Here is a 55,927-nt window from a genome sequence, read left to right on the forward strand (position 1 = left end):
CGGCCTGTGCACCGATGCTGCTGGGGCGGGTGCTGCTGGAGGCGATGTGCGACGGCCTGCCGGACGCTCAGGCACGGCTCGAGGAGTTCGACGCACGGGCCGCGGACCGGGGTCTGTTCGTGGACTAGTGCCGCATCAGGCAAGGTCTGCCCGTCAAGGAGCGGCGTCCGGTGCGGTGGATCGCAAGGCGCTGGATCGACCTCGTAGAGAGGCCTAGTGCTGTGACCGGATAGGTTTGCCGGGAAGCTCGCGGCGTCCGGTGCGGTGCATCGCAAGGCGGAGTATCGCCCTCGTACTGGATGTACTCGGGTGATGCGACAACGCAGCGAGGTACCGTGCAGGGCGTCGCGAGCCGGTGAACCTATCCGGTCACAGCACTAGGTCCCTTCCGGGCCGCACGGCCGATGGCTCGGCGCCGCGCCCCGTGGGACGCGGCGCCGCTGAGGAAGGCGACGGGGCGTCAGACTTCGAGTTCCGCCTCGATCTTCCGGAGCTGGTGGCGGGCCATCGCCAGATTGGCGCGCTTGACGTCGAGTGCCAGGTACAGGAACAGGCCGTTGCCTCCACGTGCCTTGAGGAGGCGGATCAGGTGGTACTGCGAGCCGAGCGAGATCAGGATGTCCTCGATCTCGTCCTGCAGGCCCAGCATCTCCATCGCGCGCAGCTTGGCACGCACCACATCGGTGTTGCCCGCGGCGGCGACCGTGAGGTCGAGATGCTTGCCGCCGCCCAGTGTGCCGAGCGCCATGCCGCTGGTGTAGTCGACCAGGGCGACGCCGACGACGCCCTCGATCGAGGCCATCGCTTCTTTGAGGCAGGTTTCGGTGTTGGCCATGGTGGTGCCTTTCCTGTTCGATGGACTCATCTGGGTTGTGTGGGGTTCGGGTCGAGGCGGTCGAGCGCGCCGTCGACGAGCTCGCCTATGCGGGCGCCGGTGCGGCGGGCCTCAAGATGCAGCCGCCCGACGTTCACACGCGGCTCCGCGGTGACCGTGAGCACGGCAGCGATCCCCGCCGCATACGTCGCGACATAGCCGCGCTCGCCTCGTACGAGCAGTTCCCGGAAGCCGCCCTGACCGGTCGCCTCGGTGAGCCGCACCGCGACGCCGAGGGCCGCCGCGGTGAGCGCGGCGACCGTCTCCGCCTCCGCGTCGGGGGTGTCGCGCGCCAGTACGAGGCCGTCCACGCTTGCCGCGAGAGCACCGGTGAGCTGCGGTAACCGGGTCCTCAGACGGGTCAGTTCGTCGAGGACTCCGGGGCTCGCGGTCATCAGCTGTCTCCTCTCGGCGCGCTGCCTCAGCGTGCGCATCACAGCGTTGCCTCCAGGGCGTCGCGGAGTCGGCGGAGCAGGGCGATGTCAGGGTCCGCGGACATCTCCATGACCCGGGCGAGATCGGGTGGCGGTACGGGCGGGGCGCCAGTGCCAGGGGTCTCGACGAGCCCGGCCGCGGCCAGCCGACGGACGTCGATCAGGGTGTGGAACGCGGGGCGGCCGAGGGTCCGGGCGATGTCGCCCGGGGTCCGTACGCCGTCCGCCAGGTCGAGCACGGCCCGTTGACGGGGTGCGGCCCGGGTGGCGGGCGCCCGTGGCGTGCGTACGACGGGGGCGGTGTCGGTCTCCGGGTGTGCCCAGAGCCGGTCGAGCAGGGCGCGGCGCCGTAAGGTCTCCCGTTCGACTGCTTCGGCCGGCACGGGCCTGACGGGCCCTATCCAGTGGGCGACGCCGTAGCGGAAGCGGGAGGGGCCGCTGCTGGGGGAAAGGGCGAAGAAGGCCGCGTCGTACAGGGCGCCGAGATGGCAGATCTCGAGTTCACCGCCCGAGAGACGGCCGCTGTCGACGAGATATCTGCCGACCCTGCCGAGTGCCCCCGCCTCGCGGAGCGCCTCCGTCCATCCGTCCGCGCGCAGTCGCCCGGCTGCGGTGAGCAGTACCTCGATCCCGGGGGCGGCAGGGCTCTCGGCGTGCACCACCTGGCCGTCGACGAGGTAGAGCGTTCCGCAGTCCCGTAAGAGGGCGCCGGTGGCACGTTCGGCGGCCAGTCTCAGCAGCATCGGGGAGACGGTCACTCCAGTACCAGCCGCTCTGTCAGGTCCCGCATCCGCAGCCGCGCAAGGGCGAGATTGCCCTCCGTGCGGTCCAGCCACAGATGGAGAAGCACGCTGCTGTCAAAGCTCGTCTCCACGAAGCGCAGGACGTGATAACACGTACGGGTGGTGATGACGAGGTCCTCGACGGGAGGTGTCTTGGCGGGGCCGTCATCGGCCGTCGCCGGGGCGAACGTGGGGTGCTCGGCCGCCATCCTGGCGAGCTCGGCGGTCTCGGTGGCGGCGGTCTCGTGGTCGTCGCCGGCCGCGTCCCCGACCGTGCCGAGAGCGAGCCCGCTGGTCCAGTCGACGAGGGCGGCGCCGCGCACACCGGGCAGCCGCATCGCGTGGAGCAGACACTCGTCGATTCCGGGCACGCGAAACTCCCCCTCCAGTATGTGTGCGAACGGCTCGGACGTACGTCCGTAGTCACGAGGTTACGGTCCGGAGTGGTGCCTGGTGGAAGTTCTGGCATTTTCCGCCGGAACATGCCCGCGGTTCGATAGGGTCCGCCGAACTCTTCCCCGGACCCACCCCCGTCCCTCCGTCTCCGGGGCGCCACCCCACGGGCTCTGCTCAGCCCCTGGTCGCAGCCTCCTCGTGACGGACCTTCATCCACACCTTGTTGACGACCCACAGGACGATTCCGATGCCGATCAGCGTTCCGGCCCGGACGTAGACCTCCGCCGCCCGGTCCGACAGCGGACTGGCCAGGATGACGGCCGTGATCGCCCCGAGCACCGGCAGGGCCGTCGGCGTGCGGAAGTGGTCGTGATCGACATGGTCCTTGCGCAGCACCAGCACCGCCACGTTCACCACGGCGAAGACGCACAGGAGCAGGAACGCCGTGGTGTCACCGAGCCCTTCGATCTCTCCCGTCGACACCAGACCGATGGCGAGCAGGGTGACGAAGACGATCCCGGTGACCGGCGTACGGCGCTTGGGCAGAACCTTGCCCATGCCGCGCGGCAGGACCTTCTCGTTGGCCAGGCCGTAGCAGAGCCGTGAGGCCATCATGATGTTGATCAGCGCGGAGTTCGTGACCGCGAAGAGCGCGATCAGCGCGAAGAGTTTCGGCGGGAAGGCGACGCCGCCGGCCTTGACGACCTCCAGCAACGGCCCGGTTGACCTCTCCAGCGTCGTGTACTCGACGAGAAGCGAGGAGACCAGGGCGACCAGCACATAGATCGTGCCGGTCACGGCGACGCCCGTGAAGATCGCCCGAGGGAAGGTGCGCACCGGATCCTGCGTCTCCTCCGCCATGTTGACCGAGTCCTCGAAGCCGACGAAGGCGAAGAAGCCCAGCGCCGTGGCGCCCAGCACGCTGGTCATCAGTGCGAACCCCGTGCCCGTCGACTCGAACTCGCCCAGCCTGGAGGGCTCTCCGCCACCGGTCAGCACCGCCCACGCCCCGATCGCGAGGATCACCACCAGCCCGGTCAGCTCGACGATGGTCAGCACCACATTGGTCTTCACCGACTCGGAGACTCCCCGCAGCGCGAGGGCGGAGAGAGCGAGGATGAAGAGGATCGCGACGGCCGTCGGTGGAATCGCGTCCGTGAACTCCTGGAAGTAGTCACCGCTGAACGCGCGGGCCGCCGCGCTCGCGGACGACAGTCCCGAGCACATCACCATGAAGGCGATGATGAAGGTGAGGAAGGGGAGTTTGAACGCCTTCTGGGTGTAGAGCGCGGCGCCGGCGGCCTTCGGGTACTTGCCGACCAGCTCGACGTACGACGCCGCCGTCATGACGGCGACGACGAAGCCGATCAGGAACGGCAGCCACAGGGCACCGCCCACTTTGCCCGCGACCTTGCCGGTCGTGGCGTAGATGCCCGTGCCCAGGATGTCGCCGATCACGAAGAGGATCAGCAGCTTCGGGCCGATGGCCCGTTTGAGCGACGGTTGGTGCTCCGGTGCTTCCGTGGAAGCCGATGTGGCCATGAGACACCTCTTCGTCCCGCTTTTCCGTCCCGTTCCCGGCCCCGTCTGCCGGTGGGAGGGTTCCTGCCCTGCTCGCCCCCGGTGATGCGTACGGACGTGGGTCGATGGGCCGTACGGGGGGTTCTGTCGCCCGTACGGGGCCCATGGGGCCCATGGGGTGTTTGGGAGGCCCCAGCCTCGAACAGGCCGGGGTGCTCGGGCCGCCCGGGTGCCACGTGGCCCCCGAGCGGGTCAGTCGCGGTCGCCCCCGGCCTCCACGGCGGTGGCGACATCGGCGAGGTCCTTCGCTATCGCCTTGCTCACGGCCCGTGCGCCCAGGCCTCCGAAGACCTTGGCGAGCAGGCCCATCACCCCGCCGGGCGGCTCGGCGGAGAACGTCATCCGCACCGTGGTGGTCTCCGGTCCGGCGGGCGTGAGCACGAACTCCGAGACATAGTGGGCGCCCTGGGAGTCGGCCTCCACCACATACCGCTCGGGCGGCTCGCTGGCCGTCACATACAGCTCCTCCGTGGCCTCCTTGCCCAGCATCCGCCGGGTCTCACGCCACCGGGTGCCGACGCCGAAGGCCCCGTCGGTGAGGGCCTCGACCCGCTCCACGCCGCTGAGCACGCGCTCCATGCCCCGGACATCGGTCATGGCGTCCCACACCCGCTCCGCCGGCGCGGCGATCCGGCGCTCGACGACAACGCTTCTGCTGGTCATGGGTCCATGGAACCACCGGGGTACGACAGTCGCCCGCTCGCACGGCGATACCGCTACAGCAGTGCGTCCGGATGCGCCCCGCCGGACTCCGCGACGATCTCGTCCGGGGTCTGGGCGTCCCGTACGGTCGTGAAGCGGACTCCGTGCCGCCCTCCGACGCGGAAGCCGTGGACGGCGGGGCGGGCGAGGCTGTTGTACGCGTAGTGGCTGGAGAAGTAGTACGCGCCGGTGTCCAGGACCGCCACGACGTCGCCCTGTGCCAGCAGCGGCAGGCTCCGGGCCTCGGCGAGCAGGTCCCCGGCGAAGCAGGCGGGCCCCGCGACGTCCTGGACGACGTACGGCCCCGGCTTGGGATGCCCCTTGTCGTCGTAGGCGACGATACGGACGGGCCACGAGGCCGGGTCGTACACGGTTCGTGTCGCCACCTGGGCACCTGCGTGGGTGACCGCGATGGGCCGGGCGCCCGCCGACTTGGCGTACTCGACGCGGGCGAGGACGGTGCCGTGCCGGGCGAGCAGCGACCGGCCGAACTCGGTGACCAGGCCGTAGCGCCCGTCGAAGAGCCCCGGGACCTCCCGGTGCAGCAGCCGGGCGTAGTCGGCGAAGGTGGGGGTCTCCTCGTCGGAGGTGAAATTGACGGGCAGTCCGCCTCCGATGTCGACGGTGTCGATCTGCTGTCGTCCGACGGCCGAGTTGATCTCCTCGGCCAGGTCGTACACGGCTCGTACGCCCTGGACCATGAGGTCCAGCGGCAGCCCCTGCGATCCGGAGTGGGTGTGCAGCCGGGTCAGCCAGGGCCGGTCGAGAAAGGCACGGACGACCCGCTCCCGGGCGCCCTCGTCGCGCAGTGCGACCCCGAACTTCGACGTCGTGGTGGCGGTGGAGAGCGCCCCGATGGCTCCGGCTCCGATCTGCGCGTTCACCCGCAGCCCCAGGGGTGAGGCGGAAGGGCCCGAGCCGAGCAGGGCACCGATCCGGTCGAGCTCCTGCGGATTGTCGGCATTGACGGCGATCCCGAGGGCGAGGGCCGCCCTCAGCTCGGCTTGCGTCTTGGCGGGGGAGTCCAGCACGGTCCGGCCGGGCGGTACCCCCGCGGCACGGGCCAGGGCCAGCTCGCCGGGGCTGGCGACCTCCGCGCCGATGCCCTCGGAGTGCAGCAGACGGAGCACGGGCACGAGGGGGGCGGCCTTCACGGCGAAGGCGTGCAGGACCGGGGCGTCCGTGATCTCCCGGAAGGCGGCGCCGAGGGCGGCGGCGGAGGCGCGGATGCCGGCGATGTCGAGCAGGGCGACGACCGGCTCGTCCTCCGAGAGGAGGCCCTGTGCCACGGCCGCTCGTACGGCCTGATCGCGACGGTCTGAAGCCATGCCGTCCAGCCAATCACCCAGGACGGCGGGATGCAGTGGTTGACTGAAATTATTCAGCACGCCAGGATATGAATAGAAGAGTCAACGTCGCGAGGAGGCATCGGCATGTCTGGACCCCGCCCGGTACGGGCACCGCGTGGCACGGAACTGAACACCCTCGGGTGGCAGCAGGAAGCCGCGCTGCGCATGCTCCAGAACAACCTCGACCCGGAGGTCGCCGAGCATCCCGACAAGCTCGTCGTCTACGGCGGCACGGGCAAGGCGGCCCGTGACTGGCGCTCCTTCGATGCGATGGTGCGCACGCTGAGGACCCTCAAGCAGGACGAGACGATGCTCGTGCAGTCGGGCCGTCCGGTGGGCGTGATGCAGACGCACGAGTGGGCGCCGCGTGTGCTCATCGCCAACTCGAACCTGGTCGGCGACTGGGCGAACTGGGAGGAGTTCCGTCGCCTCGAGGCGCTCGGACTCACCATGTACGGCCAGATGACGGCCGGCTCGTGGATCTACATCGGCACACAGGGGATCCTGCAGGGCACCTACGAGACCTTCGCGGCGGTGGCGGCGAAGAAGTTCAGCGGCACCCTGGCCGGGACGATCACGCTGACCGCCGGTCTGGGCGGCATGGGCGGCGCCCAGCCGCTCGCCGTGACGATGAACGACGGTGTCGCGATCTGCATCGACTGTGACCCGCGCGCGATCGAGCGCCGTATCGAGCACCGCTACCTGGACGTGCGGGCCGACTCCCTGGACCACGCGCTCCAGCTCGCCGTCGAGGCCCGCGACGCCCGGCGCCCGCTCTCCATCGGTGTGCTGGGCAATGCGGCGGAGCTGCTGCCGCAGCTGCTCGCGATGAACGCCCCGATCGACATCGTCACCGACCAGACCTCGGCCCACGACCCGCTGTCGTACCTGCCGCTCGGCGTCGACTTCGACGACATGGCGTCGTACGCGGCCGAGAAGCCCGCCGACTTCACCCAGCGGGCACGGGAGTCGATGGCGAAGCACGTGGAAGCCATGGTGGGCTTCATGGACGCGGGCGCCGAGGTGTTCGACTACGGCAACTCCATCCGCGGCGAGGCCCAGCTGGCCGGCTACGACCGCGCCTTTGCGTTCCCCGGCTTCGTCCCCGCCTACATCCGGCCGCTGTTCTGCGAGGGCAAGGGCCCCTTCCGCTGGGCGGCGCTGTCGGGCGACGCATCCGACATCGCGAAGACCGACCGGGCGATGCTGGACCTCTTCCCCGAGAACGAGTCCCTGGCCCGCTGGATCAAGATGGCCGGCGAGCGCGTCCACTTCCAGGGCCTTCCGGCACGCATCTGCTGGCTGGGCTACGGCGAGCGCGACCGCGCGGGCGAGCGCTTCAACGACATGGTCGCGAGCGGTGAGCTGCAGGCGCCGCTCGCCATCGGCCGCGACCACCTCGACTGCGGTTCCGTGGCCTCCCCGTACCGCGAGACCGAGGCGATGCTCGACGGTTCGGACGCGATCGCCGACTGGCCCCTGCTGAACGCGATGGTGAACGTCGCGTCCGGTGCGTCCTGGGTGTCGATCCACCACGGCGGCGGCGTCGGCATGGGCCGCTCCATCCATGCGGGACAGGTGACGGTCGCCGACGGCACGAAGCTGGCGGGCGAGAAGATCCGGCGGGTGCTGACGAACGACCCCGGCATGGGCGTCATCCGGCATGTCGACGCGGGATACGACATCGCGGAGTCCGTGGCAGACGAGAAGGACGTCCGCATCCCGATGCGGGAGGACTCGTGACTGCCCAGGGCGACCCGGCCGCCGGCGGCCGGCCCGCAGCCGGTTCCTTCCGCCGGATGTGGGCGGACCTCGCGCCTGTCGGACGGAACCCGGACAGCGGCGGCTACCGCCGCTTCGCCTGGACCGGTGCCGACGCCGACTGCCGGACCTGGTTCCAGGAGCAGGCCGAGGCGCGCGGACTCTCCTACGAGACCGACCGCAACGGCAACCAGTGGGCCTGGCTCGGCGACCGGACCGCGGGAGACGCCGTGGTGACCGGCTCCCACCTGGACTCCGTGCCCGACGGCGGCGCCTTCGACGGCCCTCTCGGTGTCGTCTCCGCCTTCGCCGCGCTCGACGAACTGCGCGGCAGAGGGGTGGAGTTCACCCGGCCCCTCGCCATCACCAACTTCGGTGACGAGGAGGGCGCCCGGTTCGGTCTGGCGTGCGTCGGCTCCCGGCTCGCCGCCGGTCGGCTGACGAAGGCGCAGGCGTACGAACTCCGCGACGCCGACGGGATCACACTGCCGCAGGCCATGGAGGCGGCCGGGTACGACCCGGACGCCATCGGCCCCGACCCCGAGCGGCTCGCCCGCGTCGGTGCGTTCGTCGAGCTGCATGTCGAGCAGGGCCGCGCCCTCGATCTGTCCGGGGACGCCGTCGGCATCGCGAGTGCCATCTGGCCGCACGGCCGCTGGCGGTTCGACTTCCGCGGCGAGGCCAACCACGCCGGCACCACCCGGCTGGTCGACCGCCGCGACCCGATGCTGACGTATGCCGAGACCGTTCTCGCCGCCCGCCGCGAAGCGGAACTCGCGGGCGCGGTCGCCACGTTCGGCAAGATCTCGGTCGAGCCGAACGGCGTCAACGCGATTCCGTCCCTCGTCCGCGGCTGGCTCGACTCCCGCGCCGCCGACCAGGCCACCCTCGACACCGTCGTCGCCGCCGTCGAGCAGGCGGCCAAGGACCGTGCCCAGCGCGACGGCGTGGATCTCACGGTGGTCCGCGAGTCGTTCACACCGGTCGTCGAGTTCGGCCACGCCCTGCGGGACGAGCTCGGCACCCTGCTCGGCGGGCAGGCCCCGCTGCTCGGCACGGGCGCAGGACACGACGCGGGAATCCTGTCCGGCTCCGTCCCGACCGCCATGCTGTTCGTACGGAACCCGACGGGCGTCTCGCACTCCCCGGCCGAGTACGCGGCCGAGGACGACTGTGTCGCCGGGGTCCTCGCACTCGCCGACGTACTGGAGGGCCTCGCGTGCAGATGACGTACTGGCTGGAGCACGCCTGGCTCGACACGAACGTCGAGCCGGGCGTGGTGCTGGAGGCGGCGGACGGACGGATCACCGCCGTACGGACCGGGGCCGAGGCCCCGCCGCCGGGGGCCGTGGTGCTGCGCGGCCTCACCCTCCCCGGCCTCGCGAACGCCCACTCGCACGCATTCCACCGCGCCCTGCGCGGGACCGTCCAGGTGGGCTCCGGGACGTTCTGGACCTGGCGCGAGGTGATGTACCGGGTCGCCTCGCGGCTGACCCCGGACTCCTACCACGCGCTCGCCCGCGCGGTGTACGCGGAGATGGCGCTCGCCGGGATCACCGCCGTGGGCGAGTTCCACTATGTGCACCACGCTCCCGGGGGCGCCCGCTACGCCGACCCGAACGCGATGGGCGAGGCGCTGATCGCCGCGGCGGCGGACGCCGGGATCCGTATCACGCTGCTCGACACGGCCTATCTGTCGTCCGGCTTCGGCGAGGCCCCGGACCAGCACCAGCTGCGCTTCTCCGACGGCACTGCGGACGCCTGGGCCGAGCGCGCATCGCAGCTGAAGGACAGCGAGCTGGTGCGCATCGGCGCGGCGATCCACTCCGTACGCGCTGTCCCGGCGGCGCAACTGTCCACCGTGGCCGGATGGGCCGGGGACCGCGCTGCGCCCCTGCACGTGCATCTCTCGGAGCAGACGGCCGAGAACGACGCATGCCTGGCCGCCCACGGCTGCACCCCCACCAGGCTGCTGGCCGACCACGGCGTCCTCGGCCGGCGGACCACGGGAGTCCACAACACCCATCTGACGGACGAGGACATCCGCCTCATCGGCTCGGCGGGCACGGGCACGTGCATGTGCCCCACGACCGAGCGCGACCTCGCCGACGGCATCGGCCCGGCCGTCGCCCTCCAGCGCGCGGGCTCACCGCTCTCGCTCGGCAGCGACAGCCACGCGGTCATCGACCTGCTGGAAGAAGCCCGCGCGATGGAGCTCAACGAGCGGCTGCGCTCGCGCACCCGCGGCCACTGGACGGCAGCGGCGCTGCTGCGCGCCGCCACGGCCGACGGGCATGCGGCACTCGGCTGGGACGACGCGGGGCGCCTGGAGGCGGGTGCCCTCGCCGACTTCACGACCGTTGCCCTGGACTCGGTGCGGACGGCCGGTCCGCTTCCACGACTGGGCGCCGAGACCGCGGTCTTCGCGGCGACGTCGGCGGATGTGCGGCACACCGTCGTGGCGGGCCGCCCTGTGGTCCGTGACGGTGTCCACACCCTGGTGCCGGATGTGCCGGCGGCGCTGGCGGAGGCGATCGGGGCACTGCGGGGCTGACCGTCGGGAGGCCCCCTCGCACGGTCACGATCGCCCGGACAGGGCTGTCCGGCCACCATGTCCGAGTGCGGCACGTACTCCGTCGGCATCGAGTTCCTCCAGAACAGGGCGTACTGGACGGACAGCAAGTCCATCGAGTCGGGCCGGCGCAGCCACGGCATCGTGGTCCCCTCCTCCTGAGACGGCTCCCGGCTCACCGCTGCCGCCTCTCGCCCGGGCGAGAGGCGGCAGCGGTGAGCCGCTCGGCCCGGCGGTCATGGGTGACGGTCGCGGGCTCCGCTCCCCGCGGGTGACCGTGTCAGCCCCGCGCCGCCCTCTCAGCCGATGGTGACGACACGCGCCCAGGGCGGCGGGGTGTCCGGGACGTAGTCGGGGTCGTTCTCGTCCCTGGCGCGCGAGGGGCGGGGAAAGAGGCCCACGACGGTGCGGCAGGGCGGCTGCGCGGAGGGCCATGGCGTCTGGCCGTCCGTCAGGGCGACGATCACGTCCGGGCGCCGGTGGGAGCGAAGCGCGCGGGCGAAGCCGGAGCGCAGGTCCGTTCCGCCGCCGCCGACCAGCTCGATGTTCTCGGCGCGGCAGAGCGGAACGGCGACCCCGGCCGCCGCGTCGCAGGAGATCACCGAGACCAGGTCGCGCCGCCCGCCCACCGCCTGCGAGATCGCCGCCACCTCCAGCAGTGCGCTGCCCAGCTCGGCGTCGCTCACCGACCCGGAGGTGTCGATCACCACGCAGACCCGCGGCGGTGTGCGCCGCAGGCTCGGCAGCAGCACCCCGGGTACGGAGGCGGAGCGCCGGGACGGGCGACGGTAGCTGTGGTTCTCGCACACCCCCGCCGCACCCGCCGCCGAGCGAACCGCCGCCCCCAGCAACTGCCGCCACGGCTGCGGCGGATGGAACGCCTCGTCCGCCCATCGTTGCCATCCCTCCGGAGCCTTGCCCGGCCGGGCCTTGATCCCCTCCGCGACCCGGAAGCGGACCGCGTCCCGCTCCTGCCCGGACAGCCCGTGCGCCCCGTCGGGCCCCAGCTCCCAGGGCCGGGCCTGCCCGTCGGCACCGCTGCCGCAGTCCAGCCAGGCCAGGTCGGCCGCGAGCCCGGACATCGACGCCGTCCGCAGATACTCCTCCATCAGCAGGCCGCTGGGCAGCCGCAGCAGCGACGGCAGCACCGCCCCGGTGGGCCGGGGCAGGCCTTCGCCGTAGATGTCGTCGTTGATCTCGAAGTCGGCGGCGATGTTCCGCCGCAGCCTCCCCCAGCCTTCGGCCGGGGGGACCCCCTTCTCGCTTCGCTCGCCCGGACCGTGCTCCCCGTGCTCCCGCGCGTACCGCTCGCCGCGGCCGTGGTGGTCCCGGAGCAGATGGGACACCTCGTGCACCCAGACGCCCGCCAGCTCCTCCACCGGCATGCCCGCCACGAAGGCGGGGGAGACGTAGCACCGCCAGTGCACGTCCACGGCCATCGTCGGCACCGACCGGTCCTCGACCACATGCAGCGCGAAGAGCGCGGCGGCCAGGTAGGGACGGACCTTCACCGCGTGCAGCCGGGCGGCCAGCAGCTTCTCCATGTCCAGCCGGAGCACGGACCCGTCGGCGGCCTGACCGCTGGGGACGACCTGCTTCTCCGGCAGGGTGGCCCGGACCGGACGCGGTGGCGCCGGCCGGGACATCGGGCGCGGCAGCGGGCGTTTCGCCGTGGCCCCCGTCATCGGCGCGCACCCGCCGTGGGATCGGCAGTTGCCCCTGCGGTGGCCCGCCCCACCGACCGGTCCGCACGCCGGGACAGACCGATCACCCCGGCCAGCCGCTCCACCGCGTCCGGGACCTCCCAGCCGTCGCGCCGCAGCGAGGCCAGCACCGTGGCCGGAGCGACCAGCAGGTCCGGGGCACCGGTCTCCAGCGCCCGGACCAGCACCGCCCAGCCCGCCTCCCAGCGTTCCCGTTCCGGCCGCGCCCCGACGGCGGCCACCACCGCCTCCAGCGCCGCCTGACGCAGATCGCCCCGTACCGGCAGCTCGGCGGAAGCCGGATCTGCCAGCAGCGACTCCGGATCCGGTAGGTCCAACCGGTCCAGATGGGCGAGGAGTTCAAGACCGGGCCCGTCCCCGACCGCGCCCCGCACCAGCAACGCCAGCACGTCCCTGGACACGGAGGCCGCCGTACCGAAGGCCAGCAGGGTCAGCGCGGCCTCCCAGCTGCGCGGCGAGGGCCAGGCACCGCCGCGTCGCGCCTCGGTGCTCGGCAGCCGGTGGATCAGCGTGGGCCGGGCCTCCAGGAAGCCGCAGACCGCGCGCCGGGCCAGAGCCACCGCCTCCGGCAGGCGCTCCGGTACCAGCCGGGGCAGCTCCGCCCGGGGCCAGACCCCGCCCAGCCCGCGCACCACCACATCCCGGTCGTGCACCCAGTGCAGATGCACGAACCGGTTGGCCAGCGGCGGGCTCAGCTCCCACCCGTCCGCCGCCGACGCACGCGGATTGGCCGCGGCCACGATCCGTACCCCCGGCGGGAGTTGCAGCGTCCCGACCCTTCGCTCCAGGACGACCCGGAGCAGTGCGGCCTGGACGGCAGGAGTGGCGGTGGAGAGCTCGTCCAGGAAAAGCAGGCCCCGCCCGGCCCGTACGAGCTCCACGGCCCACTGCGGCGGTGCCATCGGCACCCCCTGCACCGCCGGGTCGTCGCCCACGATGGGCAGCCCGGAGAAGTCGGACGGCTCGTGGACGCTGGCGATCACGGTCGTCAGTGGCAGGCCGAGGGAGTCGGCGAGCTGCGTCAGGCCGGCGGTCTTGCCGATGCCCGGCTCGCCCCAGAGAAGCACGGGCAGGTCGGCCGCGACGGCCAGGGTGAGTGCTTCGAGCTGCTCGTCGGGGCGCGGCTCGGTGGTGGTCGACCGCAACAGGGTCAGGAGGTCGTCGGCGACGGCGAGGCCGGTGCGGGTTCCGGGTGCCTCGGCGGGAGCGGGCAGGAGAGTGCTGGAGGACATGGGCATCACCTGGAGTGGGGTAGGGGAGGGCGTCGCGGCCGGTGCGGACGCGCCGTGGAAGAAAGGAATCAGGCGGAGCAGCCGGTGGCCGGTCAGCCGGTCAGAGCGCTACGGGGCTTTTCCCGGGTGCTCCGCTTGCGGTGCGCGGCGGGCGACACACGGCGGTCCCGGCGGGGACGGCGATCGCCGGCCGCAGCGGAAGCGGGGTGCACGGCGACCAGTCCCGAGCGGAACAGCCCGTGGTCGATACGCCGGGTCACGGCCGACTCGAGTGCGTCCCGGAGCGGCCCGTCGCGGAGCACCGCCCCCGGGCCGAGCAGCCCCTCGACCACGGCCAGCGCCCCGGCGACGTCGCCGTGGCCCAGCCGTTCCCGCACGGCGGGCAGCGCCTCAGGGGTGCGGTGCACCGCGTCGATCGCCCGCAGGCAGGGCAGCGGCGGACCGCCGAGCGCCACCAGCAGCTCCTCCCGGCGCAGTTGGTCCGGGTCGTGATCGACTGCCGTCAGCACCCCGTCCCGCAGCGCGATCCGGTGGACCTCGCCATGGCATTCCACCCGGTGCGGATCACCGGACTCGGGGGCCGGGCCGGCAGCGGCCACCGGCGCCACCGCTCCGGAGGGTGTCAGCGCTGTGGCGACGAGCGGATGCAGCCGCTGGACCGGGACCAGTCCGGCGCCCAGCAGCTCCAGATCCGGCAGGGCCCGCGCCGCCGCCTCCGGCAGCACCGGAAGTGCGGCGACCTCATGGGGTGGCAGCGTCTCCGGCAGCGGCCCGAACGTCGGCGCGTGGCTGTCATCGGGCGCGACGAGTTCGAGCACGGCGCGGTTCCGCGCGTCGAGCCGCACGGTGAACGGCCCACGGGGCCCCTGCCCCTCGGCACGCAACAGCAACTCGGCCTCGGCGGCCCAACGTGCCACCGCCCAAGGGGAATCGTCCCCGCCGGCACACCGCAACCCCAGATCCCCGCTCCGTCCCGCATCCCAGAGGTGCCGGTGCAGATCGAGCCGGAAACGCCGGTCGGGATGCGGGTGCGGATGGTGCCGGTGCCCGGGGTCGTCGCCCCCGGACCCGTCCCACAAGGCCAGGGACATGCGCTGCCCGGCATCCGCCCAGGCCGGCGGCGTCCGCACCACCAACTGCAACGGTGCGTCGCCGGAGCCCGGGTAACGGGCCAGACAGACGGTGAGGCCGGGACGGAGCAGCCCGTCGGGGGCGCTCCGGGGCATGTGCCAGCGCAGCAGATCCGGAGCCAGCCGACGCAGATCCGCGCGAAGGCTGGTGACGAGGTCGGTGCCGTGGCGTTTTCCCACGGCGCGCAGATCGAGATCGACATCGATCCGGGCGGCGGCGCAGGCCCCCGCCCAGTCGCCGGCCGCACGCCGTGAGGTCGCGGTCTCGATCATGGACGGTGGCACGGCGTACTCACGCACGCGCTGCCACATCAGCAGTCGGGGTGGAATCACGTTCGCGAAGTGATGTGCCATCAGCACTCACCTTGCGCGAACGAGTCCCCCAATCCGTACAAGGAGGAGTTCTTCATCGGCGGCATCGTAACCACACCGATGGTGATCTGTCAGTTCCCTTCATCTCCCTTCATCTCCCTTCATCCCGCACCCGTGGGCCGGGAACCGCGAGCGCCGGACGCCGACGGCACGGGACGGCCGGCCCCGCAGTCGGGCTCGGGCCCGGCGCGGCAGTGGCGGCAGGATGTGGACGGCGAGCCCGATCGCGTGGCAGGACAACTCGCGGTGCTGGGCGAGGTGGTTGCCCATGACGGTGAAGCCGGATGTGTGTGCCGCGGTCACCTGGGTGACGCCACGGCGCGATCGGCGCACCGGCTTGCCGGCAGTGGGGAGACCGACGGCCAGAAGCAGATCGTCCGGCCGTCCCGGCATGGTGCCGTGACTCCACGCTCCCTGCGGTCCTCAGCTCGGCTTCGGCGCCGCATCCCGGTCCGGCTTCGTCTCGTACGCCTCCGAAACCTCAGTGGTCCCCGGAGTGCGCCGCCCCCGGTGGCGACGCACCAGCGCGCGCACCCACGGCGCGACGCCCACGACGACCAGCATCACCAGCAGCGGCAGGCGCCACCACCACGAGAGGCTTGCCGGGGGCGGCGACGGAGCGTCCTCGGTCACCCAGGGGCGGGCCGTCTTCGACCAGGCCAGGAACGCGTCACCGATCGGCACCAGGCCGAAGGCATACCGCTTGGTCCACGGGGTTTCCACCGGCGCACCCAGCAACTCGCCGAGGTTCGTCAGCCCCTCGGCGAGCGGGGCGTCGCCATGGACCTGGGCCGCGCCCGCGGTGACCACGGACGCCGAGAGGCTCACGCCCAGGGGGAGCGGGCCGGAGTCGACGTCGGCCGGGCCGTCGGTGCCGTCGGGGTACTCCCGCACGGTGGGCCCCAGGCCGAGCGTCGAGACGACGTAGCGGTCGCGGAACTTCCGGTACTGCTCACCGGCGAAGGCCGGGTCGATGTCGACCAGGAAGCGCTGGATCATGCTCTGCGAGGTGGCCCGGGCCACCTCGGCCGGGGCACCCGTGGCGGCGTCGACCCGGTGCGGGAGCAGTCCGGTGCGCGGATCGAGCCGGTCGCGTACGCCCCGGAGCCAGCGGTCGGCCGTCCCGGCGAACCGGGGCCGAACCAGTGAGTCGTGCAGTCGCAGCGAGGCCATCGCCACCGTGGAGTCGACCGGCCATGCCTGGCCCGGGTAGGCCGCCAGGTACGGCGTCCTCGAGGCGTCGAAGGCAGCGCCGAGTGCCGCGGAATCGTCGGCGAACCGGCGCAGCTCGGCCGGGTCGCGGCGCGCGGGCGGCTGCAGGCTCAGCACCCCGCCGCGCAGCCAGTTGGACCAGCCGCGGTAGAAGACGCCGTACGACGGGACGAGGTCCGCGCTGAACGGTGCACGGCCGGACGGCGAGTCCAGCCGCTCCAGCGCCCACCGGGCCTCCCGCAGCGCCTCGGAGCGCGCGTCGCCCGTCGGCTCGCGCATCCCGAGCTCGACCCAGGTCAGGCCGTACAGAGCGTGCAGGAAGAAGTACCCCTCGGGGAACAGTCGCTGTGCCTCGTCAGCGGCGCCGTCGTCAAGGGCCGAGCGCAGGAAGGCCAACTGCCGCTGGACCCCGGCGGGTTCACCCTCCGGGCCGGCGGTCGCCGGCGCGACCAGCCGCACCATGCCCGCCAGTGCACAGAGGCTGACGGCACACGCGACGATCCGGCGCGACCACCGCAGGGCCGGGTGCAGACGTCCTGCTGATCGCGGTCCTGGCATGTGCACGACCCTACATCGGGCCCTGAGCTGGGGCGGGAAGGCGGCCGCAGGGGGCCCTGTGGAAGCATGGAAGCGTCAAGGTCTGCCCCTGGCCGTAGGGGGACGGAACCCCACGGAGAGGAACCCATGAGCACCACCACCCTCATCACCAACATCGGCAGCCTCGTCACCAATGATTCCGCCGCAGGCGACGGTCCTCTCGGCCTGATCGGGAATGCCGCCGTCGTCCTCGACGGCGACACCGTCGCCTGGACCGGCCGCGCCGCCGACGCCCCCTCCGCCGACGAGGCCTACGACGCCGGTGGCCGCGCCGTGATCCCCGGGTTCGTCGACTCCCACTCGCACCTCGTCTTCGCCGGTGACCGCACCCAGGAGTTCAACGCCCGCATGTCCGGCCGGGCCTACTCCGCGGGCGGGATCCGCACCACCGTGGCCGCCACCCGGGCGGCGAGCGACGAGGAGCTGGAGGCCAACCTCACCCGCTACCTCGCCGAGGCGCTCCGGCAGGGGACCACGACGTTCGAGACCAAGTCCGGGTACGGGCTGACCACGCACGACGAGGAGCGGGCGCTGCGGATCGCCGCCCGGCACACGGAGGAGGTCACCTACCTCGGCGCCCACGTCGTGTCCCCCGACTACGCCGACGACCCGGCGGCCTACGTCGCCCTCGTCACCGGCGGGATGCTCGACGCCTGCGCGCCGCACGCCCGCTGGGTCGACGTCTTCTGCGAGAAGGGTGCCTTCGACGGGGACCAGGCCCGTGCGGTCCTGACCGCGGGCATGGCGAAGGGCCTCATCCCCCGGGTCCACGCCAACCAGCTGACCTACGGCCCCGGCGTCCAGCTCGCCGTCGAACTCGGAGCGGCGTCCGCCGACCACTGCACCCACCTCACGGACGAGGACGTGGACGCGCTCGCGAACGGCGACACGGTCGCGACCCTGCTCCCCGGAGCCGAGTTCTCCACCCGCGCCGAGTGGCCGGACGCCCGTCGCCTGATCGACGCCGGGGTGACCGTCGCGCTGTCCACGGACTGCAACCCGGGCTCGTCCTTCACCTCGTCCGTGCCGTTCTGCATCGCGCTGGCCGTACGCGACATGGGGATGACCCCGGACGAGGCCCTGTGGTCCGCCACGGCGGGCGGCGCGGCGGCCCTGCGCCGCACCGACATCGGCCGCCTGGCCCCGGGTGCCAGGGCCGACCTGGCCCTGCTCGACGCCCCCTCGCACGTCCACCTGGCGTACCGGCCGGGGGTTCCGCTGGTCACAAAGGTGTGGCGGCGCGGGATCGCGGTGGCCTGAGGGCTGTTTCCCGTAATCGGCCGAGGCCGTTTCTGCGGGCGGCGCGCAACGGCGCCGTGGCCGACGGATGGGACTTCGAGAGCCGGCCCGCCGTACCGGACGCGGACCTGGAAGAGGCCTCGCAGAGGAACGCGTATCCCACCCTCTCCCTGAATGCCCACGACCTCCACGGCGACGAGCCGGCGGACAGCCACAGCGTCTTCGTGCACACGCGGGGATACGGCGACCCCGCGCGCTTCCACTGGCCGGCGGACCAGGTGGGCGGGGCATGAGCTGGGAATCCAGCGCCGAGTACTACCGGTTGATCAACGAACTCGTACGGGAGCGGGCCGGGGGACTGCACTCCGCCCGCTGCATCCTGCACTCCGTCGACTTCGCCGAGATCGAGAAGTTGCAGGTCGCGGGGGAGTGGGAGGCGGCCGGGGAGATCCTCGCCGAGGCCGCCCGCGGACTGGCGGCGGCGGGCGCGGACTTCCTGCTCATCTGCACCAACACCATGCACAAGGTCGCCGGCCAGGTCTCCGCCGCCGTGGACGTGCCGTTGCTGCACCTCGGCGACGCAACGGCCGAGGCGGTGAAGGCCGCCGGGATCACGACGGCCGGCCTGCTCGGGACGGCGTTCACCATGGAGCAGGACTTCTACCGGGACCGGCTGGCCGGACACGGGCTCGAGGTGCTCACCCCGGATGCGGAGGGCCGGGCCGAGGTGCACCGGGTGATCTACGAGGAGCTGTGCCTCGGCGTCGTGCGCGAGACATCGCGGCGGGCGTACCAGCGGGTCATCGGGGAGCTCGTGGACCGCGGTGCCCAGGGGATCATCCTCGGCTGCACCGAGATCGAGCTGCTGATCGGGCCCCCGGACAGTCCGGTTCCGGTCTTCCCGACCACGCGGCTGCACGCGGAAGCCGCGGTGCGAACCGCTCTCGGAGCCTGAGCACCGCCCCATTCGCCCCACCTTCCACACGACTTCACAGCGTTTCACGGATTGGTCACGGCTTGCCCCCCGCACCCTGTCCCGGGGGGATTTCGGCCGGTACCGTCCTGTCCCGGGGAAGCTCAAGGGGGAGACCGGGGGGTCGAGTTGAGCGGTGTGCACATTCGTGTCGTGAAGCCCGCGGAACTGGACGAGGGGGAAGTCGAGTCCTGGCGTGAACTGAGGGCCAAGTCCGGTGCCCCTGCCAATCCGTTCATGGAGCCGGAGTTCACCCTGGCCGTGGCGGACGTACGGCCGGGCGCACGGGTCGCGGTCATCGAGGAGGACAGGGTCCCGGCCGGGTTCTTCCCGTACGAGAAGGGCCCGTTCGGGCATGGCAGGGCCATCGGGCTCGGGGTCTCCGACTGCCAGGGTGCGGTGCTGCGGCCGGGGCTGCGGCTCGGGGCGCGTGAGCTGCTCCGGGCATGCTCCCTGTCCGCCTGGGAGTTCGACAATCTCGAGGCCGGGCAGCAACTCTTCGTCCCGGACAGTGCCGAGGAGTTCGGCTCACCCGTGATCGACGTCGGTGAGGGGTTCGCCGTCTACGAGGAACGGCTGCGCGCCGGGTCGCCGAAGTTCTACCGGACGACGGCGGCCAAGGAGCGCAAGCTCGGACGGGCGAGCGGCGAGGTGCGCTTCGTCTTCGACGAGCGTGATCCGGCCGCACTGCGCACGCTCATGGAGTGGAAGTCCGCGCAGTACCGCAGGACCGGCCGGCGCGACCGTTTTGCACAGGCGTGGATCACCGAGCTGGTGCGTCGACTGCACGAGACCCGCACACCCGGCTGCTCCGGGGTGCTGTCCGTGCTCTATGCGGCGGACCGGCCCGTCGCCGCGCACTTCGGGCTGCGCTCGCGCACCGTGCTGTCGTGCTGGTTCCCCTCGTACGACACCGGGTTCGCCAAGTACTCACCGGGACTGGTCCTGCATCTGCGGATGGCCGAGGCCGCAGCGGCGGAAGGGATCGGGATGCTCGACCTCGGCCGCGGCGACGCCGAGTACAAGGACGCCCTCAAGACCGGTGAACTCCGCGTCCACGAGGGCTCGTCGACGCGGCCGGGACCGAGGGCCGCGATCTACTGGCTGAGCCGCGAGCCGTCCCGCCGCGCCCACAGCTACGTACGGAACCGGCCACGGCTCGCCGGCCTCGCCCAGCGGACGCTGAACCGGGTCGGCCGACTGCGCGGCAACTGACCCGGCAGCGAACCGGGCGACGAACCGGCAACCGGCCCGTGCGCTCACTCACTTCGGCACATCGGGGGGACGCAGATGCTCCAGATCGCAGAACTCGACCTCGACACGCTCGACGGGAGACCCGACGACGCAGCCGTGCTCGCCCTGCGTCCGGGCCCGGGGTCGCCGCCGCCGGACGCCGGTGAGGTCTTCGTGCTGATACGTCTCAGGGGCCGCCCCGTCGCGACCCTGACCGGGACCGTCCCCGAGGGCGCCGATCCCGCCGTCGCGCTCGCCGCACTCGCCCGGGAGCGGCTCGGCCGGACGCCGGCACCGGTCCCCGAGCTCCTCGGGGACCTCCCCCGGACCACCGTCGTCGTCGCCACCCGCGAACGCCCCGACCGACTCGCCGGCGCACTCGACTCACTGCTCGCCCAGGACCATCCGGACTTCGAGATCGTCGTGGTCGACAACGCACCCGCCGGCGACGCCACACGGGACCTCGTCACGCACAAGTACGGCGACAGCGTCCGCTATGTCCGTGAACCCGTGCCCGGTCTCGCCGCCGCGCACAACAGGGGCGCCGCCGTCGCCGACGGAGCCGTCCTCGCGTTCACGGACGACGACGTCGTCGCCGACCCGCACTGGCTCAGCGCGCTCAGTGCACCGTTCGCCGACGACCCCCGCATCGGCTGTGCGACCGGACTGATCCTCCCGGCGCGGCTCACCACGCCCGCCCAGATCCTCCTCGAAAGCCACGGCGGCTTCGCCAAGGGCTTCACCCCGCGCACCTACGACCCGGCCCGCCCGCCCGCCGACGACCCGCTGTTCCCGTTCACCGCGGGGCGCTTCGGATCCGGCGCGAACATGGCGTTCCGGGCCCGGGCGCTGCGCGGCATCGGCGGCTTCGACCCGGCCACCGGCACCGGCACGCCGGCCCGCGGAGGCGACGACCTGTACGCGTTCGTACGGATCCTTGCTGCCGGGCACCGGCTGCGCTACACCCCGGACGCGCTGGTCTGGCACCACCACCGGGAGACCCCACAGGACCTGCGGAACCAGGCGTACGGCTATGGCGCCGGGCTCACCGCCTGTCTCACCGCGCTCCTCGTCCGCCGTCCCGCGCTGCTCCCGGCACTGCTCGCCCGGCTGCCGCGCGGCCTGGCACACGCCCGTGCCATGACCGCCCATCGCGGGGAGGGCCAGGCAGGGGTCCCGGGTGAGCACGGCACGCACAGCCATGCGTGGCCGCGGCACCTCTCCCGGCTGGAGCGCCGGGGCATGCTGCACGGGCCGGTCGGGTACGCGAAGGCCCGCCTCCGGGTGCGCGGCACACGGCTTCCGTGGGAGGAGCGATGACGGCATCCGGCGCACCCCGCACTCCCCGGGGAATGCGGGCAGCCCTGCCTGCGTCCCCGCCCACGCGCATTCCCGTGCTGCTCTACCACGCCGTGATGGACGACCCACCGGACTGGATCGCCGAATTCACCGTCACGCCCCGGCAGTTCGCCGCACACCTCGACGCGATCGTCGCCGCCGGCCGAACGCCCATGAAGATCAGCACGCTCTCGGACCATCTCTCCGGCAGGACCGGCCTTCCGCCCCGCCCCGTCGTCCTCACCTTCGACGACGGATTCGCCGATCTGCCGGGCCCGACGGCAGAGGCACTCGCCGCCCGCGAACTGCCCGCCACCGCGTACCTCACCACCGGCGCCATCACCCCTGGCGGGCACAGCCTGCTGCCGCCCGCCCCGATGATGACGCTCGCGCAGTCGCCGCTGCTGGAGCAGCACGGGATGGAGGTGGGCGGGCACACGGTCACCCATCCCCAGCTGGACACGCTCGGGCCGCGAAGGCTGCGCTGGGAACTCAGTCACTCCAAGGCCGTCCTGGAGGACACCCTCGGCCACGAGGTACGGCATCTGGCCTATCCGCACGGCTACAACAGCCGCACCGTGCGCCGCGCTGCCCGAGCCGCGGGCTACAAGTCCGCCGTCGCCGTACGGCATGCGCTCAGTTCGGGAACCGACGAGGCGTACCGCATCGCCCGGCTGATCCTGCGCCGCGGCCATACGGTCGCCGATGTCGAGGCGTGGATGGAGGGCACGGGCGCACGGGTCGCGCCGTACCCGGACTCGCTGCCCACGATGGGCTGGCGGCTGTACCGCAGGGCGCGGACGGTCGTGAAGGGCCCCGGGTTCGCGGGATGAAGATGGACGAGAGCAGCCCAAAACCCAATCAGGTTCCTATACTTCGCTGAAGGGGACAGCGGCGTGACGGCCGCGACCACTTCTGTGGGGGGAGTCGCACTGTGCAGCAACGCGTGCCCACACCGGTCACCGGGAGCAGCGCGCTGCCGCCCGTGAAGCGGACCGGCGACGACCACGACGACACGACGTCTGCCGGCCCCCCACCGTCCTCGCCGGGCCCCTCCCGGCTGCGGCCGCCCGGCCCGGCGACCCTGTTCAGCGGGCTCACGCTCGCCGTGGCCGCGGGTCTGTGGCTCCATGCCGTGCCCCGCACCCGATTCCGCGACATCGGGGACTACGGCCTGCTGGACCGTTTCCCGCCCACGTTCCCCCTCGCGCTCGTCGTGCTCACCGTGGGCTTCCTGGTCGCCCTGCGCAGAGCCGGGACCGCTCCCTGGTGGCCCGCCGCCCACTGCGTCGCCATGCTGGTGGCGCTGAAGGCCCCTCCCGCCCTGTTGTACGACTCCGTGCGCTACGCGTGGGCGTCCAAGCACGACGCCGTGATCACACGCCTGCTCACGGAGGGAACGGTCCACCCGGGCGTGGAGCTGTCCGGCGGCATGTCGGCGTACGACCAGTGGCCGGGCTTCTTCTCGCTCAACGCGGCTCTGGTGAAGGCATTCGGCGTCGAGGCCGCGGCCTCGTACATCAACTGGGCGCCCGTTGTCCTCGGTGTGCTCACGCTGCCCGTCCTCGTCCTGGTCTACCGCACCTTCAGTGACGACTGGCGGCTGGTCTGGACGGCCGTCTGGATCTTCCAGCTGGCCAACTGGGTGGGCCAGGACTATCTGTCACCGCAGGGCTTCTCGTATCTGCTCCATCTGACCGTGATCGCCGTCGTGCTCCGTCACTTCGTCCGGCCCGGTTCGGCCGGACGGCTGCGCGACCGGAGCGCACTGGACCCGGCCGCGGCGGCCGTGCCGCCGCCCACGGGCACCCGGCAGCGGGCGGTCGCCGTCATGGCCGTCGTCCCGCTGATCGCCGCCGTCAACGCGTCGCACCAGCTCACGCCGGTGATGCTGTGCGCGACGCTCTGCGCACTCGGCCTCACCCGCCGCTACCGCAACTGGGGACTGCTCGTCGTCACCGGTCTGATCATGCTGGTCTGGGATCTGACGATGGGGCGTGCGCTGTTCCTGGACACGCTGGGCACGCTGCGCGACTCGGCCGGCGAGCTGCTGTCCAACTCCCGGGCCGGATATGCCGGGGAGCCGACCGGACCCGGCCCCGAGCTGGTCGGCGCCGCCAACATCCTGATGGTGCTGGCGCTCGCCGCGCTCGCAGGTACGGCGGTGCTGCTGCGGCGCAGGCTGACGCGCAGTGCGCTGCCGCTCCTGCTCACGGCGGCCGCACCCGTACCGATGTTCGCCGTGAACGACTACGGCGGCGAAATGCTCTTCCGCGTCTATCTGTTCGGGCTGCCCGGGACGGCGTTCTTCGCTGCCGCGGCGCTCGTCCCGGCCATGGGCGGCACCGGCCGCGCGCTGAAGGCCGCGCGCCGGATCTCGCTCGTCGCCCTGCCCGTCGCGCTCACCGCCCTGCTGGCGGGCTTCCTGCCCTCGTACTACGGCAAGGAGGGCATGCACTACGCGCCGCCCGCCGAGGTGGCGCTGACCCGGCGGGCCTACGACCGTGCCCCGGACGGGGCGCTGATCCTCGCCACGACCGGATCGTTCCCGGGCGCGTACTACCGCTACGACCACTACGAACGCTGGTTCTTCACCGAGCAGGACGTGCCGGAGAACCTGAAGATGCTCCGGGACCCGGCGGGATATCTGGCGCGCGGGATTCCCGAGGGGCGGCCCGCATACGTGATCCTCACCCCGACCCAGGAGAAGGCGGTCATCGGTGAGGGCTATCTGCCCCCGGGCGGCTTCGCCGTGCTGAGGAACGACCTCGAGAAGTCCCCTCTGTTCCGTGTGGTGGAGGAGAGCGAGCACGGACTCGTCCTCGAGTACCGGCCGCCGCCCGCCCCGTCACCGTCCCCGTCCGCATCCGCCCGGTGACGTGGAGGTCGCCATGCAGCTGAACCGACCACAGCTCAGAGTGGGACTCGCCCTGTCCGGCTGGGCCGCCCTCGCCGCGACTGCGCTGCCCGGCGGATCGCCACTGCGCTGGATCCCGGTCCTCCTCTTCGTCACCGTCGGGCCCGGTCTCGCGCTGCTGCTCCCGCAGCCGTCCGCACTGCGGCCGGGCGCCAGGCTGGAGGCGATCGCTCTGGCGGCACCGTTGAGCCTGTCGCTCGGCGTGCTGACCGCCACGTCCCTGTTCCTGGTGGAGGCCTTCTCCGCGACTGCCTTCCTGGTGTCGCTGGCCGCCTTCGCCACCGTCACGTCGGCCCTGCCGGGTGTGCCGCTTCCCGCGGCCACCAGGGGGGCGGCCGAACGCGAGAAACCCGGCCCCTGGAGGGGCCGATGACGATGTGGCACACCGCGGTGTCGCGGGGCACGTACACGGCCCTGGTCCTGGCCGCGGTCGGGGCGCTGCTCGCCGGGCTCGGCGTGTGGATCGCCAGGTCCGACGGAGGGGAGGACGACGCCGGACCTCCGGGCGGTCATGGACTGCCCGGCAACGCGGCGTCGGGGGCACTGCCCGAGGGTCCCTGCGCCCCCGACGAGAAGCTGGAGCCGCGCTGCGGGGCATGGTGGGGCGCATATGTGCCGTATGCGCCGGGCGGCTCCCTCACGGAAGCCGTGTACGCCTTCGAGAGGAAGATCGGCCGCAGGCTCGATCTCGTCTACAACTACCACGACATGTCGAAGACGCCGCTGGACGGCGAACTGCTCACACCCGACGAGCAGGAGCTCGGCCGGGACCGGTTGCTCATGCTGGCCTGGGAGTCCACGGTGTGGACCGAGCCGCACCACGCCGGATGGACCGAGACCCAACTGGGCTGGCGGAACATCGCGTCGGGGAAGTACGACCGCGAGATCATCGATCCGGGCGCCCGCCGCATCAAGGCGTACGGCAAGCGCATCTTCTTCTCCTTCGACCAGGAGACCGACTTCCGTATCAAGGAGGGCGCGGGCACGCCCGAGGAGTTCGTCGCCGCCTACCGCCACATCCACGACCGGTTCGAGGAACTGGGCGTCGACAACGTGGTGTGGGTGTGGACGGTGTCCGGTTATCTCGGCCATGCCGAGCAGATGAAGCAGCTGTACCCGGGGGACGAGTACGTCGACTGGATCGGCATGGACCAGTACAACTACTACCTCTGCCACGAGTCCCCGAACTGGCTCGACTTCGAGCGCAGCCAGCGGCCCTCGTACGACTGGCTGCGCACCAACATCTCCGGCGAGAAGCCCGTGATGCTCGCGGAGTTCGCCACTGCGCCCGATCCGGTGCAGCCGCAGCGCCAGCGCGACTGGTACGCCCGCATTCCCGACGCCGCCCCGACACTGCCCCGGGTGCGGGCGATGGTGCACTGGAACCGTGCCGTGCCGGGCCCGGGCTGTGATCTCACCGTCAACTCCGGTCCAGGACTGGAGGGTTATCGTGAAGCGGGCCGCAGTGACTACTTCAGGCAGCCGGTCCCGAGCCGCTGAGGCGGCCGGAGAGACGGTACGCCAGTGACGCGACGGCCGCCGCGAGGAATCCGGTGAACACCGGCAGTGCGGCCGCGGCGAAGGCGTCCTGGGCCGCCCAGCCCACCACCGCCAGCACCCATACCGCGGCCCCCGTGATCCGGCCCGGTACGCGGAGGGCACGCAGAACCACCGCCGCGAGGGCCAGACACAGCAGCTGGAGCACGACCGGCAGAACGGTCAGGAGGCCCGCCCGGCCTCCGGGTGCGGCCGTGTCGGCGATGAGGGCCCCGAGCGCTCCGGGCCAGTCACCCCCGGCGGGCCGGGGGCGGATGCCGACCAGCAGCGGGGCCGTGTGGAGAGCGGCGAACGTGGTCAGCAGACCGGCGGCGAGCAGCACGGGCCGCAGCCGGTGCAGCGAGAGTGCCGCGCAGTGGACGACCACCAGCAGCAGCCCCGCGGTGAGTGTCACCGGGGGCAGTGCCTGAACCAGCTGGGTGCCGGACAGCCGCTCGGCGGTGACGTCGGCGGCCCGGGACAGCGGGACCCAGAACAGCCCGGCGGCGAGCCCGAGGAGCAGCCACAGCCAGCTGACGAGCCATGACTCGTCCGCCGGTGCGGCCGGAACCTGCTGCCGTTGCGGGCCGGGCACATGCACGGGAATGCCGAACGCCGGGGTCGCCGTCTCGTGGACGCCCCTCAGATACACGGTCTCGCGCGTCCAGGAAGCGTCGTATCCGCCGGTCCTGCGGGCGATGTCGGCCTGTGCCGCACGTCGTTCGGCGGCCCTGCGGGCCCAGTTCGTGCCGTACTCCGGGGCGCGACGACGTCCGCCGAAGCGCCGTGCGGGACGCGCCCGACCGGTCGGGCGGCCCGTCAGCGCCGCCCTGATCCCCGGTGCCGACACGACCGCCATCAGCGTCATCGACAGCAGCATCGCGAGGCCCGCCCCGGAGATGCCCGTGGGACCGAGCAGTACCGCCGCGCTGCCCAGCACCAGCGTGCACATCGCGCCTTGGAGCACGGCGAGCACTCCCGTACGTCCCTGGACGCGCAGCACCCCGATGTACAGCTCGACGAGGACGCGTGGCAGGGCGGCGGCGGCCAGCAGCCGCAGCACGGTCGTTCCGTGCTCGGCGTAGTCCGCACCGAACGGGGCGAGTATCTGCCGGGCGAACACGACCAGCACGAGCACCACCGGCACCAGCAGCAGTGCCATGCGCCGCAGTGCTCCGCGCACGCCCCCGGCGAGGCTCTCCGGACTGTGGGATGCGTGCGCGGTCAGCGACGAGGCCATGTTGATGGCCATGAACTCCATGGTTCCGCCGACGGTGTACGCGATGTAGAAGAAGCCGTTGTGCGCGGCGTCGAAGCGGACCGCGACCATCACCGGCAGCAGATTGATCATCGCCAGCGAGAACAGTGCCCCGACCGAGTCCCCGGCCAGGAACCGCCCGATGTCCCGCAGCCGTGGCGGGTCGCGGTCGTGGTCGGCAGCGGCCTGACGGGGGATGAGCCGGCGGAACACGAGCCAGCCGAGCGGGAGCACGGACAGGGCGATCGCGGCCGCCCACGACACGAAGACGCCGAGGACGGGCATCGCCGTGGCGAAGGCGGCGAGCAGCAGCAGCTTGCCGATGGAGAACACGGCATTGCCGACGGGCACCCAGACCGCCTTGCGCAGCCCGGTCAGCACGCCGTCCTGCAGGGTCAGCAGCGCCCAGGCGACACAGGCGGCGGTGAAGGCGAGTCCGGCGTTGAGACCACTGAGCGGGGCGTACGAAGGACCCCACAGATCGAGCGTGACCAGGAAGCCGGCACAGGCCACGCACACGACGGCCGAACTCACCGCGTACGCACGCCACACCAGCGGCCCGGTCGCCCTCCCGGCACGTGGCACATAGCGCACCACGGCGCCGATCATCGTGGTCGCCGTGACCGATGCGAGCAGTCGCATCGCGGCGATCGCGGCCGAACCCTGGCCGACGGCCTCTTCGGTGTAGTGGCGCGCGGCCACCAGCCAGAAACCGAGCCCGAGTGCGGCCGACACCCCGGTCGACAGCATCAGGGCATAGGCGTTCCGGAACATCGAGTCCTCGCCCGCCGGCCCCGTCTCGGCCGCCTCCGGCGCGGCCGGGACCGGACCGGAGGGCTCCGGTCTGCGCAGCCGCGTCGTGTCAGCCACCGATCGCGTCCAGGTGCGGGCCTTCGGCCGGGCGTACGTCCGACTTCTGAAGGACCGCCAGGATGCGGTCGGCCTCGAGGGGGTTCGCCGGGAGCGCATGGCGGGCGAACCAGCGGGCGGGGGCCGGGGACGGGGAGGGGTCGGTGAAGAGCTCGGAGGCGTAGTCGTCGAGGGGCGGGTCGTAGAGATAGCCGGTGGTGATGCGGTGCCGGGCGAGGGCGGCGATCGCGGCGTCCCGGTCGGCGACGAGCAGCGGCACGCGGAACAGCGGCTGCACGGGCCCGGGCCCGGGCACGCCCCAGGGGCTGTCCATCAGCCGTCGGGTACCGGCGAGATGCGCGGCGATGCGGTCGTCGAGCCGGTCCAGCAGCCTGGCGGTCCGTCTGTACCGGGCGCGGCCGGGGGTGATCCGGTAGTCGTGCATGTCCACCCGCACCCACGGATGGAACGGGCCGAGCGCGGGTGCCGCCGAGACCGCCCGCTTCAGCTCGCCCGCCCGCAACGGCATCCGGATCTCCTCGCGCTCCTCCATCCCGAGGATGCGCATCACCGCCCGCGCCGCCCGCACGAGACGCAGTCCGCGCACCCCCGCTTCCACGTACGGCCGTAAGCCGTAGGCGAGTTCGGACGACAGCCGGGCCGGTGCCAGCAGGTCGTCGCGTGCTTCGGCCAGCGCGTCCCGCAGCGCCGGGTCGGCGACGGCCAGAAATCCCCCGGTCTTGGCCGCAGTGTGCTTGGAGAGGCTGAAGACCGAGGCGTCGCCGTACGAACCGACGGGGCGCCCGTCCACCTTCGAGCCGATCGCGTGAGCGGCGTCCTCCAGCAGCGGGATGCCCAACGCATCGCAGCGGGCCCGCAGTCCGGGCGCCGGGTCGGGGTTTCCGTACAGATTCGTGGTGAGTACCGCGGACAGTCCGCGCCACAGGGAATCGGGCACGGCCGACATGTCGAGGGAGCCGTCGCGCGGATCGAGCGGCGCCTGTACGGGGCGCAGTCCGGCGGCGAGCACCACGAAGAAGATGACATCGTCGTTGACGGGCGACATGAGCACCCGCCCGCCCGGCCGGCACCAGTGACGCAGCGCCACGTACAGCCCGAAGCGGCACGACGGTACGTACAGACATTCCCTGCCGAGGCGGTCGCGCATCCGCGACTCCAAGGCGTCCCCAAGAGCCATATCCATCCCCCCTGAGCCCCGGGCTCAATGTGGCCCATACCGGACCGCACCGTCAATAAGGCGGAACGGCACGCCCAATGACGCCGAAGGGCCCGTCCCTTGACGGAACGGACCCTTCGGACGGGGGGACGGCCACGGTCACTCCTCGACCGTGAGCCCCTTCCTCAGTGTTCTGAGCGTGCGCGACAGCAGCCGCGACACGTGCATCTGTGAGATGCCCAGTTCGTCGCCGATCTCCGACTGGGTCATGCCGGCGACGAAGCGGAGGGAGAGGATCTTGCGGTCGCGCGACGGCAGCGAGGCGATGAGCGGCTTCAGCGACTCGATGTACTCGATGCCTTCGAGCCCGTGGTCCTCGTAGCCGATGCGGTCCGCGAGGGCGCCCTCGGTCTCGTCCTCCTCCGGCTGGGCGTCCAAGGAGCTCGCGGTGTACGCGTTGCTCGCCGCCATGCCCTCGACGACCTCGTCGTTGCTGAGGCCGAGCCGCTCCGCGAGCTCACCGACCGTCGGCGCCCGGTCGAGCTGCTGTGCGAGCTCGTCGCCCGCCTTCGCCAGATCGAGACGGAGCTCCTGGAGCCGCCGCGGGACGCGCACGGACCACGAGGTGTCGCGGAAGAAGCGCTTGATCTCGCCGACGATGGTCGGCATCGCGAACGTGGGGAACTCGACGCCCCGGCTGAGCTCGAAGCGGTCGATGGCCTTGATGAGGCCGATCGTGCCCACCTGGATGATGTCCTCCATCGGCTCGCTGCGGGAGCGGAACCGCGAGGAGGCGAACTTGACGAGGGCCAGGTTGAGTTCGACGAGCGTGTTGCGGACGTACGCGTACTCGTGGGTGCCTTCCTCGAGGAACTCGAGGCGGGCGAAGAGCGTCTTCGACAGCGCTCGTGCGTCGACCGGTCCGACTTCGTCGAACGGCGGGATCTCCGGGAGGCCGAGATCTGCAGAGTGCTCGGGCCGGCCGAAGTGCGCTGCGTGTTCTGCGTATGCGTGGTGCTCGGCCTGCGTGGGGTGGCCGGGCTGTGCAGGGTCGGGGTGATCGTGCGGACGTGTCGACGTCGCGTGCGGGGTCCGCGTTTCGTCGAGCCGGGGTGACATGGTCTCCTCCATCGTTCTCGGCATATGGCTGCCGAAGCCGTACGTGTCGCTGCGGTGTGCGGCGCCTCCAAAGCCGGCCGTGGTCGGTGATGTCCCTACTAGCCCTACCCGCTTTTTACTCAAGGTTGCAAGTGTCAGAATTCACATATGTCTGATTTGTACGGGAGTTCGGCTACCGATGGCCGCACGGAAGGCGTAATGTCTCCCGACGTCAACGGCATCGGCGAAGAGGACGTTCATGGACCGCGGGACGGTTGGCAGCGCCCATCTGGACCGGCTTCGGGTAGAGGTCCGGACCGAGGGTCGGAGCGAGGTCGTCACTCCGGCAGGTGAGCTCGATCACCACACGGCCGATTTGTTGCGTGCGCCACTCGAAAATGCACTCGATCAAGGCCGTGCACGCCTTGTCGTCGACTGCTCACGCCTCGAGTTCTGCGACTCCACCGGCCTCAATGTGCTCCTCGGTGCCCGGCTCAGGGCCGAGGCGGCCGGTGGCGGAGTCCATCTGGCCGGGATGCTGCCTGTGGTCGCACGGGTTTTCGAGATCACTGGCGCCGAGGCGGTCTTCACCGTCCATGAGTCGCTCGGGGCGGCTCTGGCCGAGTGATCGCCGGCCTGGTCGAAGAGACGGGTGTTGTCGCGATTCGGCCGGGCAGAAGACCTCCGCAGGCTGCGTAGCTCCCTGCACTCTCTGTATTGACGTAATCGCGAACTGGTGAATCGGTGAGGTGAAGCGCTGATGAGCACCACCCGGCAGCATCCGCCGGGCGACCGCGGCCCTGAGCCGGACGGTGCCCCTGCCGACGCCTCCGTCGGCGCCGGATCGGCCCCTGTCGTCCATGACGGCCTGGTGCGCACCCTCATGCTGGGGAACGCGAGCGGCATCGTGCCGCTCGCGCGTGACTTCACCCGGCAGGCCCTGTACGACTGGGGCTGGCTGCCCGCCGAGTCCGCGGACCGCCGGGCGGCCGCCGAGGACGTCCTGCTCGTCGTCTCCGAACTGGTGACGAACGCCTGTCTGCATGCCGAGGGTCCCGAGGAGCTGAGGGTCTCCAGCGACAGGAAGGTGCTGCGGCTCGAGGTCTCCGACCGCGGCAGTGGCCAGCCGGCGCCGCGCACCCCGCACCGGGCGGGCAGGCCCGGAGGGCACGGGATGTTCATCGTGCAGCGGCTCTGCCTGGACTGGGGAGTCGTACGGAAGCCGGGGATGCCGGGCAAGACCGTGTGGGCGGAGCTCGCGGCACCGTCCTAGGCCCTGCCCGGGCGACCGTGTTGTCGGCGGTGTCCCGAACCCTCCGGTCCGCACCGGTATTTGAAGCTGTTGTGCAGCACGGCGATCCGCCGTGCTCTTTGTCTTCCCTCCATCAGGACCCAGGCGTACCTTGAGCGCCCGATCTGATGTGTCGTCAGTAACTTTGGCGACTTCCCGGCATGAGGGGATTCGAGGTGTCGTACCTGAAGCGGACAGCTCTCACGCTGACAGCGGCGGTGGCGGGCTCGGTGGTGCTGATGGCCGCCCCTGCCGCCCATGCCGAAGTCGTGGACGTGGACTACCAGTGCCAGACGCCGATCGGGCCGAAAGGCGCCGTTTCGCCGATCGACATCAAGGCCGTGAGGAGCGGCAGCGGCTACCGGCTCACGATGTCGTTCGAGAAGGGAGTCTCGTCCAGCCCGGTCGAGCTCGGCAAGGGCGCCATGAAGCCGAGTGCTGTGATCCGGCTGGGTGGCGCGGACGGCGGGACGATGCCCGTGTCGGGTCCCGCGAACACCGAGGCGGTCCCTCCCAACACACCCATCAAGATCAATGATCTGTCGGGCACGTACACCCCCAGGAAGACGGGCAAGGTCACCTTCACCGCGGGCGTCCTCACCATCAAGGCCCTCGGCACGACCACGACGTGCACCCCCAAGAACAATCCGAAGCCGTCGCTCGAACTCGACGTCCGGTCGGCGGGCGGCGGTGGCGGAGGAGGGGGCGGTTCGCAGACGGCCACGGCCACGGGCCAGGGCGAGCTGCCGAAGACGGGCCCGCTCGACTCGGCCCTCGCGCTCGGCACGCTCGGCGGCACCGTGCTGCTCACCGGAGCGGCGGGCGTCCTGTGGCTGACCCGTCGCGGCGCCGGGCCGACGAGCTGATCCGCCCGGGGACGCCGTGGTCACCGCCACCGCCACCGCCACCGCTGCTCTGGTGTGCGTGCTCTCCGCAGCCGTGCCCGCAGCCGCGCGCCCTGCGGCGGAGCCGGTCTGGACGGCGGAACCCGCTGCGGGCGGCAGACCGTACGTCTATCTCGAGGGGCCTCCCGGCGCGGTCATGGAGGACGCACTGTCCGTGACCAACCGGGGTGCCCGGCCACTGACCGTGCGACTGCGCGCGTCCGCGGCCCACGGCACGAGGAACGGGGACGTCACGCCGCGCACGGCCCGTGCACGCACCGAAGGCTGGATCGCCCTCGCCTCGGACCGGGTCACCGTGCCGCCCCGCACCCGCGCCGATGTGCCCTTCGCCGTCACCGTGCCCCCGTCCGCGACACCGGGCGAGCACCCTGCCGCGATCGTCGTGACGGCCGGCGGCCGGGACGCGGACGTACGGATCCATCTGCGGGTCAGCGGCCCCACGCTTCCCGCACTCACCGTCGAGGACGTCCGCGTGGACGGTGAGCGCATCCACTACGCCCTGGTCAACCGCGGAAACACGGTCCTCGCCCCGCGCCTTTCGCTCCACGCCGATGGCCTCACCGGCGAACTGCTGTCCCGTCCGGCCCGCGCGCTGTCGCTGGAACTCCCTCCAGGGCGGCGTGTCGAACTCACCGAGCCCTGGACCGACCCGCCCGTCCTCGACACCGTCGACGTCACCCTCCGGGTGACCGCGCAGGGCGGCGCCCACGCAGAGGCGACCGCCTCCGCGCTGTACGTCCCGTGGCGCACGGTGACGGGCGCAGCGCTCGCGCTCGCCGTGGCCGCCGGGGGAGCCGCGCTGCGGTCCCGGCGCCGCCGGCCCGGAGGCCGGGGCGAGGACGCGGAAACGACCGAGACCGAACGTGAACCGGCGAAGGCGGGAGTGGAACCGTGAACGGCGGTACGACCATCCGGACCGGGCTCCTCGCCCTGCTGCTCGCCGGGACACTGATCGGGGTGTTCGTGCCGCCTCCGGCCGCGGCGGAGAGCAGACCCACCGTCAGCCTGTCCGCGCGGCAGGCGGGCAAGGGCGGGGACATCACCGTCAGCGGCGCCGGCTGGCGGCCGGGCGCGCTGTTGATGCTGCTGATCTGCGGCCGGGCAACGCCCGATCGTGGCGTGATCGGCGGCACCAACTCCTGCGCCAATGCCGAGGGACGTGCCGTCACCACCGATGCCAAGGGCGTCTTCAGCAAGAAAATGCCGGTGGTGGAGCCGCCGAAGCCCTGCCCCTGCGTGGTGCATGTGGCCACCGTGACCGGTGAGCAGGCCACCGTGGACGCCCCGTTCACCGTGGCCGGCCACCCGACCGCGCCCCTTCCGCAGTCCACAGGGGGTGGAAAGCTCGCCGTGCTCGCAACCGTCGAACTCCGCGGATCGAGCGGCCTGCTGGTGTGGTTCGGTGCCCCGCCCGCCCGGGATCTCGTCTTCACCGTCGGCAACCTCGGCTCGGCCCCGGTCGAGAATCCCGTCTTCCGGATCGGTACGGCGCACGGTGTCTTCGCCCCGGAGTGGGAGGAGCGCCAGTGGCGGGGCACCATCCTGCCGGGCAGAAAGGCGCAGATCAGGCTGCCCGTGCAGCTGCCGGCCGGCGCCCATGGCGACTATCAGGTCTCGGTGGGGTACGGCTCCAAGGTGCTCGCCGAGCAGCCGTGGGGCGTGGGCCGGCCATGGGGCGTGACGCTCTTCTGGATCCTGCTCGCCCTGGTCGTGCCGGCCGCGTTGTTCCGTATCGGCATGGCGGTCGTCGACCGCGTACGGCCACAGCGGGGCGGTCGCCACCGGACCGCCGCGCCCCCCGGTCGTGACCCGGCCCCCACCGCCTCGGGCACGACCGCCACCACGGCCACGGTCCTGCCGTGGTTCACCCCGGACTCCGCACCGTCAGAGAACCGATCCACGACGAAGGGACACACGTGAGCACGCAACGGAGGATGAGCGCGGCAGGGGTCGCGCTGATGCTCTGCGGCGCGGGGATCCTGCTGACCGCGGGACCGGCCCATGCCGCAGAGGTGTCGTACCGGACGGAGTGCATCCCCCCGCCGATCTCAGGGATGCCGCCCGTCCAGGGAACCACCAAGGTCCAGATCACCGCCCCCGCGGAGGCGAAGGTCGGCGACGAGATCGAGGTGGTGTGGAAGACCGTCGAGGCTGCGTCGAAGAACCCCGATGTCCTCGATCTGGAGAAGGACACCGTCAAGCCGACCGGCACGGTCAAGGTGGCCGGGGCGCAGACCGGCGATCTGGCCATGGAGGGCCCGCGGCAGAACCCGCCGATCCCCAAGAACAGCCCGATGGTGCTGTCCGAGATGAAGGGGAAGCTGAAGCTGACGGCGGCAGGTGAGATCACGCTGACGCCCGACAAGTACGCCATCAACGTCTCGAAGCCGATCTCGACGGACACGAAGTGCTCGCCGAAGGAGACGGTGCAGCCGGGGGCGACGGTCAAGGTGACCGAGGGAGGCGGGAGCTCCGGCGGTACGACGACTTCCGGCGGTTCCACCGCCTCGGGCGGTACGACGTCCGGGGGCAGCGACTCGGGCGGTACGACGTCCGGAGGCACCGCCTCGGGCGGGACCACATCCGGGGGGACATCCTCCGGCGGGACCAGCTCCGGTGGAACGGCCTCCGGGGGGAGTACCGGCGGCGGTGGTGACCAGACCGACTTCGAGGGCAAGGAGATCCAGGTCGCCTACTCCTGCAAGACCCCCATCGGCGACAAGAACGCCGTCTCCCCGGTGAGGATCAACGCCAAGAAGAACGGCGGCACCTTCGGTCTCACGGTGAAGTTCTCCAAGTCCGTCATGGACAGCCCCGCCGACATCCCCGCCAACTCCGTCAAGCCCTCCATGGAGGTCGGGCTCGGCGGTGAGGACAAGGGCTTCGTCCATGTCGAGGGCCCGGCGAACAAGGAGCCCATCAAGTCCGGCGAGCCCATCGCGATCCCCGATCTGACGGGCACCTACAAGCCGGGTGCCGACGGCAGGGCGACGCTCAGCCCGGGCGTCCTCACCATCAAGGCCCTGGGCACCACGACGACCTGCACCCCGCCCGCCGACGTCGGGTTCTCCCTGGAGCTCGACACCTCCGCCCAGCCGGGCGGTGCGGCGGGCGGCTCGGGTGCGTCGGGCGGATCCGGCTCGGCCGGCGGCGGCGACGCCTCGGGCGGCGGTCTCGCCGACACGGGCGCCGACGACGGCGAGGCCCTGCACGCCCTCGCCCTCGTCGCCGGCACGGTGATCCTGCTGGGCGGCGCGGTGTTCACGTTCACGCCGTGGCGGCGGCTGCGGGGCACGTCCCGCTGACGACGGCGAAGGCCGCCGCACCGTCAAACGGATGCGGCGGCCTTCGCAGGCGGTTGACGGCCTTCGCCGACGGTTGCGGATGTCAGCGGACGTCGCCCATGAGCGAGCGGATCCTCTTGCCCGCCAGCATGAAGGCGAGGCCCGCCGCTATGGCGACGACCGCCCACATCGAGTAGTACACGGCGTCGCCCAGGATCCCGTTGAGCTTGGTGATCCAGTTGTTCAGGGCGTTGCCCGTCGCCGTGGCCAGGAACCACAGACCCATGATCTGGCCGACGAGCGCCTTCGGAGCCAGCTTCGTGGACAGGGAGAGCCCGACGGGGGACAGACACATCTCACCGAGGGTCTGGACGAAGTAGACGCTCAGCAGCCAGAAGACGGTGACCTTGCCCGTGGCGCTGTTCGCAGCCGCGGCACCCGCGAGGCCCATGATGGCGAAGGAGCCGCCGACGAGAAGCATCGCCAGCCCGAACTTCACGGGAGTGCTGGGCTCGCGGTTGCGCTGGGCCAGCTTCAGCCAGAGGGCGGCGAAGAGCGGCGCCAGGATGATGACCATCGCGGGGTTCACCGACTGGTACCAGGACGCCGGGAACTCCCAGCCGCCGATGATGCGGTCGGTCTTGTCCTTGGCGAACATGGTGAGCAGTGAGCCGGACTGGTCGTAGATCACCCAGAACAGCACGGCGGCGGAGAAGAACCAGGCGAACGCCTTGATCTTGGGCCTGTCCGCCGCGGACAGCGCAGGGTTGCGGTACATCGCCGCGAAGTACACGACCGGTACGACGACGCCGAGGACCGCGAGCACGTTCACGATGTGCTCGATGTCGTAGGTGCCGAGGAGGACGTCGACCAGCAGGGCGCCGAGGGCGAAGCCGCCCCACGACAGGACCTTGCGCAGCGCGGCCCGCTTCTGCTGCGGCGTCGCGGGGGTGCCGGGCTTCAGGCCGATGTCGCCGAGATGCCGACTGCCGAGGACGTACTGGACCACGGCCAGCGTCATACCGATACCGGCGACCGAGAAGCCGAGGTGCCAGTTGACGTTCTCGCCGAGGTAACCGACGGTCAGCGGGGCCGCGACGGCACCGATGTTGATCGCCATGTAGAAGAGCGAGAAGCCTGCGTCGCGGCGGGCGCTCGACTGGCCCTCGTACATGGCTCCGACCATCGCGGAGATGTTGGGCTTCAGCAGGCCCGTACCGATGGCGATGAGCACAAGGCCGGCGAAGAAGGCGACGTCCGAGGGGATCGCCAGGGTGTAGTGGCCCAGGGCGATGATGATGCCGCCGACCAGAACGGCCTTGCGCGCGCCCCACAGGCGGTCGGCGACCCAGCCGCCGGGCATGGCCGCCATGTAGACCACGGCGTTGTAGACACCGTAGATCGATGCCGCCAGGGCCTCCCTGTCCTCGAGAGGTCCGTCGAGAACACCCGCGACCAGATAGAGGACGAGGATGCCGCGCATTCCGTACCAGGAGAAGCGCTCCCACATCTCCGTCATGAAGAGCGTGGCCATACCGCGGGGGTGGCCGAAGAAGGTCCGCTCGCCGGAGGGGGCTCCGGCGTCGTCCTTCGTCAGGCTGGACGCCATGTCGATCCTTGCTGCTCGGGACGCGCCGCTTCGTGAGCGGATTCCGCGCCCGGTGGGGGGTGGTGGCCGGTACCGGTGGAGGGCGGGTCCCGCCCCACGCCCGAGGGCCGTCTCCGCGGCGTACGGAGACGAGGGGAACGTCCGCACCGGGATCCACGCCTCGCGACGCATGGACGCACGAGGCCCGGCCCACAGGCCATTCGCCGACCCGGGGTCAGGTGGTGACCCGTCCCGGGACAGAAAAGAGACCTTTGGCGCACAGTTGGCCAAAGGTATCCGTGTGTACTACAGGCGTCTCGCCACCCTACGACATGACACATAGGTATATGAAAGGACTTGAGAGGAGGATCACAGGCGTTCGTGGAACCGCATGCCCAGATTCGAAGGCGGCTAACAGAATTTCATCCACTACCCGCAGGCCCTGTGGATCACCCCCCGGCGTGTCCCTCTCGCGGACTACCATCAGCCCATGACCCGTGTACTGCTCGCCGAGGACGACGCATCCATCTCCGAGCCACTGGCCCGCGCCCTGCGTCGGGAGGGTTACGAGGTCGAGGTCCGCGAGGACGGTCCGACCGCCCTCGACGCGGGGCTCCAGGGCGGGGTCGATCTGGTCGTACTGGACCTCGGGCTGCCCGGCATGGACGGTCTCGAAGTGGCCCGGCGCCTGCGTGCCGACGGCCACACCGTTCCGATCCTGGTGCTGACCGCCCGCGCCGACGAAGTGGACACGGTGGTCGGGCTGGACGCCGGTGCCGACGACTACGTCACCAAGCCCTTCCGGCTCGCCGAGCTGCTCGCCCGGGTGCGTGCCCTGCTGCGCCGCGGCGCCACGGAGCCGGTCGCCGCGCCCGCCACCCACGGCGTGCGGATCGACGTCGAGTCGCACCGCGCATGGATGGGTGACGAGGAGCTCCAGCTCACGGCCAAGGAGTTCGACCTCCTCCGGGTCCTGGTGCGGGACGCGGGCCGGGTCGTCACGCGCGACCAGCTGATGCGCGAGGTCTGGGACACCACGTGGTGGTCGTCCACCAAGACCCTCGACATGCACATCTCCTGGCTCCGCAAGAAGCTCGGCGACGACGCGGCCAACCCCCGCTACATCGCGACGGTCCGGGGAGTCGGTTTCCGCTTCGAGAAGAGCTGACGGGAGGGTCCACGGGGGCTTCGCCCCTCGACCACCCCGACGCCGACCTCCGCATTCGTTGCCATTCGTTCCCCTCGCACCGCGTGCACGGGGCCGGGGCCCCGGCCCCGTGGTCGAGTCCGCCTCGCACCGGGCGCCACCGTTGTGCCGGCCCGGGACCGGAGCCGTGGGACGGACCCCCGGGGTACGGGGTCGTCGCACCCGTACGCTCGAAGGGCACTCGTCATCGTGTAACCCCGCCCGGAGGGCACCGTGCGCCGCCGTCTCATCAGTTCCACACTCGCCGTGGTGCTCGTCGTCATCGCCGTCTTCGGGGTCTCCCTCGTCATCGTCGAGACGCGCACCATCAGCAACAGCGCGCAGGAGAGCGTGGACTCCGAGGCGCTGCGCCTGCTCAGTGTCGTCGAGTCCAAGGTTCTCGAGCAGGAGTCGGTCGATGCACGGGCGCTCGCCGAGCAGATCGGACCCGAGCGTCACGCGCTGATCCGGATTCCGGCGGGCACCCCGATCGAGATCGGCGAGCAGCCCTCGGGCAGTGTGATCCGTTCCACCGTCACCGGGGAGCACGGCGAGAGCGTCACGGTCGAGGAGTCCCGCTCCACCGTCACCCGTGAGGTCGGCCGGACCCTGCTGATCATCGGTGCCGTAGCGCTGCTCGCCGTCGTGGCGGCGGTTCTTCTCGCCGTACGGCAGGCGAACCGGCTCGCCTCACCGCTGACCGATCTGGCGGAGACCGCGGAACGTCTGGGCTCCGGCGACCCCCGGCCCCGTCATCGCAGATACGGGGTCCCCGAGCTCGACCGGGTCGCGGATGTACTGGACTCCAGCGCGGAGCGCATCGCGCGCATGCTCACCGCCGAGCGGCGGCTCGCGGCCGACGCCTCCCACCAGCTGCGCACACCGCTGACCGCCCTCTCGATGCGTCTGGAGGAGATCTCGGCGACGGACGACCCCGAGACGGTGAAGGAAGAGGCGATCATCGCGCTCACCCAGGTGGAGCGGCTCACCGACGTGGTGGAGCGACTGCTCACCAATGCCCGTGACCCGCGTACCGGATCTGCCGTCGCCTTCGACCTGGACGAGGTCGTCAAGCAGCAGATCGAGGAGTGGCGCCCTGCCTATCGCAGCGAGGGCCGGGCGATCGTCTGCTCGGGCAAGCAGGGGATGCGGGCCGTGGGGACACCGGGGGCGGTCGCTCAGGTGCTGGCCGCGCTGATCGAGAACTCACTGATGCACGGTGGCGGCACGGTCGCCCTGCGTACCCGGGTCACCGGCAATCAGTCGGTCATCGAGGTGACCGACGAGGGCCCGGGAGTACCGGCCGATCTCGGCGCGCGGATCTTCGAGCGGACGATCAGCGGCCGGAACTCGACGGGCATCGGCCTGGCCGTGGCCCGCGATCTGGCGGAGGCGGACGGTGGCCGGCTGGAGCTGCTCCAGCAGCAGCCGCCGGTTTTCGCACTGTTCCTGAGCAGAGTGGCCCGCCGCCCCGAGGACCGGGCCGACGAAGAGCAGGAGCGCCCGATCCGCTGAACGGACGGCCTGCTGTCCGACGGGGCACGCCGACGGGGCGGACCGGACGGCTCAGGAGCCGACGCGGTCCGGCTGCTCCGCCCGGCGCTGCTCCAGGAAGGACTCGGCCGTCTGCACGGCCTCCCGAGCCGGCAGCGTGCGGAACACCCACGTGCGGTACGACCAGAACCGGAACAGGGTCGCGACGCCGATTCCGAAGAACTTGAAGAAGTTGCTCTGCAGCGGGCTGTCCCAGTCGAAGCCGTAGGTCGCGGTGTACAGCACACCGTTCTCGATCACTGCTCCCACCGCGCTGAACAGCAGGAACAGCGTCAGCTCCTTAGTGCGGCCGCTCTTGTCGCGGTCCCGGTACGTGAAGTAGCGGAAGCCCACATAGTTGAAGAGGATCGCGATGAAGGTCGCCAGGAGGCTTGCTCGTACCACTGGGATGTCGGTGGTGTGCCGCACCAGGTTGAAGACCGCCATATTGACGAGCAGCCCCATGGCGCCCACAGCACCGAACTTGGCGACCTCGCGCGCGAGCCGGTCCAGTCGCACGCGCAGTGCGCCCCGTTCGCTCATGGTGATCGCTGGCCCCGTCCCGTCGAGTACGTCAACGCGACCACTCTAACCAGCCCCCCGGTGAGTTGCCTGTGGACAACGGCAACGGTGTCGCCGGGCTGTGGCATCGCACAAACACCGACGCCGGAGTGGACCGTACAGAGCTCCGGATACCCTGAGAGGGTGACGTTCCCGGTAGTCGGCATGGTCGGCGGCGGTCAGCTCGCCCGTATGACCCACGAGGCGGGCATCCCCCTCGGCATCAAGTTCAAGCTCCTCAGTGACACCCCCCAGGACTCGGCGGCCCAGGTGGTCAGCGAGGTCGTCATCGGCGACTATCGCGACCTGGACACGCTGCGTGACTTCGCGCGCGGCTGCGACGTGATCACTTTCGATCACGAGCATGTGCCCACCGAGCACCTGCGGGCCCTGGAGGCGGACGGCATCCCCGTCCGCCCGGGTCCCGACGCCCTGGTGCACGCCCAGGACAAGGGGGTGATGCGTGCCAGGCTCGACGAGATCGGCGCGCCCAGCCCCCGCCACCGCATCGTCGCCGACCCGGCGGACGCGGCGGCCTTCGCACGCGAGATCAGCGGCTCGCAGCCCCTCGACGAGGGGCGCTGGCCGGGCGACGGAGGAGCAGGCGGCCTCCCGATCGTCCTCAAGACCGTGCGCGGCGGCTACGACGGCAAGGGCGTTTGGGTCGTACGAAGCGAGGAGGAGGCCGCGGACCCGTTCCGGGCAGGCGTCCCCGTCCTCGCCGAGGAGAAGGTCGAGTACCGCCGTGAGCTGGCGGCGAACATCGTGCGCTCCCCCCACGGCCAGGCCGTCGCCTACCCCGTCGTGGAGTCGCGGCAGGTCAACGGCGTCTGCGACACCGTGATCGCGCCCGCGCCCGAGCTGGACGAGGGGCTGGCCGGTCGGGCCCAGCAGCTGGCCCTGCGCATCGCGAAGGAGCTGGGCGTCGTCGGGCACCTCGCGGTCGAACTGTTCGAGACCGCCGACGGGCGGATCCTCGTCAACGAACTGGCGATGCGTCCGCACAACTCCGGCCACTGGACCCAGGACGGCGCGGTCACCTCCCAGTTCGCCAACCATGTACGGGCCGTGCTGGACCTGCCGCTCGGCGATCCGCGCCCTCGTGCGAAGTGGACGGTCATGGCGAACGTCCTCGGCGGGGACTATCCCGACATGTATACGGCCTATCTGCATTGCATGGCCCGGGACCCACAGTTGAAGATCCATATGTATGGCAAGGACGTAAAGCCCGGCCGCAAGGTGGGGCACGTGAACACGTACGGCGACGACCTCGACGACGTGCTGGAACGCGCCCGCCACGCAGCCGACTACCTCAGAGGAACGATCACCGAATGACCAACCCCCACGATTCGGCGCCTCTCATCGGCATCGTCATGGGCTCGGACTCCGACTGGCCCGTCATGGAGGCCGCGGCCCAGGCCCTCGACGAGTTCGAGATCCCTTACGAGGTCGACGTCGTCTCGGCCCACCGCATGCCGCGCGAGATGATCGCCTACGGCGAGGAAGCGGCGGGCCGCGGACTCAAGGCGATCATCGCGGGCGCCGGTGGCGCCGCGCACCTCCCCGGAATGCTCGCGTCGATCACCCCGCTGCCGGTCATCGGCGTCCCGGTGCCCCTGAAGTACCTCGACGGCATGGACTCGCTGCTCTCCATCGTGCAGATGCCGGCGGGTGTGCCGGTGGCAACGGTGTCGGTGGGAGGTGCACGGAACGCGGGCCTGCTCGCGGCCCGCATCCTGGCGACGTACGACCCCGACCTGCTGACCCGGATGCGGGAGTTCCAGCAGGAGCTGAACGACCAGGCGACGGAGAAGGGCAAGCGGCTGCGGAGCAAGGTCGAGAGCTCGACGGCCTTCGGCTTCGGGAAGTAGGCGGCGACCGGTGGACTTCCTCGCAGAGGCACGTTCCCTGCTGGCATCGCACCCCGTCGTCGACGGCCACAACGATCTGCCCTGGGCACTGCGGGCGCAGGTCCGCTACGACCTCGACCGCCTCGACATCGCGGCCGACCAGACCGGCCGCCTGCACACCGACATCCCGAGGCTGCGGGCGGGCGGGGTCGGGGCGCAGTTCTGGTCCGTGTTCGTCCGCAGCGACTACACGGGTGACGAGGCGGTCAGCGCCACGCTCGAGCAGATCGATGCCGTCGCCCAACTGCTCGCCCGCTACCCGGCGGACCTGGCGAGGGCCCTGACGGCCGACGACATGGAAGCCGCGCGCAAGGAAGGCCGTATCGCCTCGCTCATGGGCGCGGAGGGCGGTCACTCCATCAACAACTCGCTCGCCACACTCCGGGCGCTCTATGCGCTGGGTGTCCGCTACATGACGCTCACGCACAACGACAACAACGACTGGGCGGACTCGGCGACCGACGAGCCGCGCCTCGGCGGTCTGTCGGCGTTCGGCCGTGAGGTCGTACGGGAGATGAACCGGACCGGCATGCTGGTCGACCTCTCGCATGTCGCGGCGACGACGATGCGGGACGCGCTGGACACGTCCGTGGCCCCGGTGGTCTTCTCCCACTCGTCGGCCAGGGCGATCTGCGACCACCCGCGGAACATCCCGGACGATGTGCTGGAGCGGCTGCCGCGGAACGGAGGCGTGGCGATGGCCACGTTCGTGCCGAAGTTCATCCTCCAGGAGGCCGTGGCCTGGACCCTCGCCGCGGACGAGAACATGAAGGCTCACGGGCTGCACCCCCTGGACACGACCGAGGCCGGCATGAAGGTCCAGCGGGGCTTCGAGGCGGTGAACCCGCGCCCGATGGCGACGGCGTCGACCGTCGCCGATCACCTCGACCACATGCGTGAGGCGGCCGGCATCGACCACATCGGCATCGGCGGCGACTTCGACGGCACGGCCTTCACGCCGGCGGACCTCGAGGACGTCGCGGGTTACCCGAACCTGGTCGCGGAGCTCCTGCGGCGCGGCTGGTCCTCGGCCGATCTGGCCAAGCTGACGTGGCAGAACGCGGTACGGGTGGTGCGGGACGCGGAGTCGGTCGCGGCAGAGCTCCGCGCGACGCGCGGACCGTCCAACGCGACGCTGCGCTCGCTGGACGCCGCCTGAGCCACGCTGCCGTCACGGCGTCACGCCGTCACGGCCGTACTCCGGGCCCGGGCGGGACCAGCCCGGACCCGCACGGGCCCGGAAGCTCGGGTGCGGGGGGCGCTCGCCGTACCGGGCACGCTGCGGGGGCGGCCGACCATCGGCACGGTGGGCAGGGCGGCCGCCCCGGTCCGTCGCCCAGGTCCTCGTCGGCCGACCGCACGGCAGCGCGTACGCCCTCGAGGGGTGCCGCTGGGGACAGGGCGCCCGGGCCCGGGCCGTGCGTGCTTCTCCGGCGGGTTCAGACTGCGCTGTGCGCCTCGGCGAGAGCGATGACGCGTGCGGTCGCCGTGGCAGTGGCGACGAGCACTCCGGCGGTCGTGGTGAGGCGCGCCTCCAGATGGGCCAGGTCTCCGTCGCGGTGGACGAGGCGACCGTGTCCGAGGAGCCGGCCGGGCCTGACCGGACGCAGGAAGTTCACCTTGAACTCCAGGGTGGACTGGAACCGGTCGGGCCCGAGGGTGGCCAGCAGAGCCGGCCCCACGGTGTCGTAGAGCATCGCGGCGAGGAAGCCGCCCAGGACGTTGCCCACGGGATTGACGAAGTCCTCCGTGGCGGTGAACGCCAGCTCGATCGTGCCCCTGTCGGTGTCGGCGGAGACCAGCTCCAGCCCGAGCGTCGCCGCGGCCCGTGGCAACGGCGCGCGCCCCTCGGCGGCATCCCAGAACGGTCCCGAGTGCGTGGTCATCGCACCTCCCTCGATCTCGCCCGCCCGGCCAGGGCAGCGCGGTGGTGCCCGCCCGGCCGGTCCGGCGTACGAGGCCGGACACACGGCCCGACGCGACCGAGGCGGCACCCCGCGCCGGCACCCGTCGCGCTCCCGCAGGAGCGCCACCCACGCTACTGCGCCCGTCGCGCCCGGTACGCCCGCATCTTCGCGCGGCTGCCGCAGACCGACATGGTGCACCAGCGGCTGCGTCCCGCCGGACTGCGGTCGTAGTACGCCCAGCGGCAGTCCTCCGCCTCACAGGCCTTCAGCCGCAACCAGGTCCCCTCGGCCGTGGCGGTCGCGATGGCCGCCGCGACGCGCGACACGAGCGAGTCCGGGTCGGCCGGCCTCAGCACCGCCGCCCCCGCCTCGTCCACGCCGACCAGCAGGGGCGCGGCCGACAACAGACGGTCCAGCACGCCCACGTCGTCCGGTGCACGGTGCCCGGCGTGCGCGAGGCACGCGGCACGCAACGCCTCGCGCAGCTCCTTCGCCGCGGCCAGGTCGCCCTCCCCGAGGCCGAAGCCCGCACGCCCCTCGGCGGTGTCGAGGGAGTCGGCGCGGGACTCGATGTCGAGCGTGTTGACCAGGGACTCGATCAGTGCGAGACCCCCGGGTGCGGGAGCCCTGTCATTCATGGTTGCGACGTTACCTCTCATGCGGGACCATGAGGTAACTCGTTACCGGTAAATCAGAGATGCCGGTAACACCGCAGTCGTGAGAAAAGGAAGCACCATGGCTATCGCCACCGTGGGAGCCGTCGTTCTGGACTGTCCCGATCCGCGTGCACTCGCCGCCTTCTACGCCGAGATCCTCGGGGCGTCGGTGAAGTCCGAAGGCGAGGACTGGTTCCACCTCGACGGATACGCGGGCACACCGCTGGCCTTCCAGGCCGCCCCCGGCCACGTACCGCCGCAATGGCCGTCGTCCAGGGCATCGCAGCAGTTCCACCTCGACCTGACGGTCGACGACCTGGATGCGGCGGAGGTCCAGGTCCTGGCGCTCGGTGCCAAGCCGCTCGACACGGAGGACCGGTCGCGGGGCTGGCGGGTCTACGCGGACCCGGCAGGGCACCCGTTCTGCCTGTGCGCCTGCTGACGGGCCGCGTCGGCCGGGCCCGCCCCTGGTGACACCGAGGGAAGCGCCGGCGCCGACGGACAGCGCCGGCGCCGACCGGGGAGTGACGAGGGACTCAGGCGCGGGGGCGGCCCATCGCCCGGTATGTCCACCCGGCCTCGCGCCACAGCGCCGAGTCCAGCGCGTTCCGGCCGTCCAGCAGGATGCGGTGGGACACCACCTCGCCCAGCGACGCCGGGTCCAGCTCGCGGAACTCGCGCCATTCGGTCAGATGCAGCACCACGTCCGCGCCGCGCACCGCCTCCAGGGCGCTCCCCGCGTACCCCAGCGTCGGGAAGAGCCGGCGGGCGTTGTCCATGCCCTTCGGGTCGTACACCGTGACCTGGCCGCCCTGGAGGTGGATCTGCCCGGCGACGTTCAGCGCCGGCGAGTCACGCACGTCGTCGGAGTCCGGCTTGAAGGTCGCCCCCAGCACCGCGACCCGCTTCCCCAGGAAGGAGTCACCGCCCACGGCTTCCCGGGCCAGCTCCACCATGTGCCCGCGGCGACGCATGTTGATCGAGTCGACCTCGCGCAGGAACGTCAGCGCCTGGTCCGCGCCCAGCTCACCCGCGCGCGCCATGAACGCCCGGATGTCCTTCGGCAGACATCCGCCGCCGAAGCCGATCCCGGCCCGCAGGAACTTGGCGCCGATCCGCTCGTCGTGGCCGATCGCCTCCGCGAGCTTCGCCACGTCGCCGCCCGCGGCCTCGCACACCTCGGCCATCGCGTTGATGAACGAGATCTTGGTTGCCAGGAACGAGTTCGCGGAGGTCTTCACCAGCTCCGCCGTCGGGAAGTCCGTCACCACGAACGGCGACCCTTCCGCGATCGGTGCCGCATAGACCTCGCGCAGGGTCTTCTCCGCCCGCTCGCTCGTCACACCCGCCACGATCCGGTCCGGGTGCAGGGTGTCCTGAACGGCGAAGCCCTCGCGCAGGAACTCCGGGTTCCAGGCCAGTTCCACGCCCTCGGGGGCCCGCTCGGCGAGCACCCGGGCCAGCCGGTCGGCCGACCCGACCGGCACGGTCGACTTGCCCACGACCAGCGCGCCGCCCTTCACCCGCGGCGCGAGCGCGTCGAAGGCGGCGTCGACGTACGACATGTCGCAGGCGTACTCGCCGTGCTTCTGCGGAGTGTTCACACAGACGAAGTGCACATCGCCGCCGAACTCCTCGAGCTCGTCCCACGACATCGTGAAGCGCAGTCGCCCGGTCGACCCCGGGATGCCCGCGACATGCTTGGCCAGGAGATCCTCGAGCCCCGGCTCGTACATGGGCACACGGCCCGCGGCCAGCATCTCGATCTTCTCGGGCACGACGTCCAGGCCGAGCACCTCGAAACCCAGTTCCGCCATGGCCGCGGCGTGTGTGGCGCCGAGGTACCCGGTGCCGACCACAGTGATCTTGACGGCCATGATGCTGCTCCTGAGGGGTGCGGGAGGACTGCGGGCCCGAGCATAGTCGGGAGCGCCCCGGGGCATTTTTCCGCTGTCGGCAAGCTCACGTATGCCGCTCTCGGGCGGCACACTAAAATTGTGTTACTTAACGGTAGTTAGCAGCGGCCGGGGAGCGAGAGACCTTGGCGCCGAGGGAGATAAGCACAGTGCCTGATTTCGACCTGTACCGCCCGTCCGAAGAGCACGACATGCTCCGCGAGACGGTCCGCTCGCTCGCCGAGGCGAAGATCGCGCCGTTCGCGGCCGCGGTCGACGAGGAGGCCCGCTTCCCGCAGGAGGCCCTCGACGCGCTGGTCACCTCCGACCTGCATGCCGTGCACGTCCCGGAGGAGTACGGCGGCGCCGGCGCCGATGCCCTCGCCACCGTGATCGTCATCGAGGAGGTCGCCCGTGTCTGCGCCTCCTCCTCCCTGATCCCGGCAGTGAACAAGCTGGGCTCGCTGCCGGTGATCCTCTCCGGCTCCGAGGAACTGAAGAAGAAGTACCTGGGCCCGCTCGCCAAGGGCGACGCGATGTTCTCGTACTGCCTCTCCGAGCCCGACGCGGGCTCCGACGCCGCGGGAATGAAGACCAGGGCCGTCCGTGACGGCGACCACTACATCCTCAACGGCGTGAAGCGCTGGATCACCAACGCGGGCGTCTCCGAGTACTACACGGTCATGGCCGTCACCGACCCGGAGAAGCGCTCCAAGGGCATCTCCGCCTTCGTCGTCGAGAAGGGCGACGAAGGTGTCTCCTTCGGCGCCCCGGAGAAGAAGCTCGGCATCAAGGGCTCCCCGACCCGCGAGGTCTACCTCGACAACGTCCGCATCCCCGCCGACCGCATGATCGGCGCGGAGGGAACCGGCTTCGCCACCGCGATGAAGACCCTGGACCACACCCGCATCACCATCGCCGCCCAGGCCCTCGGCATCGCCCAGGGCGCCCTCGACTACGCCAAGGGCTACGTCAAGGAGCGCAAGCAGTTCGGCAAGGCCATCGCCGACTTCCAGGGCATCCAGTTCATGCTCGCCGACATGGCCATGAAGCTGGAGGCCGCCCGCCAGCTCACGTACTCGGCCGCGGCCAAGTCCGAGCGTGTCGACGGCGACCTCACCTTCTTCGGCGCCGCGGCCAAGTGCTTCGCCTCCGACGTCGCCATGGAGGTCACCACGGACGCCGTTCAGCTCCTCGGCGGCTACGGCTACACCCGTGACTACCCGGTCGAGCGCATGATGCGCGACGCCAAGATCACCCAGATCTACGAGGGCACGAACCAGGTCCAGCGCATCGTGATGGCCCGGAACCTGCCGTAACCGTCCGGAACGGACCGGCCGACAGGCCCTGTGCGAACCCCCGGCGCCCGCCTCGGCGCCGGGGGTTCGTCGTGTCTCCGGGGTCAAGCGGAATCCTGTCCACCGGTGGGGTTAGGCTGCGCTGCCGCACATCGGCGGCCAGTCTTCAGTACGCAGGGTGGGGTGGAAGCACGATGCTCGAGAACCGTCAGATATCGGGGATGCTCCGGCAGATCGCAAGCCAGGACGTCATCGAGCTGGGACCCGAGATGAGCGCGGCACGGATCGCTGCCCTGGCTCATGTCGCCGAGCACTACGGCTTCGAGTACGCGTACGCGTACCGGACCGGTCACAACAAGCAGCTCATCACCGTCGAGATGTACCGCGACCCGCGCGACGAGGCCCGTGCGCGCGAGGCCGCCACCATCGCCGCACACCAGGATGCCGGCACGGGCGGCGCGGTCCCCGGTATGCGGGAGGGAACCCTGAAGCCCCTTCCCGAGGCGGAGTCGGCCGTGGCGCTGCTCAAGGACCGGATCGCCTTCGACCTCATGACGAACGCCGCCGGCAGCCGTCAGATGGGCTTCGCGTGGATCTGCGTCGCCACCGTCGTGCTCGTCCTGCTCGTGTGCGGCATGTACCTCGCCGCCGTGGCCGGCGGTGCGGCGCTCGCCGCGTTCCTGATCGGCGGGGTCAGGATCGGCGAGGCGCGCAGGCGTCGGATCGCACAGCGTCTCCAGGCCGCCGGGTTCGTCCCCGTACAGGACGAGGCGGGGCGCCGGCGCTTCCTGCGGCCCGGACAGCAGCTGCCCGGCCATGCGAACCCCTTCGCGGGCTGACGCGACGCCGGCAACGGGAAACCCGGCAGCGACCGGAGCGGGGCCGGGCACTCCCCGTCCCACCGGTTCCCCGGGACGCTGTCTGCGGTCCTGCTCGCGACGGGCGGTCCTTGCGGACGGTCACCGGCGACGGGCACGCCGATGGGCGCACACATCGAAGAAGCCCTGCGCGGGCAGGGCTTCTTCGATGTCCTCCGGACGGTCCGGCGTCAGCGGTCGGACGTGACCGTGACCCTCTGGTCGTTCTTGATCTGCTCCACGAGCTGCTTGACCTTGTCCTTGTCCCAGACCAGGTTGCCGCCGCGGCTGCCGGAGATCGGCATGTTCATGGACTTTCCGTCGCCGCCGTTGACGCTCTTCATCGCGAAGAACATCTCGCCCAGGTCGAACAGCGACATGTCCTTGTCGACGAGGAGTGTGTCCAGGCCCGCGCCCAGCGTCGGGTAGAGCGTGAACGGATTGAGGATGGTGCCCGGCGTCGCTGCCTGGTTGGCGAGGGTCGCGAGGAACTTCTGCTGGTTCTTCGTACGGTCCAGGTCGCTGCCGGCGAAGGCGTAGCGCGTGCGGACGAAGGCGAGGGACTGCTCGCCGTTGAGGGTCTGCTTCCCGGCCTGGAAGTCGGCGCCGGACTTCTTGTCCTTGAAGGCCTTCGGGATGTCCATCTCGACGCCCCCGAGGGCGTCCACGATGTTCGCGAAGCCCGCGAAGCCGATCTCGGCGTAGTGGTCGATCCGCAGGCCGGTGTTGTACTCGACGGTGCGGACGAGCAGTTCCGGGCCGTCCTCCGCGTACGCCGCGTTGAGCTTGACCCGTCGGCCCGTGCCCTTGAACGTCTTGCCGGACTCGGAGCCGACGAAGGTCGGTATCTCCACGTCCGAGTCGCGGGGCAGCGAGACCATCGTGTTCCCGCTGCCGCAGGCCGCGAGGATCATCATCGAGTCGGTGCGCTTGCCCTCGGCCGACCCGGTGTGGAGCTTCTTCTTCTCCTCCGCGGTCATGCCCTCACGGCTGTCGGAGCCGACGATCAGATAGGTCGTGCAGTCGCCCTCCTCGGGGCGCTCGATGACCTTGGAGAGGTCGACCTCGCGGCGCATCTTGGAGTCGGCCCAGAAATAGGTGCCTATGGAGACGCCGAGAACCGTGACGAGCACCACTATGGAGCCGACCTTGAAGCGTCTGCGCCAGTCGGGCGCGGGGCGGCCGGGGGCGCCGTACCCGGCGCCGTACCCGTCGTCGCCGCGGCCGCCGCCGTGACCGTTTCCGGAGGGGGAGCCGTAGACCTGGCCCGTGTTGTAGCCGCTGTCGTAAGGGGTGCCGTAACCGTCGTCGTACCCGTGCGACTGCTGCTGCGGGACCGGTCGTCGCGTCACATGGCGCATCGCGCGGGCGCCCTCGGGCTCCGCACCCCGGCTGCCGCGTCCGTATCCTTCGGGCCAATCATTCATGCGGAACAGTGTGCAGGCCGGGCCCGAGCCGCTGACAGGGTAGGTGAGAAATAGCACCGTGCCTGTTGCGAAGCTGATGCAATGCATCAGCAGGCACACCCCCGCATAGGGTGGAGGGCATGACAGAGCAGGCCCAGCGCCCGGAGGGCATCATTCCGGGTAAGCCCACCTCGGCTTCACGTACCACCCTCAGCCACATCATGACCGGCACCGACACCAATCTCCTCGGCACGGTGCACGGTGGCGTGATCATGAAGCTGGTGGACGATGCCGCGGGCGCGGTCGCCGGCCGCCACTCGGGCGGGCCCGCCGTCACCGCGTCCATGGACGAGATGGTCTTCCTTGAGCCGGTGAGGGTCGGGGATCTGGTCCATGTGAAGGCCCAGGTCAACTGGACCGGACGGTCCTCGATGGAGGTCGGCGTGCGGGTGCTGGCCGAACGCTGGAACGAGTCGACGCCCGCGACACAGGTCGGCTCCGCGTATCTGGTCTTCGCGGCCGTCGACGCGGACGGCAAACCGCGTCCGGTGCCCCCGGTGGTCCCCGAAACGGAGCGCGACAAGCGCCGCTACCAGGAGGCCCAGATCCGCCGCACCCACCGGCTGGCCCGCCGCCGCGCGATCAAGGAGCTCCGGGAGAAGCGCGCAGCCGACGGCTACGAGGACTGACGACGCGGCAGGGACCCGGCTCGGGGTGACCCCCGGACTGCCGGTGGCGAGGGCTCCGGTGAGCGGCTTCCTCGGGCGCACCAGGATCAGCCGCGAGCCACCCCGGCTCTGCGATTCCTTCGCGGCTGTTCCCCCCGGTCCTGCGGTTCCTTCGGGCCTGTTCGCCCGGCTCTGCGGCTTCCTTCGGGGCTGTTCCCCCCGGTCCTGCGGTTTCCTTCGGGGCTGTTCCCCCCGGTCCTGCGGTTTCCTTCGGGGCTGTTCCCCCGGTCCTGCGGTTTCCTTCGGGGCTGTTCGCCCGGCTCTGCGGTTCGCCCCGACCCTGCGGTTTCCTTCGGGCCTGTTCCCCCGTTCCCCCGGTCCTGCGGATCGCCCACCCCGGCGCCCCCCGGTCCTGCCGTTCCCTCAGCCCGCGGGCGGGGTGACGGTGCCGTGCCGGAGGTCCGGGACCGTCCCAGGGGTGGCACGGAGACCTGCGGCTCACGCGGCGCCGCGGCTCTCTCAGGGGCACAGTGCCTCGTCGCCCGTCGTCGTCCCGAACAAGCCCCTGCCGTTGGCGGAGGTCTCCGCACGGACCGGAGTCACCTTGGTGAAGTCCGTGCCGGCCGTGATGCGCAGCGTCGGGCCCTGGCCCTTGACCGGGCGGAGTTCGCTGCCCGGGAGCGCGGCGGCGACGGAGCGCGCCGAGCGGTCCCAGCGGGGGTCGTAGACCACGAACGTGCGGCGTACGTCACGGCGGCCGCCGTTGCGCGGCGCCCCGCTCGTCATGAAGCCGGTCGCGCGCAGCTCGGCGTCGACGCGGGCGCCGAGCCCGTCGATTCCCGTCCCGTTGAAGACCTGGACCCGGATCTGCCCCGGCGGTACGTCGACGACGGCCTTCGCCGCCGAGCCCGGCGCCCGCCCCGTCGGCCGGCGCGGCGACAGCGGCCGGTCCTCGCGGAGTGCCTCGAAGAGCTTCTTCGACTTCACCGGGTCCCACCGCACCGTCGAGCCGAGACCCCGCACGGGATGGCTGGGGTCCTTCACCGGCACCGACGTGAACTCGGACGAAGCCGCGGTGAAGCCCCGCATCGCCTCCCCGAGCGCCAGCATCTGACTGGCCCCGAAGGTCCTGTCGGCCCGCACCGAGGTGAGCACCGCCGAGCTGACCTCGCGGAACTTCACCGGGTTGAGCAGCACTCCACTGCTGGTCGCCCGCTGGATCAGCGCTGCCAGGAAGCGCTGCTGGCGCTGCATCCGCCCCAGGTCCGCCGCTCCGTCGATATGCCGGGAGCGCACGTACTGCAGCGCCTCCCCGCCGTTCAGCTCATGTGCGCCCGCGGGCAGGTTCAGACCGGTGTAGGAGTCCTTCATCGGCCGCACCGTGCAGATCCGGACCCTGCCGACCGCGTCCACCGTCTTCATGAAGCTGGTGAAGTCGACCTCCAGATAGTGGTCGATCTTCAATGTGGTCAGGCGCTCCACGGTGCTCACGGTCAGCGCGGGTCCGCCTTCCGTGTAGGCCGCGTTCAGCTTCAGGGGATGGGCGCCGTGCCGCTTTCCGGTGCTCACGTCGGTGTGCGCGGGAATCTCCGTGTACGTGTCCCTGGGGAGGCTGACGACGCTGGCCCGCTCCCGGTCCGCCGAGATGTGCACCAGCATGATCGTGTCGGTGCACCGGCAGGGCGCGCCGCCGAGGCGGTACTTGCGGCGCTCGGCTTTGGTGATCTTGTCGCGGCCGTCGGTGCCGACCAGCAGGATGTTCGTTCCGTGCCCGTCCTCCGGACGGTTCTTCATGTCCCGGAAAGGGTCGACCCGTCCGATCCCGCCGTCGATGCCCGTCACCACGGCGTGACCGATCCCACCCACCCCCAGCACCAGCACCGACAGCGAGGTCGCCACCCGCATCGCCCAGCGCGGCCGCCGGACCGCACCACCCCGGGTCCGGGGTCTGCTGCGCGGCGGCTGCGCACGGACCACGGGCCTCGGACGGGGCGAGCGGGGCGGTGTGGGCACGAGGGGCACCTCCGCTGGTGACCGGTGGCGGGTGGCATCCGGGGATCCCGAGAACCGTAGGCCCATACGATCTGCGGCAGCGGGAGGCGGCCCGGGCGGCGCGCACCGGTGTCCCCCGTTCGCGGTAACGTGGCGGGCGATGCTGCAGTCTCCCGGGGGTGACCCCGGCCCCTCCGAGGAAGCGATGCCCGCCCCCACCCCCGCCGCCGCCCCGCCCGCCGTCTCCGTGATCATGCCGGTCCTCAACGAGGAGCGGCATCTGCGCGACTCGGTCCGCCACATCCTCCAGCAGGAGTACTCCGGTGAAATGGAGGTGGTGATCGCGCTCGGCCCGTCCACGGACCGTACCGACGAGATCGCCGCCGAGCTGGTGCGCGAGGACCCCCGGGTGCACACCGTGCCCAATCCCACCGGGCGCACGCCCGCGGCGCTGAACGCCGCCATCAAGGCTTCGCGCCACCCGATCGTGGTGCGGGTCGACGGTCACGGCATGCTGTCGCCGAACTACATCGCCACCGCCGTCCGGCTCCTCGAGGAGACCGGCGCCCAGAACGTCGGCGGCATCATGCACGCCGAGGGCGAGAACGACTGGGAGCACGCGGTCGCCGCCGCGATGACCTCGAAGATCGGTGTCGGCAACGCCGCCTTCCACACGGGTGGCCAGGCGGGTCCCGCCGAAACCGTGTATCTGGGTGTTTTCCGGCGCGCGGCGCTCGAGCAGCAGGGCGGCTACAACGAGGAGTTCATCCGCGCCCAGGACTGGGAGCTGAACTTCCGTATCCGTGAGGCCGGGGGACTGATCTGGTTCTCGCCCGAGCTGAAGGTGCAGTACCGGCCGCGTCCGAGCGTCAGGGCGCTCGCCAAGCAGTACAAGGACTACGGCCGCTGGCGCCATGTGGTCGCCCGCTACCACCAGGGTTCGATCAATCTGCGCTACCTCGCCCCGCCGGTCGCCCTCTGCGCGATCGCCGCGGGCACCGTGGTGGGCGCGGCGGTCACTCCGCTGGGCTTCGTCGTCCCGGCCGGCTATCTCGCGGCGATCACCGCCGGCTCGGTGCCGGCGGGCAAGGGCCTGCCGCTGAAGGCGCGGCTGCAGATCCCCGTCGCGCTCGCCACGATGCACATGTCGTGGGGCTTCGGCTTCCTGACCAGCCCGCGCTCACTGGCGCAGAAGGTCATCGCGAGCCGCCGGCCCGCGGTGCGGGCGACGGCCTGACGGAACGTGCCGTCCCGGGGGCCGGGACGGCACACGAGCTTGCGGCCGGGCCGGCCGCAGCCCTCAACTCCTGCTTTCCAGCAGCTCGTTGACCTTGGCGAGAGCCGACTTCCAGGTGGCGCGGGCCGCTGACAACGCCGTGCTGTTCTTCTCGATCAGCTTGTTCTGGTACTCGGTCTCGACGCCCGAGTGGACGCGGACGTAGTCCACCCGCTGTTTGCACCGCACATCCGCAGAGGCTGCGGTGACTTCGCGCGGCTTCGCGGTGCCGACGGCATCGCTGTCCTTGCCTCCGTCGCCTCCCTCACCGGCCGTCCAGGCCGGGTCGCCGGCGGCCGCCAGAGGATCGGCGTAGTGGAAGCCCGATTCCTTCATGCAGTCGGACCAGCGCTTGTTGAGAGCGCCCACCCGGACGTCCTGCGCCGATTGCGACGAGGCCTGGCGGACCACCTTGTTGTAGGTGTCGTCGACGTTCTCCGTGGCGCTCAGTCCGACCTTCCGCCGTGCTTCGCCGAGGCATCCGCCCGGCGGCACGGCTTTGCCGTTCACCGAGGACGGCCCTTCGCCCTTGTAGAGCGTGATGGCCGCCGGTGTGACCTTCGCGTAGTGCGCCCGTTCCCGGGCGGCGAGGGCCTCGGCCTGCCGGGCGGTCATTCCCTTGGGAAGCGGCGGGTGGTAGCCGTGGACGGTCACCGACTCGAGGTCGGTGACCCCGTACAGACGGGCGTTCTTGTTGAGGTTGCGCGGGGTCGGCGGCAAGGGGGCCGGCCAGTCGACACCGTATGTCCCCATGCAGTCGCCCGCCAGCGTGGCGACGCCCCGGCTGAGCGCCTCCCGCTCCTGCGCGGTGGCGGTGTACGAGTCCAGGGGGAGCCCGATGGCGGCGCCGCCCCAGGTCATGGAAGCCTGGCCCTGGTACGGCTGTACTCCGGACGCCCGATCCGGGGAGTCCTCGTCGGCAGAGCATCCCGCAGCACCCCAGGCCAGAGCTGCGACGAGTATCAGGCGACCCGCCTGGTGACGTGTCTTTGTCATCTCGTGCAGCAGACCTTCTCGCCGGAGCGTCGCGCCGAGGTCGTGTGGTCCGCGTCCCCGGTCGACAGCGGGGTGCCGGCTTCAGCCGTCCCCCCGTTGGCCCTCCTGATGCATGTCATGAATGCGGATCCTCCCCGGATCGGCTCGCCCGGACCGGGTCAGATCGGGCAGGCGGCGTTGTTGCTGAAGCAGTGGGACGAGGCGGCGTCGTTCCCGAAACGGAGCCACAGGCCCGCCGGGAGGTACTCCTGGGCACCCGTGTAGTTCTGACCGCTGTAGAACATGACGTTGTTGGAGAAGTCCATGTTCTTCGCCGACGACATGCTGTTGTCGATGGGCGTCGACGTCCCGTAGTAGGTGCTGCCGTTGTAGTTGGTCTTGC

Annotated in this window: 54 protein-coding genes (2 of these 54 running past the window's edge); 30 read left to right on the forward strand and 24 right to left on the reverse strand. The window is 71.3% G+C overall.

Features of this window, described 5'->3' with window-relative positions; translation table 11 throughout:
* Nucleotides 1–128 carry the end of a MurR/RpiR family transcriptional regulator gene (locus tag AC068D_RS13100; protein WP_478823046.1) on the forward strand. 712 nt of this gene lie to the left of the window's left edge, so 128 of the gene's 840 nt are visible here — the last part of the coding sequence; the start codon falls outside the window, past its left edge; it ends in the stop codon at nucleotides 126–128.
* 332 nt (nucleotides 129–460) lie between these two features.
* Here AC068D_RS13100 and AC068D_RS13105 read toward each other — a convergent pair whose 3' ends face one another.
* From AC068D_RS13105 to AC068D_RS13135, 7 genes are all read right to left on the reverse strand, one after another.
* Nucleotides 461–835 carry a hypothetical protein gene (locus AC068D_RS13105; protein ID WP_478823047.1) on the reverse strand — a complete coding sequence of 125 codons (375 nt, stop codon included), beginning with the start codon at nucleotides 833–835 and terminating at the stop codon, nucleotides 461–463.
* Between the two features lie 26 nt (nucleotides 836–861).
* Nucleotides 862–1,269, reverse strand: a complete 408-nt coding sequence (locus AC068D_RS13110; RefSeq protein ID WP_478823048.1) for a roadblock/LC7 domain-containing protein — start codon at nucleotides 1,267–1,269, stop codon at nucleotides 862–864.
* Nucleotides 1,270–1,307: 38 nt separating this feature from the next.
* Nucleotides 1,308–2,051 carry a transcriptional regulator gene (locus AC068D_RS13115; protein WP_478823049.1) on the reverse strand — a complete coding sequence of 248 codons (744 nt, stop codon included), beginning with the start codon at nucleotides 2,049–2,051 and terminating at the stop codon, nucleotides 1,308–1,310.
* Between the two features lie 11 nt (nucleotides 2,052–2,062).
* Nucleotides 2,063–2,461, reverse strand: a complete 399-nt coding sequence (locus AC068D_RS13120; protein WP_478823050.1) for a roadblock/LC7 domain-containing protein — start codon at nucleotides 2,459–2,461, stop codon at nucleotides 2,063–2,065.
* 199 nt (nucleotides 2,462–2,660) lie between these two features.
* On the reverse strand, nucleotides 2,661–4,028 hold the full coding sequence (locus tag AC068D_RS13125) for an APC family permease (RefSeq protein WP_478823051.1): 1,368 nt from the start codon (nucleotides 4,026–4,028) through the stop codon (nucleotides 2,661–2,663).
* A gap of 231 nt (nucleotides 4,029–4,259) precedes the next feature.
* Nucleotides 4,260–4,730 (reverse strand): SRPBCC family protein, encoded by a 471-nt coding sequence (locus tag AC068D_RS13130; protein WP_478823052.1) that lies wholly within the window; start codon nucleotides 4,728–4,730, stop codon nucleotides 4,260–4,262.
* A 53-nt stretch (nucleotides 4,731–4,783) separates the two neighbouring features.
* Nucleotides 4,784–6,097, reverse strand: coding sequence for a type III PLP-dependent enzyme domain-containing protein (locus AC068D_RS13135; protein WP_478823053.1), 1,314 nt, complete (start codon nucleotides 6,095–6,097; stop codon nucleotides 4,784–4,786).
* A 105-nt stretch (nucleotides 6,098–6,202) separates the two neighbouring features.
* Here AC068D_RS13135 and hutU point away from each other — a divergent pair, with 105 nt between their 5' ends.
* Genes hutU through AC068D_RS13155 form a run of 4 tightly spaced genes read left to right on the forward strand, consistent with a single transcriptional unit; the run spans nucleotide 6,203 to nucleotide 10,613 of the window.
* Nucleotides 6,203–7,861 (forward strand): urocanate hydratase, encoded by a 1,659-nt coding sequence (hutU, locus tag AC068D_RS13140; protein WP_478823054.1) that lies wholly within the window; start codon nucleotides 6,203–6,205, stop codon nucleotides 7,859–7,861.
* Between the two features lie 56 nt (nucleotides 7,862–7,917).
* A complete protein-coding gene (locus AC068D_RS13145; protein WP_478823146.1) occupies nucleotides 7,918–9,108 on the forward strand; it encodes an allantoate amidohydrolase in 1,191 nt (396 codons plus the stop codon).
* Nucleotides 9,105–10,433, forward strand: a complete 1,329-nt coding sequence (locus AC068D_RS13150; RefSeq protein ID WP_478823147.1) for a formimidoylglutamate deiminase — start codon at nucleotides 9,105–9,107, stop codon at nucleotides 10,431–10,433. Before AC068D_RS13145 ends, AC068D_RS13150 begins: the two co-directional genes overlap by 4 nt.
* 57 nt (nucleotides 10,434–10,490) lie before the next feature.
* Entirely contained in the window at nucleotides 10,491–10,613 is a 123-nt protein-coding gene (locus AC068D_RS13155; RefSeq protein WP_478823055.1) for a hypothetical protein, read from the forward strand.
* Between the two features lie 137 nt (nucleotides 10,614–10,750).
* On the opposite strand, the gene AC068D_RS13160 is transcribed toward AC068D_RS13155, so the two are convergent.
* The 5 genes from AC068D_RS13160 to AC068D_RS13180 form a co-directional block, all read right to left on the reverse strand.
* Complete coding sequence (locus tag AC068D_RS13160) at nucleotides 10,751–11,995, reverse strand: vWA domain-containing protein (protein WP_478823148.1); 1,245 nt, start codon at nucleotides 11,993–11,995, stop codon at nucleotides 10,751–10,753.
* 137 nt (nucleotides 11,996–12,132) lie between these two features.
* A complete protein-coding gene (locus AC068D_RS13165) occupies nucleotides 12,133–13,407 on the reverse strand; it encodes an AAA family ATPase (RefSeq protein ID WP_478823056.1) in 1,275 nt (424 codons plus the stop codon).
* Between the two features lie 92 nt (nucleotides 13,408–13,499).
* A complete protein-coding gene (locus AC068D_RS13170; RefSeq protein WP_478823057.1) occupies nucleotides 13,500–14,891 on the reverse strand; it encodes a hypothetical protein in 1,392 nt (463 codons plus the stop codon).
* Between the two features lie 99 nt (nucleotides 14,892–14,990).
* Nucleotides 14,991–15,302 (reverse strand): hypothetical protein, encoded by a 312-nt coding sequence (locus AC068D_RS13175; RefSeq protein WP_478823058.1) that lies wholly within the window; start codon nucleotides 15,300–15,302, stop codon nucleotides 14,991–14,993.
* A gap of 30 nt (nucleotides 15,303–15,332) precedes the next feature.
* A complete protein-coding gene (locus AC068D_RS13180) occupies nucleotides 15,333–16,679 on the reverse strand; it encodes a hypothetical protein (RefSeq protein ID WP_478823059.1) in 1,347 nt (448 codons plus the stop codon).
* Between the two features lie 126 nt (nucleotides 16,680–16,805).
* Between AC068D_RS13180 and hutI the strand changes: the two genes are divergently transcribed.
* The 9 genes from hutI to AC068D_RS13225 all read left to right on the forward strand — a co-directional run bounded on the left by hutI (nucleotide 16,806) and on the right by AC068D_RS13225 (nucleotide 25,918).
* Nucleotides 16,806–17,978: an imidazolonepropionase gene (gene hutI, locus AC068D_RS13185; protein WP_478823060.1), complete on the forward strand. Its 1,173-nt coding sequence runs from the start codon at nucleotides 16,806–16,808 to the stop codon at nucleotides 17,976–17,978.
* Nucleotides 17,979–18,034: 56 nt separating this feature from the next.
* Nucleotides 18,035–18,250 carry a hypothetical protein gene (locus tag AC068D_RS13190; protein ID WP_478823061.1) on the forward strand — a complete coding sequence of 72 codons (216 nt, stop codon included), beginning with the start codon at nucleotides 18,035–18,037 and terminating at the stop codon, nucleotides 18,248–18,250.
* Nucleotides 18,247–18,912 carry an aspartate/glutamate racemase family protein gene (locus AC068D_RS13195; RefSeq protein ID WP_478823062.1) on the forward strand — a complete coding sequence of 222 codons (666 nt, stop codon included), beginning with the start codon at nucleotides 18,247–18,249 and terminating at the stop codon, nucleotides 18,910–18,912. Before AC068D_RS13190 ends, AC068D_RS13195 begins: the two co-directional genes overlap by 4 nt.
* A gap of 156 nt (nucleotides 18,913–19,068) precedes the next feature.
* Entirely contained in the window at nucleotides 19,069–20,145 is a 1,077-nt protein-coding gene (locus tag AC068D_RS13200) for a GNAT family N-acetyltransferase (RefSeq protein ID WP_478823063.1), read from the forward strand.
* A gap of 75 nt (nucleotides 20,146–20,220) precedes the next feature.
* Nucleotides 20,221–21,483: a glycosyltransferase family 2 protein gene (locus AC068D_RS13205; protein ID WP_478823064.1), complete on the forward strand. Its 1,263-nt coding sequence runs from the start codon at nucleotides 20,221–20,223 to the stop codon at nucleotides 21,481–21,483.
* 74 nt (nucleotides 21,484–21,557) lie between these two features.
* Nucleotides 21,558–22,334: a polysaccharide deacetylase family protein gene (locus AC068D_RS13210; RefSeq protein ID WP_478823149.1), complete on the forward strand. Its 777-nt coding sequence runs from the start codon at nucleotides 21,558–21,560 to the stop codon at nucleotides 22,332–22,334.
* 101 nt (nucleotides 22,335–22,435) lie between these two features.
* Nucleotides 22,436–24,379: a hypothetical protein gene (locus AC068D_RS13215; RefSeq protein ID WP_478823065.1), complete on the forward strand. Its 1,944-nt coding sequence runs from the start codon at nucleotides 22,436–22,438 to the stop codon at nucleotides 24,377–24,379.
* Nucleotides 24,380–24,392: 13 nt separating this feature from the next.
* Nucleotides 24,393–24,791 (forward strand): hypothetical protein, encoded by a 399-nt coding sequence (locus tag AC068D_RS13220; protein ID WP_478823066.1) that lies wholly within the window; start codon nucleotides 24,393–24,395, stop codon nucleotides 24,789–24,791.
* Nucleotides 24,788–25,918, forward strand: coding sequence for a glycoside hydrolase family 26 protein (locus AC068D_RS13225; protein WP_478823067.1), 1,131 nt, complete (start codon nucleotides 24,788–24,790; stop codon nucleotides 25,916–25,918). The genes AC068D_RS13220 and AC068D_RS13225 overlap by 4 nt, the downstream gene beginning before the upstream one ends.
* Here the strand turns inward: AC068D_RS13225 and AC068D_RS13230 are convergent.
* The 3 genes from AC068D_RS13230 to AC068D_RS13240 all read right to left on the reverse strand — a co-directional run bounded on the left by AC068D_RS13230 (nucleotide 25,893) and on the right by AC068D_RS13240 (nucleotide 30,357).
* The gene (locus tag AC068D_RS13230; RefSeq protein WP_478823068.1) at nucleotides 25,893–28,082 is read right to left on the reverse strand and encodes a lipopolysaccharide biosynthesis protein; all 2,190 of its coding nucleotides are present in this window, start codon (nucleotides 28,080–28,082) and stop codon (nucleotides 25,893–25,895) included. The two genes, AC068D_RS13225 and AC068D_RS13230, sit on opposite strands and share 26 nt — an antisense overlap.
* Entirely contained in the window at nucleotides 28,075–29,229 is a 1,155-nt protein-coding gene (locus tag AC068D_RS13235) for a DegT/DnrJ/EryC1/StrS family aminotransferase (protein WP_478823150.1), read from the reverse strand. The genes AC068D_RS13230 and AC068D_RS13235 overlap by 8 nt, the downstream gene beginning before the upstream one ends.
* A gap of 168 nt (nucleotides 29,230–29,397) precedes the next feature.
* On the reverse strand, nucleotides 29,398–30,357 hold the full coding sequence (locus tag AC068D_RS13240; protein ID WP_478823151.1) for an RNA polymerase sigma factor SigF: 960 nt from the start codon (nucleotides 30,355–30,357) through the stop codon (nucleotides 29,398–29,400).
* A 238-nt stretch (nucleotides 30,358–30,595) separates the two neighbouring features.
* Here AC068D_RS13240 and AC068D_RS13245 point away from each other — a divergent pair, with 238 nt between their 5' ends.
* From AC068D_RS13245 to AC068D_RS13270, 6 genes are all read left to right on the forward strand, one after another.
* The gene (locus AC068D_RS13245; protein ID WP_478823069.1) at nucleotides 30,596–30,964 is read left to right on the forward strand and encodes an STAS domain-containing protein; all 369 of its coding nucleotides are present in this window, start codon (nucleotides 30,596–30,598) and stop codon (nucleotides 30,962–30,964) included.
* 132 nt (nucleotides 30,965–31,096) lie between these two features.
* Nucleotides 31,097–31,609: an ATP-binding protein gene (locus AC068D_RS13250; RefSeq protein WP_478823070.1), complete on the forward strand. Its 513-nt coding sequence runs from the start codon at nucleotides 31,097–31,099 to the stop codon at nucleotides 31,607–31,609.
* 194 nt (nucleotides 31,610–31,803) lie between these two features.
* The gene (locus AC068D_RS13255; RefSeq protein ID WP_478823152.1) at nucleotides 31,804–32,493 is read left to right on the forward strand and encodes a peptidase; all 690 of its coding nucleotides are present in this window, start codon (nucleotides 31,804–31,806) and stop codon (nucleotides 32,491–32,493) included.
* A gap of 16 nt (nucleotides 32,494–32,509) precedes the next feature.
* Entirely contained in the window at nucleotides 32,510–33,427 is a 918-nt protein-coding gene (locus tag AC068D_RS13260; protein WP_478823071.1) for a COG1470 family protein, read from the forward strand.
* Nucleotides 33,424–34,452, forward strand: a complete 1,029-nt coding sequence (locus AC068D_RS13265; protein WP_478823072.1) for a hypothetical protein — start codon at nucleotides 33,424–33,426, stop codon at nucleotides 34,450–34,452. Before AC068D_RS13260 ends, AC068D_RS13265 begins: the two co-directional genes overlap by 4 nt.
* Before the next feature lie 14 nt (nucleotides 34,453–34,466).
* Nucleotides 34,467–35,837: a hypothetical protein gene (locus tag AC068D_RS13270; protein WP_478823073.1), complete on the forward strand. Its 1,371-nt coding sequence runs from the start codon at nucleotides 34,467–34,469 to the stop codon at nucleotides 35,835–35,837.
* Nucleotides 35,838–35,919: 82 nt separating this feature from the next.
* Here the strand turns inward: AC068D_RS13270 and AC068D_RS13275 are convergent, their stop codons facing one another.
* Nucleotides 35,920–37,425, reverse strand: a complete 1,506-nt coding sequence (locus AC068D_RS13275; RefSeq protein WP_478823074.1) for a peptide MFS transporter — start codon at nucleotides 37,423–37,425, stop codon at nucleotides 35,920–35,922.
* 469 nt (nucleotides 37,426–37,894) lie between these two features.
* Here AC068D_RS13275 and AC068D_RS13280 point away from each other — a divergent pair, with 469 nt between their 5' ends.
* Both AC068D_RS13280 and AC068D_RS13285 read left to right on the forward strand, forming a co-directional pair.
* A complete protein-coding gene (locus AC068D_RS13280) occupies nucleotides 37,895–38,572 on the forward strand; it encodes a response regulator transcription factor (protein WP_478823075.1) in 678 nt (225 codons plus the stop codon).
* Between the two features lie 252 nt (nucleotides 38,573–38,824).
* Nucleotides 38,825–40,105 carry an ATP-binding protein gene (locus AC068D_RS13285; RefSeq protein WP_478823076.1) on the forward strand — a complete coding sequence of 427 codons (1,281 nt, stop codon included), beginning with the start codon at nucleotides 38,825–38,827 and terminating at the stop codon, nucleotides 40,103–40,105.
* A 51-nt stretch (nucleotides 40,106–40,156) separates the two neighbouring features.
* On the opposite strand, the gene AC068D_RS13290 is transcribed toward AC068D_RS13285, so the two are convergent.
* Nucleotides 40,157–40,666, reverse strand: a complete 510-nt coding sequence (locus tag AC068D_RS13290; protein ID WP_478823077.1) for a GtrA family protein — start codon at nucleotides 40,664–40,666, stop codon at nucleotides 40,157–40,159.
* A 105-nt stretch (nucleotides 40,667–40,771) separates the two neighbouring features.
* On the opposite strand from AC068D_RS13290, the gene AC068D_RS13295 reads away from it, so the two are divergent.
* The 3 genes from AC068D_RS13295 to AC068D_RS13305 are packed head-to-tail and all read left to right on the forward strand — an operon-like array spanning nucleotide 40,772 to nucleotide 43,753.
* A complete protein-coding gene (locus AC068D_RS13295; RefSeq protein ID WP_478823153.1) occupies nucleotides 40,772–42,019 on the forward strand; it encodes a 5-(carboxyamino)imidazole ribonucleotide synthase in 1,248 nt (415 codons plus the stop codon).
* Nucleotides 42,016–42,555, forward strand: a complete 540-nt coding sequence (purE, locus tag AC068D_RS13300; protein WP_478823078.1) for a 5-(carboxyamino)imidazole ribonucleotide mutase — start codon at nucleotides 42,016–42,018, stop codon at nucleotides 42,553–42,555. The genes AC068D_RS13295 and purE overlap by 4 nt, the downstream gene beginning before the upstream one ends.
* Before the next feature lie 10 nt (nucleotides 42,556–42,565).
* A complete protein-coding gene (locus tag AC068D_RS13305) occupies nucleotides 42,566–43,753 on the forward strand; it encodes a dipeptidase (RefSeq protein ID WP_478823079.1) in 1,188 nt (395 codons plus the stop codon).
* A gap of 280 nt (nucleotides 43,754–44,033) precedes the next feature.
* On the opposite strand, the gene AC068D_RS13310 is transcribed toward AC068D_RS13305, so the two are convergent.
* Both AC068D_RS13310 and AC068D_RS13315 read right to left on the reverse strand, forming a co-directional pair.
* Nucleotides 44,034–44,480 carry a PaaI family thioesterase gene (locus tag AC068D_RS13310; protein ID WP_478823080.1) on the reverse strand — a complete coding sequence of 149 codons (447 nt, stop codon included), beginning with the start codon at nucleotides 44,478–44,480 and terminating at the stop codon, nucleotides 44,034–44,036.
* Between the two features lie 152 nt (nucleotides 44,481–44,632).
* Nucleotides 44,633–45,139 (reverse strand): CGNR zinc finger domain-containing protein, encoded by a 507-nt coding sequence (locus AC068D_RS13315; protein ID WP_478823081.1) that lies wholly within the window; start codon nucleotides 45,137–45,139, stop codon nucleotides 44,633–44,635.
* Between the two features lie 97 nt (nucleotides 45,140–45,236).
* Here AC068D_RS13315 and AC068D_RS13320 point away from each other — a divergent pair, with 97 nt between their 5' ends.
* The gene (locus tag AC068D_RS13320) at nucleotides 45,237–45,599 is read left to right on the forward strand and encodes a VOC family protein (protein ID WP_478823082.1); all 363 of its coding nucleotides are present in this window, start codon (nucleotides 45,237–45,239) and stop codon (nucleotides 45,597–45,599) included.
* Nucleotides 45,600–45,693: 94 nt separating this feature from the next.
* Here AC068D_RS13320 and AC068D_RS13325 read toward each other — a convergent pair whose 3' ends face one another.
* Nucleotides 45,694–47,034, reverse strand: a complete 1,341-nt coding sequence (locus AC068D_RS13325; RefSeq protein WP_478823083.1) for a UDP-glucose dehydrogenase family protein — start codon at nucleotides 47,032–47,034, stop codon at nucleotides 45,694–45,696.
* A 179-nt stretch (nucleotides 47,035–47,213) separates the two neighbouring features.
* On the opposite strand from AC068D_RS13325, the gene AC068D_RS13330 reads away from it, so the two are divergent.
* Entirely contained in the window at nucleotides 47,214–48,371 is a 1,158-nt protein-coding gene (locus tag AC068D_RS13330; protein ID WP_478823154.1) for an acyl-CoA dehydrogenase, read from the forward strand.
* Between the two features lie 173 nt (nucleotides 48,372–48,544).
* Nucleotides 48,545–49,189, forward strand: coding sequence for a hypothetical protein (locus AC068D_RS13335; protein ID WP_478823084.1), 645 nt, complete (start codon nucleotides 48,545–48,547; stop codon nucleotides 49,187–49,189).
* Between the two features lie 209 nt (nucleotides 49,190–49,398).
* Here the strand turns inward: AC068D_RS13335 and AC068D_RS13340 are convergent, their stop codons facing one another.
* Nucleotides 49,399–50,634, reverse strand: a complete 1,236-nt coding sequence (locus AC068D_RS13340; protein ID WP_478823085.1) for an LCP family protein — start codon at nucleotides 50,632–50,634, stop codon at nucleotides 49,399–49,401.
* Nucleotides 50,635–50,753: 119 nt separating this feature from the next.
* Here AC068D_RS13340 and AC068D_RS13345 point away from each other — a divergent pair, with 119 nt between their 5' ends.
* The gene (locus AC068D_RS13345) at nucleotides 50,754–51,302 is read left to right on the forward strand and encodes an acyl-CoA thioesterase (protein ID WP_478823086.1); all 549 of its coding nucleotides are present in this window, start codon (nucleotides 50,754–50,756) and stop codon (nucleotides 51,300–51,302) included.
* Between the two features lie 498 nt (nucleotides 51,303–51,800).
* Here AC068D_RS13345 and AC068D_RS13350 read toward each other — a convergent pair whose 3' ends face one another.
* Nucleotides 51,801–53,294: an LCP family protein gene (locus tag AC068D_RS13350; RefSeq protein WP_478823087.1), complete on the reverse strand. Its 1,494-nt coding sequence runs from the start codon at nucleotides 53,292–53,294 to the stop codon at nucleotides 51,801–51,803.
* A 184-nt stretch (nucleotides 53,295–53,478) separates the two neighbouring features.
* Here AC068D_RS13350 and AC068D_RS13355 point away from each other — a divergent pair, with 184 nt between their 5' ends.
* Nucleotides 53,479–54,510, forward strand: coding sequence for a glycosyltransferase family 2 protein (locus tag AC068D_RS13355; RefSeq protein WP_478823155.1), 1,032 nt, complete (start codon nucleotides 53,479–53,481; stop codon nucleotides 54,508–54,510).
* A gap of 63 nt (nucleotides 54,511–54,573) precedes the next feature.
* Here AC068D_RS13355 and AC068D_RS13360 read toward each other — a convergent pair whose 3' ends face one another.
* Nucleotides 54,574–55,545: a hypothetical protein gene (locus AC068D_RS13360; RefSeq protein ID WP_478823088.1), complete on the reverse strand. Its 972-nt coding sequence runs from the start codon at nucleotides 55,543–55,545 to the stop codon at nucleotides 54,574–54,576.
* A gap of 158 nt (nucleotides 55,546–55,703) precedes the next feature.
* Nucleotides 55,704–55,927, reverse strand: the 3' portion of a protein-coding gene (locus AC068D_RS13365; protein ID WP_478823089.1) for a peptidase inhibitor family I36 protein. The gene runs 178 nt beyond the window's last position; the window shows 224 of its 402 coding nt (coding positions 179–402); its start codon lies beyond the right edge, outside the window; its stop codon occupies nucleotides 55,704–55,706.

The sequence above is a fragment of the Streptomyces sp. NPDC043861 genome (genome assembly GCF_056435905.1).

Bases quoted from the DNA above. Each gene is read 5' to 3' on its own strand.
- AC068D_RS13105 (WP_478823047.1), bottom strand. From the start codon at position 835: ATGGCCAACACCGAAACCTGCCTCAAAGAAGCGATGGCCTCGATCGAG.
- AC068D_RS13110 (WP_478823048.1), bottom strand. From the start codon at position 1,269: ATGACCGCGAGCCCCGGAGTCCTCGACGAACTGACCCGTCTGAGGACC.
- AC068D_RS13115 (WP_478823049.1), bottom strand. From the start codon at position 2,051: ATGCTGCTGAGACTGGCCGCCGAACGTGCCACCGGCGCCCTCTTACGG.
- AC068D_RS13125 (WP_478823051.1), bottom strand. From the start codon at position 4,028: ATGGCCACATCGGCTTCCACGGAAGCACCGGAGCACCAACCGTCGCTC.
- AC068D_RS13130 (WP_478823052.1), bottom strand. From the start codon at position 4,730: ATGACCAGCAGAAGCGTTGTCGTCGAGCGCCGGATCGCCGCGCCGGCG.
- AC068D_RS13135 (WP_478823053.1), bottom strand. From the start codon at position 6,097: ATGGCTTCAGACCGTCGCGATCAGGCCGTACGAGCGGCCGTGGCACAG.
- hutU (WP_478823054.1), top strand. From the start codon at position 6,203: ATGTCTGGACCCCGCCCGGTACGGGCACCGCGTGGCACGGAACTGAAC.
- AC068D_RS13145 (WP_478823146.1), top strand. From the start codon at position 7,918: ATGTGGGCGGACCTCGCGCCTGTCGGACGGAACCCGGACAGCGGCGGC.
- AC068D_RS13150 (WP_478823147.1), top strand. From the start codon at position 9,105: ATGACGTACTGGCTGGAGCACGCCTGGCTCGACACGAACGTCGAGCCG.
- AC068D_RS13155 (WP_478823055.1), top strand. From the start codon at position 10,491: ATGTCCGAGTGCGGCACGTACTCCGTCGGCATCGAGTTCCTCCAGAAC.
- AC068D_RS13160 (WP_478823148.1), bottom strand. From the start codon at position 11,995: ATGGAGAAGCTGCTGGCCGCCCGGCTGCACGCGGTGAAGGTCCGTCCC.
- AC068D_RS13165 (WP_478823056.1), bottom strand. From the start codon at position 13,407: ATGTCCTCCAGCACTCTCCTGCCCGCTCCCGCCGAGGCACCCGGAACC.
- AC068D_RS13170 (WP_478823057.1), bottom strand. From the start codon at position 14,891: ATGGCACATCACTTCGCGAACGTGATTCCACCCCGACTGCTGATGTGG.
- AC068D_RS13175 (WP_478823058.1), bottom strand. From the start codon at position 15,302: ATGCCGGGACGGCCGGACGATCTGCTTCTGGCCGTCGGTCTCCCCACT.
- AC068D_RS13180 (WP_478823059.1), bottom strand. From the start codon at position 16,679: ATGCCAGGACCGCGATCAGCAGGACGTCTGCACCCGGCCCTGCGGTGG.
- hutI (WP_478823060.1), top strand. From the start codon at position 16,806: ATGAGCACCACCACCCTCATCACCAACATCGGCAGCCTCGTCACCAAT.
- AC068D_RS13195 (WP_478823062.1), top strand. From the start codon at position 18,247: ATGAGCTGGGAATCCAGCGCCGAGTACTACCGGTTGATCAACGAACTC.
- AC068D_RS13205 (WP_478823064.1), top strand. From the start codon at position 20,221: ATGCTCCAGATCGCAGAACTCGACCTCGACACGCTCGACGGGAGACCC.
- AC068D_RS13220 (WP_478823066.1), top strand. From the start codon at position 24,393: ATGCAGCTGAACCGACCACAGCTCAGAGTGGGACTCGCCCTGTCCGGC.
- AC068D_RS13225 (WP_478823067.1), top strand. From the start codon at position 24,788: ATGACGATGTGGCACACCGCGGTGTCGCGGGGCACGTACACGGCCCTG.
- AC068D_RS13235 (WP_478823150.1), bottom strand. From the start codon at position 29,229: ATGCGCGACCGCCTCGGCAGGGAATGTCTGTACGTACCGTCGTGCCGC.
- AC068D_RS13240 (WP_478823151.1), bottom strand. From the start codon at position 30,357: ATGTCACCCCGGCTCGACGAAACGCGGACCCCGCACGCGACGTCGACA.
- AC068D_RS13245 (WP_478823069.1), top strand. From the start codon at position 30,596: ATGGACCGCGGGACGGTTGGCAGCGCCCATCTGGACCGGCTTCGGGTA.
- AC068D_RS13250 (WP_478823070.1), top strand. From the start codon at position 31,097: ATGAGCACCACCCGGCAGCATCCGCCGGGCGACCGCGGCCCTGAGCCG.
- AC068D_RS13270 (WP_478823073.1), top strand. From the start codon at position 34,467: ATGAGCGCGGCAGGGGTCGCGCTGATGCTCTGCGGCGCGGGGATCCTG.
- AC068D_RS13275 (WP_478823074.1), bottom strand. From the start codon at position 37,425: ATGGCGTCCAGCCTGACGAAGGACGACGCCGGAGCCCCCTCCGGCGAG.
- AC068D_RS13280 (WP_478823075.1), top strand. From the start codon at position 37,895: ATGACCCGTGTACTGCTCGCCGAGGACGACGCATCCATCTCCGAGCCA.
- AC068D_RS13290 (WP_478823077.1), bottom strand. From the start codon at position 40,666: ATGAGCGAACGGGGCGCACTGCGCGTGCGACTGGACCGGCTCGCGCGC.
- purE (WP_478823078.1), top strand. From the start codon at position 42,016: ATGACCAACCCCCACGATTCGGCGCCTCTCATCGGCATCGTCATGGGC.
- AC068D_RS13310 (WP_478823080.1), bottom strand. From the start codon at position 44,480: ATGACCACGCACTCGGGACCGTTCTGGGATGCCGCCGAGGGGCGCGCG.
- AC068D_RS13315 (WP_478823081.1), bottom strand. From the start codon at position 45,139: ATGAATGACAGGGCTCCCGCACCCGGGGGTCTCGCACTGATCGAGTCC.
- AC068D_RS13320 (WP_478823082.1), top strand. From the start codon at position 45,237: ATGGCTATCGCCACCGTGGGAGCCGTCGTTCTGGACTGTCCCGATCCG.
- AC068D_RS13325 (WP_478823083.1), bottom strand. From the start codon at position 47,034: ATGGCCGTCAAGATCACTGTGGTCGGCACCGGGTACCTCGGCGCCACA.
- AC068D_RS13335 (WP_478823084.1), top strand. From the start codon at position 48,545: ATGCTCGAGAACCGTCAGATATCGGGGATGCTCCGGCAGATCGCAAGC.
- AC068D_RS13340 (WP_478823085.1), bottom strand. From the start codon at position 50,634: ATGAATGATTGGCCCGAAGGATACGGACGCGGCAGCCGGGGTGCGGAG.
- AC068D_RS13345 (WP_478823086.1), top strand. From the start codon at position 50,754: ATGACAGAGCAGGCCCAGCGCCCGGAGGGCATCATTCCGGGTAAGCCC.
- AC068D_RS13355 (WP_478823155.1), top strand. From the start codon at position 53,479: ATGCCCGCCCCCACCCCCGCCGCCGCCCCGCCCGCCGTCTCCGTGATC.
- AC068D_RS13360 (WP_478823088.1), bottom strand. From the start codon at position 55,545: ATGACAAAGACACGTCACCAGGCGGGTCGCCTGATACTCGTCGCAGCT.